Annotated in this window: 45 protein-coding genes (2 of these 45 cut by a window edge); 31 read left to right on the top strand and 14 right to left on the bottom strand. The window is 72.9% G+C overall.

The annotated features are described in order from the left end of the window. Together tsaD and ABZ948_RS02095 are read left to right on the top strand one after the other, a co-directional pair. Positions 1-430, top strand: partial view of a tRNA (adenosine(37)-N6)-threonylcarbamoyltransferase complex transferase subunit TsaD gene (tsaD, locus tag ABZ948_RS02100; protein ID WP_359756384.1) — the 3' portion only. The gene continues 668 nt to the left of window position 1, outside the view; 430 of the gene's 1098 nt are visible here — the last part of the coding sequence; the start codon falls outside the window, past its left edge; the stop codon is at positions 428-430. Beyond that, on the top strand, positions 427-684 hold the full coding sequence (locus ABZ948_RS02095; RefSeq protein ID WP_359756382.1) for a hypothetical protein: 258 nt from the start codon (positions 427-429) through the stop codon (positions 682-684). Before tsaD ends, ABZ948_RS02095 begins: the two co-directional genes overlap by 4 nt. A gap of 9 nt (positions 685-693) precedes the next feature. On the opposite strand, the gene ABZ948_RS02090 is transcribed toward ABZ948_RS02095, so the two are convergent. Beyond that, entirely contained in the window at positions 694-3006 is a 2313-nt protein-coding gene (locus tag ABZ948_RS02090) for a beta-xylosidase/alpha-l-arabinosidase (RefSeq protein ID WP_359756381.1), read from the bottom strand. A gap of 184 nt (positions 3007-3190) precedes the next feature. Between ABZ948_RS02090 and ABZ948_RS02085 the strand changes: the two genes are divergently transcribed. The 4 genes from ABZ948_RS02085 to ABZ948_RS02070 all read left to right on the top strand — a co-directional run bounded on the left by ABZ948_RS02085 (position 3191) and on the right by ABZ948_RS02070 (position 7385). Beyond that, positions 3191-4249 (top strand): LacI family DNA-binding transcriptional regulator, encoded by a 1059-nt coding sequence (locus tag ABZ948_RS02085; RefSeq protein ID WP_359756380.1) that lies wholly within the window; start codon positions 3191-3193, stop codon positions 4247-4249. A 232-nt stretch (positions 4250-4481) separates the two neighbouring features. After that, positions 4482-5543, top strand: coding sequence for an LCP family protein (locus ABZ948_RS02080; protein ID WP_359756378.1), 1062 nt, complete (start codon positions 4482-4484; stop codon positions 5541-5543). Positions 5544-5670: 127 nt separating this feature from the next. Continuing rightward, positions 5671-6027: a YciI family protein gene (locus tag ABZ948_RS02075; RefSeq protein ID WP_359756377.1), complete on the top strand. Its 357-nt coding sequence runs from the start codon at positions 5671-5673 to the stop codon at positions 6025-6027. Between the two features lie 47 nt (positions 6028-6074). After that, entirely contained in the window at positions 6075-7385 is a 1311-nt protein-coding gene (locus ABZ948_RS02070; protein ID WP_435857446.1) for an RNA polymerase sigma factor, read from the top strand. A 4-nt stretch (positions 7386-7389) separates the two neighbouring features. Here ABZ948_RS02070 and ABZ948_RS02065 read toward each other — a convergent pair whose 3' ends face one another. Further along, positions 7390-8550, bottom strand: a complete 1161-nt coding sequence (locus ABZ948_RS02065; protein ID WP_359756376.1) for a THUMP-like domain-containing protein — start codon at positions 8548-8550, stop codon at positions 7390-7392. A 118-nt stretch (positions 8551-8668) separates the two neighbouring features. On the opposite strand from ABZ948_RS02065, the gene ABZ948_RS02060 reads away from it, so the two are divergent. The 4 genes from ABZ948_RS02060 to groL all read left to right on the top strand — a co-directional run bounded on the left by ABZ948_RS02060 (position 8669) and on the right by groL (position 12575). After that, positions 8669-9592, top strand: coding sequence for a polysaccharide deacetylase family protein (locus ABZ948_RS02060; RefSeq protein ID WP_359756374.1), 924 nt, complete (start codon positions 8669-8671; stop codon positions 9590-9592). Further along, entirely contained in the window at positions 9589-10302 is a 714-nt protein-coding gene (locus tag ABZ948_RS02055) for a polysaccharide deacetylase family protein (protein ID WP_359756372.1), read from the top strand. The genes ABZ948_RS02060 and ABZ948_RS02055 overlap by 4 nt, the downstream gene beginning before the upstream one ends. 224 nt (positions 10303-10526) lie before the next feature. Further along, complete coding sequence (groES, locus tag ABZ948_RS02050; protein WP_031119986.1) at positions 10527-10835, top strand: co-chaperone GroES; 309 nt, start codon at positions 10527-10529, stop codon at positions 10833-10835. 114 nt (positions 10836-10949) lie between these two features. Beyond that, positions 10950-12575 carry a chaperonin GroEL gene (gene groL / locus ABZ948_RS02045; protein WP_359756371.1) on the top strand — a complete coding sequence of 542 codons (1626 nt, stop codon included), beginning with the start codon at positions 10950-10952 and terminating at the stop codon, positions 12573-12575. Positions 12576-12669: 94 nt separating this feature from the next. Here the strand turns inward: groL and ABZ948_RS02040 are convergent, their stop codons facing one another. Beyond that, positions 12670-13377 carry an ester cyclase gene (locus ABZ948_RS02040; protein ID WP_359756369.1) on the bottom strand — a complete coding sequence of 236 codons (708 nt, stop codon included), beginning with the start codon at positions 13375-13377 and terminating at the stop codon, positions 12670-12672. A gap of 92 nt (positions 13378-13469) precedes the next feature. Between ABZ948_RS02040 and ABZ948_RS02035 the strand changes: the two genes are divergently transcribed. Further along, a complete protein-coding gene (locus ABZ948_RS02035) occupies positions 13470-17018 on the top strand; it encodes a hypothetical protein (protein WP_359756368.1) in 3549 nt (1182 codons plus the stop codon). Here the strand turns inward: ABZ948_RS02035 and ABZ948_RS02030 are convergent. After that, positions 16987-17760 (bottom strand): SDR family NAD(P)-dependent oxidoreductase, encoded by a 774-nt coding sequence (locus ABZ948_RS02030; RefSeq protein WP_359756366.1) that lies wholly within the window; start codon positions 17758-17760, stop codon positions 16987-16989. The two genes, ABZ948_RS02035 and ABZ948_RS02030, sit on opposite strands and share 32 nt — an antisense overlap. A 94-nt stretch (positions 17761-17854) precedes the next feature. Then, a complete protein-coding gene (locus ABZ948_RS02025; RefSeq protein ID WP_359756364.1) occupies positions 17855-18523 on the bottom strand; it encodes an MOSC domain-containing protein in 669 nt (222 codons plus the stop codon). 80 nt (positions 18524-18603) lie between these two features. On the opposite strand from ABZ948_RS02025, the gene ABZ948_RS02020 reads away from it, so the two are divergent. Beyond that, the gene (locus tag ABZ948_RS02020) at positions 18604-19500 is read left to right on the top strand and encodes a LysR family transcriptional regulator (RefSeq protein ID WP_359756363.1); all 897 of its coding nucleotides are present in this window, start codon (positions 18604-18606) and stop codon (positions 19498-19500) included. 78 nt (positions 19501-19578) lie between these two features. Here the strand turns inward: ABZ948_RS02020 and ABZ948_RS02015 are convergent, their stop codons facing one another. Further along, entirely contained in the window at positions 19579-19908 is a 330-nt protein-coding gene (locus tag ABZ948_RS02015; RefSeq protein ID WP_031119978.1) for a WhiB family transcriptional regulator, read from the bottom strand. Between the two features lie 380 nt (positions 19909-20288). Here ABZ948_RS02015 and ABZ948_RS02010 point away from each other — a divergent pair, with 380 nt between their 5' ends. The 4 genes from ABZ948_RS02010 (at position 20289) to ABZ948_RS01995 (ending at position 24954) form a co-directional block, all read left to right on the top strand. After that, complete coding sequence (locus ABZ948_RS02010) at positions 20289-20900, top strand: response regulator transcription factor (protein WP_003948568.1); 612 nt, start codon at positions 20289-20291, stop codon at positions 20898-20900. A 583-nt stretch (positions 20901-21483) separates the two neighbouring features. Further along, positions 21484-22071, top strand: coding sequence for a sigma-70 family RNA polymerase sigma factor (locus ABZ948_RS02005; protein ID WP_010036508.1), 588 nt, complete (start codon positions 21484-21486; stop codon positions 22069-22071). A 139-nt stretch (positions 22072-22210) separates the two neighbouring features. Continuing rightward, positions 22211-23713: an IMP dehydrogenase gene (gene guaB, locus ABZ948_RS02000; RefSeq protein WP_359756360.1), complete on the top strand. Its 1503-nt coding sequence runs from the start codon at positions 22211-22213 to the stop codon at positions 23711-23713. 116 nt (positions 23714-23829) lie between these two features. After that, entirely contained in the window at positions 23830-24954 is a 1125-nt protein-coding gene (locus ABZ948_RS01995; RefSeq protein ID WP_037766974.1) for a GuaB3 family IMP dehydrogenase-related protein, read from the top strand. A 648-nt stretch (positions 24955-25602) separates the two neighbouring features. Here the strand turns inward: ABZ948_RS01995 and ABZ948_RS01990 are convergent. Next, a complete protein-coding gene (locus tag ABZ948_RS01990) occupies positions 25603-26811 on the bottom strand; it encodes a nucleotide sugar dehydrogenase (RefSeq protein WP_359756358.1) in 1209 nt (402 codons plus the stop codon). A gap of 273 nt (positions 26812-27084) precedes the next feature. On the opposite strand from ABZ948_RS01990, the gene ABZ948_RS01985 reads away from it, so the two are divergent. Then, on the top strand, positions 27085-28791 hold the full coding sequence (locus ABZ948_RS01985) for a glycerol-3-phosphate dehydrogenase/oxidase (protein WP_359756356.1): 1707 nt from the start codon (positions 27085-27087) through the stop codon (positions 28789-28791). A gap of 123 nt (positions 28792-28914) precedes the next feature. On the opposite strand, the gene ABZ948_RS01980 is transcribed toward ABZ948_RS01985, so the two are convergent. Then, positions 28915-29958 carry a serine hydrolase domain-containing protein gene (locus ABZ948_RS01980; protein ID WP_359756354.1) on the bottom strand — a complete coding sequence of 348 codons (1044 nt, stop codon included), beginning with the start codon at positions 29956-29958 and terminating at the stop codon, positions 28915-28917. A 170-nt stretch (positions 29959-30128) separates the two neighbouring features. On the opposite strand from ABZ948_RS01980, the gene ABZ948_RS01975 reads away from it, so the two are divergent. The 8 genes from ABZ948_RS01975 to ABZ948_RS01940 all read left to right on the top strand — a co-directional run bounded on the left by ABZ948_RS01975 (position 30129) and on the right by ABZ948_RS01940 (position 45334). Next, a complete protein-coding gene (locus tag ABZ948_RS01975; RefSeq protein ID WP_359756353.1) occupies positions 30129-32228 on the top strand; it encodes a serine/threonine-protein kinase in 2100 nt (699 codons plus the stop codon). A 153-nt stretch (positions 32229-32381) separates the two neighbouring features. Beyond that, entirely contained in the window at positions 32382-35000 is a 2619-nt protein-coding gene (locus ABZ948_RS01970) for a serine/threonine kinase C-terminal domain-containing protein (protein WP_359756351.1), read from the top strand. 167 nt (positions 35001-35167) lie between these two features. Further along, positions 35168-36904, top strand: coding sequence for a serine/threonine-protein kinase (locus ABZ948_RS01965; protein ID WP_359756349.1), 1737 nt, complete (start codon positions 35168-35170; stop codon positions 36902-36904). A gap of 113 nt (positions 36905-37017) precedes the next feature. After that, entirely contained in the window at positions 37018-38172 is a 1155-nt protein-coding gene (locus ABZ948_RS01960; protein ID WP_359756347.1) for a serine/threonine-protein kinase, read from the top strand. A 79-nt stretch (positions 38173-38251) separates the two neighbouring features. Next, a complete protein-coding gene (locus tag ABZ948_RS01955) occupies positions 38252-39928 on the top strand; it encodes a serine/threonine-protein kinase (RefSeq protein ID WP_359756346.1) in 1677 nt (558 codons plus the stop codon). A 60-nt stretch (positions 39929-39988) separates the two neighbouring features. Continuing rightward, positions 39989-41734: a protein kinase domain-containing protein gene (locus ABZ948_RS01950; RefSeq protein ID WP_359756344.1), complete on the top strand. Its 1746-nt coding sequence runs from the start codon at positions 39989-39991 to the stop codon at positions 41732-41734. Positions 41735-41871: 137 nt separating this feature from the next. Further along, complete coding sequence (locus ABZ948_RS01945) at positions 41872-43509, top strand: succinic semialdehyde dehydrogenase (RefSeq protein ID WP_359756343.1); 1638 nt, start codon at positions 41872-41874, stop codon at positions 43507-43509. 37 nt (positions 43510-43546) lie between these two features. Beyond that, on the top strand, positions 43547-45334 hold the full coding sequence (locus ABZ948_RS01940) for a GMC family oxidoreductase N-terminal domain-containing protein (protein WP_359756341.1): 1788 nt from the start codon (positions 43547-43549) through the stop codon (positions 45332-45334). A 91-nt stretch (positions 45335-45425) separates the two neighbouring features. Here ABZ948_RS01940 and ABZ948_RS01935 read toward each other — a convergent pair whose 3' ends face one another. Then, positions 45426-46406: an LAETG motif-containing sortase-dependent surface protein gene (locus ABZ948_RS01935; RefSeq protein ID WP_359756340.1), complete on the bottom strand. Its 981-nt coding sequence runs from the start codon at positions 46404-46406 to the stop codon at positions 45426-45428. A gap of 214 nt (positions 46407-46620) precedes the next feature. Between ABZ948_RS01935 and ABZ948_RS01930 the strand changes: the two genes are divergently transcribed. Continuing rightward, on the top strand, positions 46621-47763 hold the full coding sequence (locus ABZ948_RS01930) for a hypothetical protein (RefSeq protein WP_359756339.1): 1143 nt from the start codon (positions 46621-46623) through the stop codon (positions 47761-47763). A gap of 612 nt (positions 47764-48375) precedes the next feature. Here ABZ948_RS01930 and ABZ948_RS01925 read toward each other — a convergent pair. Beyond that, positions 48376-48657, bottom strand: coding sequence for a chorismate mutase (locus ABZ948_RS01925; RefSeq protein ID WP_359756337.1), 282 nt, complete (start codon positions 48655-48657; stop codon positions 48376-48378). 342 nt (positions 48658-48999) lie between these two features. Between ABZ948_RS01925 and guaA the strand changes: the two genes are divergently transcribed. Continuing rightward, positions 49000-50580: a glutamine-hydrolyzing GMP synthase gene (gene guaA / locus ABZ948_RS01920; protein ID WP_359756335.1), complete on the top strand. Its 1581-nt coding sequence runs from the start codon at positions 49000-49002 to the stop codon at positions 50578-50580. 23 nt (positions 50581-50603) lie between these two features. Here guaA and ABZ948_RS01915 read toward each other — a convergent pair whose 3' ends face one another. After that, positions 50604-51077, bottom strand: coding sequence for a pyridoxamine 5'-phosphate oxidase family protein (locus ABZ948_RS01915; RefSeq protein WP_359756333.1), 474 nt, complete (start codon positions 51075-51077; stop codon positions 50604-50606). Between the two features lie 190 nt (positions 51078-51267). Between ABZ948_RS01915 and ABZ948_RS01910 the strand changes: the two genes are divergently transcribed. After that, the gene (locus ABZ948_RS01910; RefSeq protein WP_359756332.1) at positions 51268-52062 is read left to right on the top strand and encodes a class II aldolase/adducin family protein; all 795 of its coding nucleotides are present in this window, start codon (positions 51268-51270) and stop codon (positions 52060-52062) included. A gap of 32 nt (positions 52063-52094) precedes the next feature. Here ABZ948_RS01910 and ABZ948_RS01905 read toward each other — a convergent pair whose 3' ends face one another. Next, positions 52095-52988 carry a DUF4429 domain-containing protein gene (locus ABZ948_RS01905; protein ID WP_359756330.1) on the bottom strand — a complete coding sequence of 298 codons (894 nt, stop codon included), beginning with the start codon at positions 52986-52988 and terminating at the stop codon, positions 52095-52097. 319 nt (positions 52989-53307) lie between these two features. On the opposite strand from ABZ948_RS01905, the gene ABZ948_RS01900 reads away from it, so the two are divergent. Further along, entirely contained in the window at positions 53308-54561 is a 1254-nt protein-coding gene (locus tag ABZ948_RS01900) for a hypothetical protein (protein ID WP_359756329.1), read from the top strand. A gap of 392 nt (positions 54562-54953) precedes the next feature. Continuing rightward, positions 54954-55484 carry a DoxX family membrane protein gene (locus ABZ948_RS01895; protein ID WP_359756328.1) on the top strand — a complete coding sequence of 177 codons (531 nt, stop codon included), beginning with the start codon at positions 54954-54956 and terminating at the stop codon, positions 55482-55484. A gap of 51 nt (positions 55485-55535) precedes the next feature. Here ABZ948_RS01895 and ABZ948_RS01890 read toward each other — a convergent pair whose 3' ends face one another. Together ABZ948_RS01890 and ABZ948_RS01885 are read right to left on the bottom strand one after the other, a co-directional pair. Further along, positions 55536-55775: a hypothetical protein gene (locus ABZ948_RS01890; protein WP_359756327.1), complete on the bottom strand. Its 240-nt coding sequence runs from the start codon at positions 55773-55775 to the stop codon at positions 55536-55538. Next, positions 55762-57255, bottom strand: a complete 1494-nt coding sequence (locus tag ABZ948_RS01885; protein ID WP_359756325.1) for a PspC domain-containing protein — start codon at positions 57253-57255, stop codon at positions 55762-55764. The genes ABZ948_RS01890 and ABZ948_RS01885 overlap by 14 nt, the downstream gene beginning before the upstream one ends. A gap of 178 nt (positions 57256-57433) precedes the next feature. On the opposite strand from ABZ948_RS01885, the gene ABZ948_RS01880 reads away from it, so the two are divergent. Then, on the top strand, positions 57434-57671 hold the beginning of the coding sequence (locus tag ABZ948_RS01880) for an ATP-binding protein (protein WP_359756322.1). Its footprint extends 1055 nt past the window's final position; 238 of the gene's 1293 nt are visible here — the first part of the coding sequence; it begins with the start codon at positions 57434-57436; its stop codon lies off the right edge, out of view.

Below are 57671 nucleotides of genomic sequence, written 5' to 3'. Positions count from 1 at the left end.
CGTGGCGCGCTGGATCGAGGCCAAGCGGGCGGCGGGGGAGGAGGTGCCGGTGCGGGACGTGTCGGCCTCCTTCCAGGAGGCGGTCGTGGACGTGCTGACCCGCAAGGCCGTCCGGGCCTGCAAGGACGAGGGCGTCGACCACCTGATGATCGGCGGCGGCGTGGCCGCCAACTCCCGGCTGCGCGCCCTGGCCCAGGAGCGCTGCGAGGCCGCCGGGATCCGGCTGCGCGTGCCGCGGCCCAAGCTGTGCACGGACAACGGCGCGATGGTCGCCGCGCTCGGCGCCGAGATGGTCGCGCGCAACCGCGCCGCGTCGGGCTGGGACCTGCCGGCGGACTCCTCGCTGCCGGTGACGGAGCCGCACGTGCCGGGCCACCGGCACGGCCACGACCATGTGCACGAGGTCAGCAAGGAGAACCTGTACTCGTGACGGTCGCGCTGATGTGGGAGGCGCGGGCGGTGCCCGGCCGGGGTGAGGACCTGCTGGCCTGGGCCCGGGCGCAGGAGCTGCCCCGTGCCCCCCTGCGCCGGGAGACCCTGCGCGCTCCCCAGGACCGGGTCCTCGTCATCACCTGGTGGGACGCCTCCTACGATGCCGAGCTGCCCGAACTGCCGGAGCCGGACGGGGAGTTGGTGGCCCGGGCTGTGCACCGGTGGCGGTTCGAGTCGGTGGGCTCCGGCTGACCCCCGCCGTCACCCCGCGTCCGTCACCTCGGTCTCGCAGCGCAGCCGCCGGTCCGTGCCGAGCACCCGGACCGGGCCCGTGAGGGTGAGGCGTGCCGTGTGGCGTACGTCCGCGCTGGACGCCCCCAGCCGCAGCTCCAGGGCGCCCGGTTCGACCACGCGCCGGCCCGAGCGGTCGGTGAAGGACGACAGGTCCGGGTGGAAGCGGAACGTCACCCGCACCGCCTCGCCCGGGGCCGCAGTCACCCGCCGGTAGCCGATCAGCCGTACGTCGGGGCGGGTCACCGACGCCACCGGGTCGTGCAGATACAGCTGCACGGCCTCCGCGCCCGGGCGCTCGCCCGTGTTGCGGACGGTCACCGAGACGTCGTACGTCCCGTCCGTGCCGATCTCCGCCGGCTCCTCGCCGCCCGTGCCGTCCTCCCAGGCGAACGTCGTGTACGAGCGGCCGTGGCCGAAGGGGTACAGCGGCGTCGGGTCGAGGTTGCTGACCTCGCCCGCGAGACCGAGGGGCGGCTGGAGGTACGTCCAGGGCTGGCCGCCGGGCTCCCGCGGCACGCTCACCGGGAGGCGGCCGGAGGGGTTCACGCGGCCCGACAGCACTCCCGCGACCGCCGGGCCGCCCTCCTCCCCGGGGAAGAAGGCCTGGACGACCGCGCCCAGCCGGCCGTGCCAGCGGCCGAGGGCGTACGGGCGGCCGGTCAGCAGCACCAGCACCACGGGGACGCCCGTCGCGACCAGCGCGTCCAGCAGTTCGCCCTGGACGCCCGGCAGGGCGAGGTCCGTCGCGTCGCAGCCCTCGCCCGAGGTGCCGCGGCCGAACAGGCCCGCCCGGTCGCCGAGGACCGCCACGCACACGTCCGCCTCGGCGGTACGGGCGATGGCCTCCTCGAAGCCCGCGGTGTCCGGGTCCGTCACGTCGCAGCCCTGTGCGAACGTCACCTTGGCGTCGGGCAGTTCGGTGCGCAGGGCGTCCAGGACGGTCGGGATCTCGATGCCCGTCGGAACCTCGGGGTGGTGGGTGAGGACGTGGGACGGGAAGGAGTAGCAGCCCAGCATGGCCAGGGCGTCGGCCGCCCTCGGGCCGACCACCGCGATCCGGGTGTCGGGGGCCAGCGGGAGCAGGCCGTCGGGGTTGTCGAGCAGGACCACCGACTCCTCGGCCAGGCGGCGGGCCAGGATCCGGTTGCCCGTGGAGTCCAGGTCGACCGAGGCGGCCGGCTCGGGGCTCCAGTCCTCGTCGAGCAGGCCCAGTTCGCACTTCTGGAGCAGCACGCGGCGGGCCGCCCGGTCCACGAGTTCCTCGGGGACCTGCCCCGTGCGGACGGCGTCCAGCAGCGGCGGGCCGTAGCACTTGACCGTGGGCAGTTCGACGTCGATGCCGGCCGCGAGCGCCGCGTGGGCCGCCTCGGCCGGGGTGCCGGCGACGCGGTGGAGGGTGTGCAGGAAGCCGATGCCGAAGTAGTCGGAGACGACCGTGCCGGTGAAGCCCCACTCCTCGCGCAGGAGCCGGGTGAGCAGCTCGGGGTCGGCGGAGGCCGGGACGCCGTCCGTCTCGGTGTACGCGGCCATCACCGAGCGGGGCCCGGCCTCGCGCAGCGCCATCTCGAACGGCGGCAGCGTGACGTCCGCGAACTCGCGGATGCCGGCCCGTACCGGGGCGAGGTTGCGGGCTCCGGCCGAGGAGGCGTACCCGGCGAAGTGCTTGAGCGTGGCGACGATCCCGGCCGACTCCAGGCCCCGCACATAGGCCGTGGCGATCGTGCCGACCAGGTACGGGTCCTCGCCGATGGTCTCCTCCACCCGGCCCCAGCGCGGATCGCGCACGACGTCCAGGACCGGCGCGAGGCCCTGGTGGACGCCGACCGCGCGCAGGTCGTTCCCGATGCGCCGGGCCATCTCCTCGACCAGCGGCGGGTCCCAGGTCGCGCCCCAGGCCAGCGGCACCGGGTAGGCCGTGGCCCGCCAGGCGGTGAAGCCGGCCAGGCACTCCTCGTGCGCGATCGCCGGGATGCCGAAGCGGCCGGCCGCGGTGATACGGCGCTGGGCGCGGGCCAGGGCCTGCGCGCCGAGCGCCGGGTCGATGGGGGCGGTACCGAAGGAGCGCGTGAGCTGTCCCAGGCCGTGGGTGATCAGCTCGTCCCAGTCGTGCTCGACGGTCATGTCGTGCTGGTGCGGAGCGACTCCGCCGCCGTCCGCCGAGGCGCCCACCCACACGCCGTACAGCTGGGCGGTCTTCTCCTCCAGGGTCATCCGGGAGAGCAGGTCGTCGACGCGGGCGGCGGCGGGCAGGGCGGGGTCACGCCAGGGCGCGGTGGTCATGAAGCTCCTGTCGGGTGGACGGACGGCCCTCTCACGAACGGTGCTGACGAGCGCGTGAACCGTGCTGACGACCGCTTCCCGCACCCGCTTCTACGAATGTTTCGATATACACGTCGAATGTTCCGGGAACTTATGGGGCCACGAGGACTTCGTCAAGGGGGCCCGCAGGGATACGATCGCCGCCATGACATCCCCGGAGCCCGTTGAAAGCCGGACGCAAACCCGGACGCAGGGGCGCACCGCGCAGACCGCGACGCTCGCCGAGATCGCCCGTGAGGCCGGCGTGTCCGCGCCGACTGTTTCGAAGGTCCTCAACGGCCGGGCCGACGTCGCCCCGGCCACCCGGGCCCGCGTCGAGGAACTGCTGCGCGCCCACGGCTACCGGCGGCGCCGCGCGGAGGCGACCCGCTCGCCGCTGATCGACCTGGTCTTCCACGAGCTGGAGAGCGCCTGGGCGCTGGAGGTCATCCGGGGTGTGGAGAACGTGGCCCGGGACGCCGGGCTGAGCGTCGTGCTGTCGGAGAGCGCCGGGCGTCTCGTCCCCGGGCGGACCTGGGCCGACCAGGTCGCCGCGCGCCGGCCGCACGGCGTGGTCCTGGTCCTCTCCGGGCTCGACGAGGCCCAGCGCGCGCTGCTGACCAGCCGCTCCATCCCGTTCGTGGTGATGGACCCGGCCGGCGACCCGGGGGCGGACGTGCCGTCGATCGGCGCGACCAACTGGCAGGGCGGTCTCGCGGCCACCCGGCACCTCGTCGAGCTGGGGCACCGCAGGATCGGCGCGATCAGCGGGCCCTCGCAGATGATGTGCAGCCGCGCCCGGATCGACGGCTACCGGGCCGCGCTGGAGACGGCCGGGCTGCCGGTGGACCCGGCGCTGATCGCGGGCGGCGACTTCCACCACGAGGCCGGCTACCGGCTGGGCCTGGAGCTGCTGCGCCGCCCGGACCGGCCCACCGCCGTCTTCGCCGGCAACGACCTCCAGGCGCTCGGGCTGTACGAGGCCGCGCGCGAGCTGGGGCTGCGCGTCCCCGAGGACCTGAGCGTGGTCGGCTTCGACGACCTGCCCGTGGCCCCGCTGGTCGGCCCGCCGCTGACGACCGTACGGCAGCCGCTGACGGAGATGGCCGAGGCGGCTGCCCGGCTGGTGCTGGACCTCGGGCGGGACGAGCACGCCCCCGCGGCGACCCGGGTGGAACTGGCGACGAGCCTGGTGGTGCGCAGCAGCACGGCGGCCCCCGCGTGAAAGGCCAGTTGTTGTATTGACGGGTGGTACGGACGCCTCCACACTGCACCGAAGCCAGTCGGTTACACCACCGAAACTTTCGGGGGCGCCGTGATGGGATCACCGAGACCGGGCTTGCTCGCCACCCTGCCGGCCGGCGTCGTGACGGCCGGCTCGCCGCTCAGAGGCCGGGAAGTCTGAGAATTTCCGAAGAAAATCGGCCGCGGGGCCCTGCTCGTAATAATTCGGACTTATGTTCCTGCCCGTGACGGGACTCGACGGGAACGGGGACGGGGGCAGGGGCAGGGAGGCGGGCCGGCGGTCGAGAGCGCTGAGGACCGCAGGCCTGGCCCTGGCGGGTGCGCTGGTGCTGGGCCTCGGGGCGGCGGGCTGGGCCTACTGGCACCTCAACGACAACATCACCGGCGTCGACATCGACAACGCGCTGGGCGACAACCGCCCGCCGAGGCCGGTGAGCACGCCGTCGCCCTCGGCCGCGGCGCTGCCCGGCGGCGCCCTCAACATCCTGGTGCTGGGCTCGGACTCGCGCAGCGGCAGGGAGAACCAGCGGCTCGGCGGCGGCGACAGTGCCGGTGCCCGCTCGGACACGGCGATGGTCGTCCACCTCGACGCCGGGCGGTCCAGCGCGACGGTGGTGAGCATCCCGCGCGACACCCTGGTCACCCGCCCGTCCTGCCCGCGCCCGTCCGGCGGGTCGACGGCGGTCGCCCACGGCTCCATGTTCAACAGCGCGTACGCGGTGGGCGGTCCGGTCTGCGCGGTGAAGACGGTCGAGTCCATGACGAACGTCCGCATGGACCACTACCTGGAGATCGACTTCTCCGGCTTCGCGAAGCTGGTCGACGCGCTCGGCGGCGTCACCGTCACCACGGAGGAGGACATCGCCGACGAGGACAGCCATCTGCGTCTGAAGGCGGGCACCCACCACCTGGACGGCACCCAGGCCCTCGCCCTGGCCCGCACCCGCCACGGCATAGGCGACGGCAGCGACCTCGGCCGCATAGGGCTCCAGCAGACACTGGTCAAGGCGCTGCTGGAGCAGATCGCCGCCCAGGACCTGCTCACCGACCCGGCGAAGCTGTACCGGGTCGCGGACGCGGTGACCGCCGGCCTCACCACCGACACCGGCCTGGACTCCCTGAGCGAGCTGACCCGGTTCGGGCAGAGCCTGCAGGGGCTGTCGGCGAGCCGGGTGACGACGGTGACGATGCCGGTGATGCGGGCGCCGTCGGACCCCAACCGGGTGGTGGCGGAGCAGCCGGAGGCCCGGAAACTGTGGGAGTCGCTGCGCTGACCTGCGCAGCCGCCCGCCGGAAAAAATATCCGGGGAAAATCCGGCGAGCGTGTCGATCCGGAGGCCGCCCGATCGACGCAGGGGTGAGAGCGGACAGAAGCCCGCTCCGAAGACCCGAGGAGTCACCATGCCGCGCTTTCTCACCCTGATCCGCGTCGACGAGAAGAACGCCCCCGCCGAGGGCCCGAGCCCCGAACTCCAGGAGCGCATGGGCAAGCTGCTGGAGGAGATCACCAAGGCCGGGGTCATGCTCGACACGGCCGGGCTCACGCCGACCTCGGACGGCACCCGGGTGACCTGGGAGGGCGGGCAGCTGTCCGTCACCGACGGGCCGTTCACCGAGACCAAGGAGGTCATCGGCGGCTATTCGATCAGCCAGTGCAAGGACAAGGCCGAGGCGATCGAGTGGACCAAGCGGTTCCTGTCCGTGCACGAGGACTACTGGACGATCACCGCTGAGGTCCGGCAGATCGCCGAGGGCTGACCGGTCGTCCTTGGCGGGGCGCCGCCACGGGTGTCTGATGGTGGGCTGTGACCCCGCAGCCCACCGCCGGACCCGGCGCCTCCCGGACCACGCGAACCACCCCGACCACCCAGAGCACCCGGACCACCCGGACCATCGAGACCGTCTTCCGGATGGAGTCGCCCAGGATCATCGCCGGCGTCACCCGGGTCGTCCGGGACGTCGGCATCGCCGAGGAACTCGCGCAGGACGCCCTCGTCGCGGCGCTGGAGCAGTGGCCCCGGGACGGGGTGCCCGACAACCCCGGCGCCTGGCTCATGGCCACCGCCCGCAACCGTGCCGTCGACCTGGTCCGCCGCCGCGAGAACTACGCCCGCAAGCTGGCGGAGATCGGCCGGACCCTGCCGGAGACGGCCCCGCCGCAGGAGCCCGCCGACCCGGACGACATCGACGACGACCTGCTGCGCCTGGTCTTCACCGCCTGCCACCCGGTGCTGTCCACGGAGGCCCGCACCGCCCTCACCCTGCGCCTGCTGGGCGGCCTGACCACGGCCGAGATCGCCCGCGCCTTCCTCGTCCCGGAGGCGACGGTGGCGCAGCGCATCGTGCGCGCCAAACGCACCCTGGCGACCCGCGACATCGCCTTCGAGGTGCCCTACGGCCCCGACCGCGAGACGCGCCTCGGCTCGGTCCTCGACGTCATCTACCTCATCTTCAACGAGGGTTATGCCGCAACGGCCGGCGACGACTGGCTCCGCCCGGGCCTGTGCGAGGACGCCCTGCGGCTGGCCCGGGTGCTCTCGGGCCTGATGCCGAAGGAGCCCGAGGTGCACGGCCTCACCGCGCTCCTGGAGCTCCAGGCGTCCCGCACGGCCGCCCGCACCGGCCCCTCGGGCGAACCGGTCCTCCTCAAGGACCAGAACCGCTCCCGCTGGAACCGCATGCTCATCGCCCGCGGCATCACCGCACTGGGCCGGGCCGAGGCCACCGCCTCCGGCGCGCCGGGCCCGTACACCCTCCAGGCCGCCATCGCCGCCTGCCACGCGCACGCCCACACCTACGAGGAGACCGACTGGTCCCGCATCGCCACCCTCTACGGCCTCCTGGCGGCCCGCTCCCCGTCCCCGGTCGTGGAACTGAACCGCGCGGTCGCCGTCTCCATGTCCGAGGGCCCGGGCCCGGCCCTGACGATCGTCGACGCCCTGACGGACGACCCCGCCCTGACGGACTACCACCTGCTCCCCAGCGTGCGCGGCGACCTCCTCGCCCGCCTCGGCCGCACGGCAGAGGCCCGCGCGGAGTTCGAACGGGCGGCGTCGCTGACGAGGAACGAGAGGGAGCGGGAACTGCTGCTGCGGCGGGCGGCGGAACAGCCCTGAACGGTCAGGCCGGGTGCCCGATCAGCATCGTCGGTGCTCCCGACAGCCGGGTCAGGAACACCGTCGCCGCGTTCGGGCCCTGGGGCTTGACCTTCCTGCGGAGTTCCTCCGGCTCGACCGCCGAGCCCCGCTTCTTCACCGTCAGGGTGCCGACCTCCCGCTCCCGCAGCAGGGCCTTCAGCTTCTTGACGTTGAAGGGGAGGTGGTCGGTGATCTCGTAGGCCGTGGCGTACGGCGTCGGGCGCAGCGCGTCGGCCGTGACGTACGCGATCGTCGCGTCGAGCAGGCCGCCGTCGACCCGGTCGGCGACCTCGGCGACCAGGTGGGCGCGGATGACGGCGCCGTCGGGCTCGTAGAGGTAGCGGCCGGGCGGGCGGACCGGGGGATCGGGCAGGGCGCGGGAGAGCAGGCTGCGGGGGCCGGGCAGCAGGGTGGCGCGTACCGCGCCCGGGTCGGTGCCGAACCACAGCACCGCCTCCTTCACGTCCCCGCCGTCGGAGATCCACTCGGCCTCGGCGTCCTCGGGGACCGCCTCGTGCGGGATGCCCGGGGCGATCTTCAGCGCGGCGTGCGGGGCTCGCCGGGCGGCCGCCACCGCCCAGGACAGCGGGGGCGAGTAGGCCTCGGGGTCGAAGATGCGGCCCCGGCCGCCGCGCCGGGCCGGGTCGACGAAGACGGCGTCGTAGCCGGCCGTGTCCACCTCCGTGACGTCCGCCTCCCGCACCTCGATCAGGTCCGCGAGCCCCAGCGCGTCGGCGTTCGCCCGGGCCGCCGCGGCCGTCAGCGGGTCCCGGTCCACGGCGAGCACCCGGATCCCGGCCCGGGCCAGCGCGATCGCGTCCCCGCCGATGCCGCAGCACAGGTCGGCGACCGAGGTCACGCCGGAGTCGGCCATGCGCCGGGCCCGGTAGGCCGCCACGCTCGCCCGGGTCGACTGCTCCACCCCGTTCGGCGTGAAGAACATCCGCCCCGCGTCCCCGGCCCCGAACTTCACCGCAGCCCGCTGCCGAAGCCGTGCCTGGCCGAGCGCCGCCGACACCAGCTCCGCGGGGTGCTCCCGGCGCAGCCGGGTCGCGACGGCCAGCTCCCGCGCCGGGTCGGTGTCGCGCACCTCGTCGAGGAGGGCGCGGCCTTCTGGGGTGAGGAGGAGGGCGAGGTCGTTCACCGGTTCATTGTCGGCCACGGCGGCGCGGGGGAGGCGTGTGGGCCAGTCGGTGGATGGTGGGCCGCCGGCCGCGGTGTCGGGTCGGGTTCGCCGGGCCCGGCTGCGAGGATCCGGCACCATGCGAGCAGTCGTACGAAATGACAAAAGCCGGGCATCCGGCCGGGTGCGGGCCGGCCTCGCCGTGCTGGCCCTCGCCGCCATCGCCTCGGGCTGCGCGCAGGGCGGCAGCGACCAGGTCACCCCGGCCGGCGGACAGCAGCCCCTCGACGCGCCCCCGGCCCGCGCGCTCGACTCGTACGCCTCCAAACTGGGCGCCGCGCACGCCGCCCGGGTCGCCGCCGCACACCGCTGGGGGCTGCGGAACACCCCGCTGACCGCTCCGCGACCCCCAGAGAGCAAGCCCGGGATCAGGACCCGCGAGGGCTTCGAGGTGGCGGGCCACCGGGAGTCGGACCTCCCGCCCGTGTTCACCAGGATCCCCACCCGGGACAAGGTCGTCTTCCTCACCATCGACGACGGCGCCGAGAAGGACCGGGCGTTCCTGCGGATGATGAGCGACCTGGACGTCCCGTACACCGCGTTCCTCAGCGGCTACCTGGTGAAGGACAACCCCCGCTACTTCAAGAGGATGCAGGCCAGAGGCGTGGTCCTGAACAACCACACCCTGCACCACCCCTACCTGCCGGGGCTGTCCTACCGTGCGCAGAAGCGCGAGATCTGCGGCATGCAGCGCTACATGGAGAAGCGGTTCGGCAAGCGCCCCCGCCTCTTCCGCCCGCCCTACGGCAGCTACAACCGGGCGACCCTGCGCGCCGCCAAGTCCTGCGGCATCGCGTACGTCCCGCTCTGGAACGAGGAGGTCTTCGCCGACCGCTGGGAGTACCGCGAGGCGGACCGGGAGCTGCGCCCGGGCGACATCGTCCTCACCCACTTCCGGGGCCCCGGCCAGTGGAAGGGCACGATGCCGGACATGGTCCGCCGCTTCCTGAACAAGGTCACGGCCGAGGGATACGCGGTGGGACGGCTGGAGGACTACCTGTGAGGCGGCGACCGGCCGCCGCCCTGTGCGCGGGCGTCATCCTGCTGGCCGGCTGCGCCGGCGCGGCGGACCGGCGCCCGGGCACCGCCGACGGCCGGGCCCAGGACTCGCGCCCCGCGGTGAGCCACCCCCTCCCGCCCGTCGTGGACCACGTCCCCACCCGCGACCCGGTCGTCTTCCTCACCTACGACGACGGCGCCGAACGCGACCCCCGCTTCGTCGGCCTCGTCCGCGAACGGCGGCTCCCGGTCAGCATGTTCCTCACGGACAGCGTCGTCGGACCCGGCTACGGCCACTTCGCCCGGCTGCGCGCGGTCGGCGCGTCCATCCAGAACCACACCCTCGACCACCCCGCCCTGCGCGGCCTGCCCTACGCCGGCCAGCGCGCCGAGATCTGCGGCCAGCAGCACAAGCTCCACTCCCGCTTCGGCATCCGCCCCCGCCTCTTCCGCCCGCCCTACGGCACCTACGACCGGGCGACCCTGCGCGCCGCCGCCGACTGCGGCATCACGGCGGTCGTGCTCTGGCGGGTGTCCCTGGGCGCCGACGGCGACCTGTCCTACCGGCGGGGCGGGCCCGGACTGCGCCCCGGCGACATCGTCTCCGTCCCGTCGGGCGACGCGTCCGCGACCCTGACGGAACGGACGCTGCGGTTGCTGCGGGAGATCGAGGGGAAGGGCCTGCGGGTGGGGCGGCTGGAGGACTACCTGTAGACGGGCCCGCGGCCCCCGCGTGGCGAACTCACCTGGCCGACGCGCCGCGGGCAATTAGCAGTCCGCTTGACCGAGTGCTAATCACGGTCATAGTCTCGGCTCTGGCACTCGACGAAGGAGAGTGCCAACACAGCGACGGGCAGGTCCGGCACCCGCGACGACGGATCCACCTGGTCGCCACCTCAGACAGTTAACCCCGTGAGATCTCCGAAGGGGGAGGTCGGATCGTGACGACCGCCAGCAAGGTTGCCATCAAGCCGCTCGAGGACCGCATCGTGGTCCAGCCGCTGGACGCCGAGCAGACCACGGCCTCGGGCCTGGTCATTCCGGACACCGCCAAGGAGAAGCCCCAGGAGGGCGTCGTCCTGGCCGTGGGCCCGGGCCGCATCGAGGACGGCAAGCGCGTCGAGCTCGACGTCAAGGTCGGTGACGTCGTGCTCTACAGCAAGTACGGCGGCACCGAGGTGAAGTACAACAACGAGGAGTACCTCGTCCTCTCGGCCCGCGACGTCCTCGCGATCGTCGAGAAGTAATTCACCCCAGCACATTGCTTTGAGCTGCGCCCCTGGCCCCCCGCGACACATAGAAGCCGGGCGCCCGGGGCGCAGTGCCTTTAACCCAGATTCCGGAAGAGGGCTCACGCTCCCATGGCGAAGATCCTGAAGTTCGACGAGGACGCCCGTCGCGCCCTCGAGCGCGGCGTCAACAAGCTTGCCGACACGGTCAAGGTGACGATCGGCCCCAAGGGCCGCAACGTCGTCATCGACAAGAAGTTCGGCGCCCCCACCATCACCAACGACGGTGTGACCATCGCCCGCGAGGTCGAGGTCGAGGACCCGTACGAGAACCTCGGTGCCCAGCTGGTCAAGGAGGTGGCGACCAAGACCAACGACATCGCGGGTGACGGTACGACCACCGCGACCGTGCTCGCCCAGGCGCTCGTGCGCGAGGGCCTGAAGAACGTCGCCGCCGGTGCCTCCCCGGCCGCCCTGAAGAAGGGCATCGACGCCGCCGTCGCCGCGGTCTCCGAGGACCTGCTCGCCTCGGCCCGCCCGATCGACGAGAAGTCCGACATCGCCGCCGTCGCCGCGCTGTCCGCCCAGGACCAGCAGGTCGGCGAGCTCATCGCCGAGGCGATGGACAAGGTCGGCAAGGACGGTGTCATCACCGTCGAGGAGTCCAACACCTTCGGTCTGGAGCTGGACTTCACCGAGGGCATGGCCTTCGACAAGGGCTACCTGTCGCCGTACTTCGTGACGGACCAGGAGCGCATGGAAGCCGTCCTGGACGACCCCTACATCCTCATCACGCAGGGCAAGATCTCCGCCATCGCGGACCTCCTGCCGCTGCTGGAGAAGGTCATCCAGGCCAACGCCTCCAAGCCGCTGCTGATCATCGCCGAGGACGTCGAGGGCGAGGCGCTCTCCACCCTCGTCGTCAACAAGATCCGCGGCACGTTCAACGCCGTCGCCGTGAAGGCCCCCGGCTTCGGCGACCGCCGCAAGGCGATGCTGCAGGACATGGCCGTCCTCACGGGCGCCACGGTCGTCTCCGAGGAGGTCGGCCTCAAGCTCGACCAGGTCGGCCTGGACGTCCTCGGCTCCGCCCGCCGCGTCACCGTCACCAAGGACGACACCACGATCGTCGACGGCGCCGGCAAGAAGGACGACGTGCAGGGCCGCGTCGCCCAGATCAAGGCCGAGATCGAGACCACGGACTCCGACTGGGACCGCGAGAAGCTCCAGGAGCGCCTCGCGAAGCTGGCCGGCGGCGTGTGCGTCATCCGTGTGGGTGCCGCCACCGAGGTCGAGCTGAAGGAGCGCAAGCACCGTCTGGAGGACGCCATCTCCGCGACCCGCGCCGCGGTCGAGGAGGGCATCGTCTCCGGTGGTGGCTCCGCGCTCGTCCACGCCGTCAAGGTCCTCGAGGGCAACCTCGACAAGACCGGCGACGAGGCCACCGGTGTCGCGGTCGTCCGCCGCGCCGCCGTCGAGCCGCTGCGCTGGATCGCCGAGAACGCCGGCCTGGAGGGCTACGTCATCGTCTCCAAGGTGGCCGAGCTCGACAAGGGCAACGGCTACAACGCCGCCACCGGCGAGTACGGCGACCTGATCAAGGCCGGCGTCATCGACCCGGTCAAGGTCACCCGCTCCGCCCTGGAGAACGCCGCCTCCATCGCCTCCCTCCTCCTCACGACCGAGACCCTGGTCGTCGAGAAGAAGGAAGAGGAGGAGCCGGCCGCCGCGGGCCACGGCCACGGCCACGCCCACTGAGGCACCGACCTCTGCCGGAAGCCCCCGTCCCGCCTCGCGCGGAACGGGGGCTTCCCGTGTGTGCGGCTGTGTGGGGCGGGGTGTGCGGCCGCTGTCACAGCTCCAGCGGGTCCAGCGCCCCGAGCTGCTGCATCAGCCCCAGCCGGTCGTACTGCCACCAGCCCTCGGCGATCTTCCCGTCCGGCGTGCAGCGGTGGACGGTCGTCCCGGTCATGGTGACGTCCTTCCCGGTCGGCGGGATCCCGAGGAAGTCGCCCCTGTGGTGGCCCCGCCAGGTCCACCGGGTGCACACCCGGTCACCCTGCGCCACCTGGTCGTCGATCGTGAACGAGAAGTCGAACCCGCCCCGCCAGACCTCCAGCTCGCGCCGCACCGCGTCCAGCCCGATGACGTCCTGCACATTGGCGGGGTCGTGGTCGTGGTAGTCCTCGATGAACACGTCGTTGAACGGGGGCGCGTCGCCCTGCCCGGGCGCCAGCTCGAAGAACCTGCGCGCGGTGGCCGCGTTGAGCTGCTCGTCCCGCACCACGTCCAGATCGGTGAAGGTGGGCTCCTCGTCGCAGAGCGCCACCATCTCCTGGAAGATCCGGTCGGTCTCCGGCAGCCCGGAGTTCCGCATCGCCTCCTCGTACGACGGGAACTCCACGATCTCCACGATGTGCGAGGCGTCGGCCCGGTCCTTCGCCACCACACTGTGCGTCGCGGTCCGCTTCCCCTTGGTCTGCTCGACCCACCGGTCCATCAGCCGGTTCATCTCGTCGAGCCGGCTGGTCCTGCATTCGATGAGCTGTACGAAGGTCATGGCCTCGCCTCCGGCCCCCCTGGGTCCGGCTGAACAGCACCATTGTCGCAACGAGACCCCTTCGTCGCCTCTTGGCTTGGCATCATGACGGCATGCTGTGGTGGGGGAAGCGGTCGGAACGGTCGGTGGCCGCGGGGCGGGACGTCGGGGTGGCCGTCACAGGCGACCACAACCGCCTCCTCTTCACCCGGCAGGTGCGCTCGGCGTACTGGGAGCAGGTCCGCAGGATCGCCCCCGCCGAACTGGTCGGCCGCGAGCGGGAACTCGCCGAGCTGAGGGCCTTCTGCACCGCCGACTCCGGCCCGGCGTACGCCTGGTGGCGCGCGGAGGCGTGGGCGGGCAAGACGGCGCTGCTGTCGTGGTTCGCGCTGAACCCGCCCCAGGGCCTCAGGATCGTGCCCTTCTTCGTCACGGCCCGCCTGGGAGCCCAGAACGACGTCGTGGCCTACGTCGACGTCGTCCTGGAACAGCTCGCCGAACTCGCCGGCGAGGACCTGCCCGCGCATCTGACCGAGGCGACCGGCGAAGCCCACCTCCTGTACCTGTACGGGGCGGCCGCCCGTGTCTGCGCCGAACGCGGCGAGCGCCTGGTCCTCCTGCTCGACGGCCTGGACGAGGACCGCGGCGTCACGACCGGCCCCGAAGCCCACAGCATCGCGAGCCTGCTGCCCGCCCGCCCGGAGTCCGGCATGCGCGTCCTGGTGGCGGGCCGGCTGAACCCGCCGCCGCCGGTCGACGTGCCGGAGGACCACCCCCTGCACGACCCCGCGATCGTCCGCGTGCTCGCCCCCTCCCCGTACGCCCAGACGATCCGCGCCGAGGCGGAACGCGAACTGAAGCGCCTGATCGAGGACGGCGGCCTGGAGTACGACCTGCTGGCGCTGGTGACGGCGGCGAACGGCGGCCTGACGGCCGAGGACCTGTCCGCGCTGACCGGGGCGGTCCCGTACCGGGTGCGGGATGTGCTGCGGACCCGGGCGGGGCGGACGTTCGACGTCCGGCTGGACGTCTACCTCCTCGCTCACGAGGAGTTGCAGCGCCGGGCGCTGGACATGCTCGGCACCGCGGAACTCGACCGCCACCGGGCGCGGTTGCACGCCTGGGCGGACACCTGGCGGGACCGGGGATGGCCGGACGGAACGCCGGGCTACCTGCTGTCGGGCTACTTCGGGCTGCTGCGCGCGGCGCGGGACCTGCGGCGTGCGGTCGACTGCGCCGTGGACGCGGTGCGCCACGACCGGATGCTCGATGTCACCGGCGGCGACGCGGCGGCGCTCGCCGAGATACGCAACGCCGAGGACATGGTGGCCGACGCGGGCGTACCCGACCTGACGGACCTGGTCCGGCTCGCGCTGAGACGGGAGGAACTGGAGCACCGCAACGACACCGTCACCCGCACCTTCCCCCGGGCCTGGGCCGTGCTCGGCCGGGTGCACCGTGCGGAGGCGCTCGCCCGCAGCATCCCGAGTCTCGACTGGAGGGCCCTGGCGCTGGCCGATGTCGCGGCGGTGGTGCTGGACGCCGGTGAGCCTGCCGAGGCCGTGCGGTTGCTGGAGGAGGCGGAGCAGTCGGCCGAGCGGTACGCGTTCGACTACGACGTCGACGAGGGGCGGGACCACGCCCTCGTGGAGGTGAGCCGCGGCTGGGCGAAGGCCGGGCTGTTCGATCGTGCCGAACGCCTCGTCACCGCGGTGGCCGGGATCGACCTGCGCATGGGCCTGGTGGTCGACCTCGCCCGGTCCCTGGTGGCCGCCGGGGCCTTCGACCGGGCCGGGGAGCTGTGCCGTCGGCAGGATCATGACCAGGTACGGGGCCTCGGTCTCGCGGCGGCGGCAGCGGCTCTGACGGAGGCGGGCCACCTCGACCGGGCGAAGGCGCTGGCTCAGCAGGCGGACCACGCGGCACGGCCCCTGGTGCTGGCAAGGATCGCCGGAGCGCTGCGACGGACCGGGCGGGAAGGCGAGGCCGAGGCTCTCCTCACGGCGGTCGAGACCGCACTGATCCCGTCCGACCTGCTCGTCGAGGTCGTCGAGACGCTCGCGGATCTCGGCGAGTTCGACCGGGCGGAGCGTGCCGCCCTGCTGCACGACGCCGCCGCCCCGCGCGGATGGGCGTTGCGACGGGTCGTACGGGCCTTGGCGGCGACGGGTGACGGGGCTCGCGCGGAAGCACTGGCCGAGCGGATCGAGCACCCGACCGTGCGCTCGGGCGTGGTGCCGGCGATCGTGGAGGGCCTGGCGGAGGCGGGGGCCCACGAGGAGGCCGAGAGGCTGGCCCTCGGCCTCGCCGACGAGGAGGCCCGGGACACGGCCGTGCGCGCCGTCGTCGACGCGCTGGTCCTGGCGGGGGAGACGGACCGCGCGGAGCGGCTGGCCGACGAGGACACGGCGACGGAGCCCGGCGCGCCCGCGCTCTGCGGCGTGATCGAAGGGCGGGCCGCGGCGGGTGAGCTGGACCGGGCTTTCGAGATGGCGAGGTCGCTCGGCTCGACCGACGGCCACGAAGCGCTCGTACGCGGCGCCCTGGTGTCCGGCCGCGCTCCCGACGAGCTGGCCGAGCTGGTCGCCCGGGCGGAGGCCGAGATCCGGCGCTCCGGGCGGGGCGGAAGTCTCCACCCGGCACACACCGCGATCATGCTCGCCGAGGCAGGGCTCGTTGACGCCGCACGGGCCGTGCTGGACCGGGTGGGCGTACCCGCCCTGGTGGACCCCGACGACCCGGGTGAGCAGGTCTGGGCGGGATGGATGGCCCAGGCGCTGGCGCACGCCGGTCGATTCGACGACGCCGAGCACCTGGTCCGTGCACTGGGCCACCGTCCCGGCGGTGCCTTCGCGCTCACGCCCCTGATCGAGCGGCTGTGCGCGGCGAAGGAGTTCGACCGGGCCCTCGCCTTCGTGGCGGGTCTGGACGAACGCATGCGCGCTCACCCGCGCGCCGAGATCGCCGTCGCACTGGCCGACGCCGGGGCGGTGGAACGGGCCGTCTCACTCGCCCGCGATCTGACGGACGCCGGTCTCCGCGCGCGTTGCCTGGCCCGGATCGCGGTGGCTCTCGCCGCCGCGGGCGACCGGCAGGCGGCCGAGGACACCTTCGCGGAAGCCGTGTCCCCCGGCGAGCGGCATTCGCTCTGGGTGGTGCCCGACCTCCTCCGCGCCTACTTCACGCTCGGCAGGACCGAGGAGGGGGAGCGACTGCTGGCCCGGCTCGGCGACGGCCCGCCGGGCTTCGACGTGGCGGTCGTCCGTGCGCTGGTGGAGACCGGGGAGTACGAGCGCGCAAGGGAACTGACCCGCCGCCCGGGCTGGGAACGGAACCAGGCAGTTCTGGTCATGCTGCTGGTGGAAGCCGGCCAGCCCGCCCGTGCCGAGGAACTGGCTCGCGCTCTCGACGTGGCCGACGCCCGGCACGCGGACGCACCGGCCTCCGTTCTCGTCCGCGCATGGGTGGCGCTCGCCCCCGTGGTCGAGCCCGACCTCGGTCGCGCGCTGGTCGCCCGGGCCCTGCGGCACGAGACCCTCCAGGAAGTACTGCCGGCCATCGCCCGCCTGGAGCCCGACGCCGTACCCCTGATCGTCGACGTCCTCGGCCGGTCGACGCGCCACGACCGGCCTACTGCGGCCCGTACTTCCGCCCCGTCTTAGAGGAGACCGCCCCCAGCACCCCCCGCGGCACCAGCTTCGCCGCCCCCATCAGGGCCTTGTACCGCGGGTCCGGGATGGACAGCGTCTTGCCGCGCGCCAGGTCGTGCAGCGCCGCCGCGACCAGCTTGTCCGCGTCGAGCCACATCCAGCCCGGGATGTTGTCCGTGCCCATGCCGGCCCGCTCGTGGAACTCCGTGCGCACGAAACCGGGGCAGAGCGCCATCAGCCGTACGCCGCTGCCGGCCAGGTCGCGGGCCGCGCCCTGGGTGAACTGCACGACCCAGGCCTTGGAGGCGCCGTAGGTGCCCCGCGGGACGAACGCGGCCACCGAGGCGACATTGACGACACCGCCGCGGCCCCGCTCCCGCATGGCCTCCGTCGCCGCCGACGTCAATCGCAGCACCGCCTCGCAGTGCACCTTCAGCATCCGCAGCTCGTCGGCCATGGGGACCTCGAGATAACGGCCCTTGTTGCCGAAGCCGGCGTTGTTGACCAGCAGGTCGACGGGGTTCCTGCGGTCGCCCAGGCGGTCGGCCACCGCCTCGATGCCCTTGTTCTCGGCGAGGTCGGCCGTCAGCACCTCCGCCTCGATGCCGTGCCGGTCGTGCAGCTCGGTCGCCTGTTCCCTCAGCCGCTTGGTGTCGCGGGCGACCAGCACCAGGTTGTGCCCGTCGGCCGCCAGTCGCCGCGCGAACGCGGCCCCGATGCCTGCCGTCGATCCCGTAATCAGAGCCGTTGTCATGGCAGAAGGTTAGTGACCTGGACTGTGCAGGTCCGCTTCCCCGCGGGGCCGTCCGTGGTGAAGGGTCGGTGGAGACCGGCGTGGTGAGCCGCCGTCAGGCCCCGTACTTCTCCTCGTACTCCCGTGCCGTCCTCAGCAGCTCCGGGTGCAGCGCCTCGCCCGCCGCCAGCAGCCGCGGCAGCAGCGTCCGCTCCGTCGTCACCGCCCGGAACTGCAGGGCCACCGTCACGTCGTGGTCGGGACGGTGCACGATCTCGACCGGGTCGCCCGCGCGGATCTCCCCGGGCTCGATCACCCGCAGGTACGCCCCCGGCGCACCCCGCTGCGTGAACCGCTTCACCCAGCCCTTCTCACCCAGATGGCCCTGGAACGTGCGGCACGGGATCCGCCCGGAGGTCACCTCCAGCACCACCTCGGGCCCGATGCGCCAGCGCTCGCCGATCCGCGCGCCGGACACGTCCAGGCCCGACGTCGTGAGGTTCTCGCCGAACGCGCCGTCGGCCAGGGTCCGGCCCAGCTCGCGTTCCCACTCGTCCAGGTCCTCGCGGGCCATCGCGTACACCGCCTGGTCGTCGCCGCCGTGGTGCTCCAGCTTGCACACCGCGTCCCCGGCCAGTCCGCTGCCGCCGATGCCCTTGGGCCCGGGCGCCGACACCCGCACGGGCCCTGCCACCGGCTGCTTGTCGATCCCGGTCACACCCTCGGGGTTGTCCGTGTACGGCACAGGCTTGGCACGGCCCAGATTCACCGACAGAAGCTTCATGCCCGCACGGTAAGGGACCCGACCTCAAAGCGTCGACGCATTATTCGGAACAGCGCCAAAGGGTCACTTATCCTCGAAGGGTGATCGAAGCTCGTCACCTCCGCGTCCTGCGCGCCGTCGCGGCCACCGGCTCCTTCTCCGCCGCGGGCCGCGAGCTGGGCTGCACCCAGCCCGCCGTCAGCCAGCAGATGAAGGCCCTCGAAACGTCCGTCGGCACCCCTCTGCTGATCCGCACCGGACGCGAGATGCGCCTGACCCAGGCCGGCGAGGCCCTGGTCCGGCACGCCGCCGGGATCCTCGCCGGGCTCACGGCCGCCGAGGAGGAGGTCGCCGCCATCGCCGGGCTGCGCGCGGGCCGGGTCCGGCTCGTCTCCTTCCCCAGCGGCAGCTCCACGCTCGTGCCCACCGCTCTCGCCGCCCTGCGCGCGGCCCACCCCGGCACCCGCGTCTCCCTGGAGGAGGCCGAGCCCCCCGCGTCGGTCGGCCTCCTGCGCGAGGGCGACTGCGACGTGGCCCTCGCCTTCCGCTACGAGGGGGCGGCGGGCGCCGGTGAGTGGGACGACCTCGTCGTACGGCCCCTGCTGACCGACCGGCTCGTCGCGCTCGTGCCGGAACGGCATCGGCTGGCGGGCGCGGAGTCCGTCGCCATCGGGGAACTGGCCGAGGAGTCGTGGATCGCGGGCTGCCCGCGCTGCCGGGGCCAGCTGGTCGAGGTGTGCGCGGCGGCCGGGTTCACCCCGCGCATCGACTTCGCCACCGACGACTACCCGGCGGTCGTCGGCCTGGTCGGGGCCGGACTCGGGGTGGCCGTGCTGCCCCAGCTGGCCGTCGAGTCGGTACGGCCCCGGGGAGCACGCACGGTGACGCTGGAGCCGGCGGTGCGACGGGAGATCGTCGCGCTCACCCTGCCCGACCTCGCGCAGGTCCCGGCGGTGTCGGCCACCCTCGACCAGCTGGCCCGGGCCGCCCGCCGCTAGCAGCGGCTCGGCCACGCCGAGAACCACACGCCAAAAACCAAGGGCACGCGTGCGCGTGCCTCTCGCAGAAACGTTCCTTCAGTTGTTCGAGGCGGCGTGCCCGCCGGATGTCGACGCCGACACCAGCCGGTTGCGTGCCCGCCCCATCAGCTCTTCGCGCTCGTCCTCGGTCAGTCCGCCCCACACGCCGTACGGCTCACGCACCGCCAGCGCGTGGGCAGCGCACTCGGCACGCACCGGGCACCTCATGCAGACCTCTTTGGCCGAGTTCTCGCGAGCACTCCGCGCCGCACCGCGCTCGCCCTCCGGATGGAAGAAGAGCGAGCTGTCCACCCCGCGACAGGCAGCCAGCAGCTGCCAGTCCCACAGGTCCGCGTTCGGTCCGGGAAGGCGGGAGAAATCTGCCATTACGTGACCCCTTGTAGCCGTTCTTGGCGGATCCGGTGTCCATGACCGTACAACTACGATCTAAGGAGATGAAAATATGACTCATTGCGAATCTAGCTCCAGACACTGCCAAAGCGGAAGAAATGGGTCTGAATGGGGCATAGGTTGTGATGAAAGTTCGAGGGTCTGTTGCGCATGTCTGCACCGTGTCCGCCCCCTCACGTAGAGTGCCGAAGATGGCAGCCGCCCCCGTAACTCTTTCGAGTGACCGTCGTTGAGAGTGCGAGGCGGTTGAAGGAACAAGCGCTCGGGCGGGCGTCCGAGACGGTCGACCGCACAGGTGACGATTTCGTACCAGCCTGGAGGCTCAAGGTGACGCGCATCAGCTGCGGAGGGCGGCCATGACTTCCGTCCTCGTCTGCGACGACTCCCCGCTTGCCCGAGAGGCGCTCCGCCGCGCGGTCGCGACCGTGCCCGGTGTCGAGCGCGTGACGACGGCGGCCAACGGCGAGGAAGTCCTCCGCCGCTGGGGGGCCGACCGCTCGGACCTGATTCTGATGGACGTACGCATGCCCGGACTGGGCGGCGTCGAGACGGTCCGGCGGCTGCTGTCCGCCGACCCCGGTGCGCGCATCATCATGCTCACCGTCGCCGAGGATCTGGACGGTGTGGCGCTCGCCGTCGCCGCCGGTGCCCGCGGCTACCTGCACAAGGACGCCTCCCGCGCGGAGCTCCGCGCGACGGTGACGCAGGCCCTGGCCGACCCGACCTGGCGGCTCGCCCCGCGCCGGCTGCGCTCGGCCGAGATGGGCGCCGCGCCCACGCTCACGGCGCGTGAGATCCAGGTCCTCGAAGGCATGAGTCACGGCCGTTCGAACGCGGAGATCGGCCGCGAGCTGTTCCTCTCCGAGGACACCGTCAAGACGCACGCCCGGCGCCTGTTCAAGAAGCTCGGCGCCTCGGACCGGGCCCACGCCGTGGCGCTCGGCTTCCGGTGGGGTCTGGTGCGCTAGGGCCTGTCGTTCGGATCGGGCCGGCTTTGACGCGCGGCATCCGGCGTGGGCCGGAGAGCGGGGGCACGCGGATGCCCCCGCGCGAGCCGTACGCGCGCGTGCGGAAGCCGGCGGCCGACGACACCGCCGGTGGGGTCCCGTCCCCGCCCGGGCGAGGTCGAGAGCTCGGGAGGGTGCGGCTGACGACCCACGCCCCCGGGATGATCCGAACGGCAGGTCCTGGGGCGCGCCCGCGACGTCGCGCCTGCCCCGCGACGCCTGCCCCGCCCTCTCGCCCAGCCCTTCGGGTGGCCGACGCGACATCGCGGACGCCTCCCAGGGGCGACCGCGCAGGTCGTGGCGGTCCCGGTGAGGGCACGGAACGCCAGGTGGGCGGGGTCGGACCGGGAGTCCGCCGGGTGCCCGCTGCTCGTTTCGCCGCGGATGCCGCATCCTTGAGGGTGTGGAGTTCCTCGGGGACGAGTCGGTCGAGCGGAAGGGGAGGGCGCAGGGGATGAGTTCCGGCGCACCTGCTCATAACGCTTCGGTGCACAACAACGGGCGCGGTGCCACGGACCCGGCGGCCGCAAGGCACCATGGACCGATGCGCGACGACGAGGCGGTCAATGCCCAAGGGGCGATCGGCGCGCTCGTCCACCGCGCCGTCGACGGGGACGAGCAGGCCACGCATGATCTGCTCGCCCATGTCCACCCCCTTGCGCTGCGCTACTGCCGCACCCGCCTGTCCCGCCTCCCGGGCGACGCCCGGCACTTCGTGGAGGACCTCGCCCAGGAGGTCTGCGTGGCGGTGCTCCTCGCACTGCCCCGCTACCGGGACACCGGGCGCCCCTTCGAGGCATTCGTCTTCGCCATCGCCGCCCACAAGGTCGCCGACCTGCAGCGCGCGGCGATGCGTCACCCCGGCTCGACGGCCGTCCCGTCCGACGAGATGCCCGAGCGGCCGGACGACTCCCTCGGCCCGGAGGAGCGCGCCCTGCTCAGCAGCGACGCGGAGTGGGCCAAGAAACTCCTGGCCAACCTGCCCGAGAACCAGCGGGAGCTGCTGCTGCTGCGGATCGCGGTGGGGCTCACGGCCGAGGAGACGGGCCAGATGTTGGGAATGTCACCCGGCGCGGTCCGGGTGGCGCAGCACAGGGCACTGAGCCGGCTGCGGGCGTTGGCCGAGCAGTAGCCCCTTCATTGAACAGGCGGTGCGCCGCTTCCGTAGGAACATACGAAGCCCGGTGCGGGCCGGAACCGTGGAATGAGACAGCCGTCCTTCCCGTTAGCATGGACATCCGCACCGATCAAGGCCATTTGGGGAAGGTGTCATGACTGCCAACGTCGACGGAGTGCCCGGTAAATTCGCGACACTCGGGCTGACCTACGACGACGTGCTGCTGCTGCCGGGCGCATCCGAGGTGCTGCCGGGCGCGGTCGACACCTCGTCCCGCATCTCCCGCAACGTCCGGGTGAACATCCCCCTGCTGTCCGCCGCCATGGACAAGGTCACCGAGTCGCGCATGGCGATCGCGATGGCCCGGCTGGGCGGCGTCGGCGTCCTGCACCGCAACCTGTCCGTGGAGGACCAGGTCAACCAGGTCGACCTGGTGAAGCGGTCCGAGTCCGGCATGGTCACCGACCCCATCACGGTGCACCCGGAGGCCACGCTCGCCGAGGCGGACGCCCTGTGCGCCAAGTTCCGCATCAGCGGTGTCCCGGTCACCGACCCGGCCGGCAAGCTGCTCGGCATCGTCACCAACCGCGACATGGCCTTCGAGACGGACCGCTCCCGTCAGGTGCGCGAGGTCATGACCCCGATGCCGCTGGTCACCGGCAAGGTCGGCATCTCCGGCGTCGAGGCCATGGAGCTGCTGCGCAAGCACAAGATCGAGAAGCTGCCGCTGGTCGACGACGCGGGCGTCCTCAAGGGCCTCATCACCGTCAAGGACTTCGTCAAGGCGGAGAAGTACCCGAACGCCGCCAAGGACGCCGAGGGCCGGCTGCTCGTCGGTGCCGCGGTGGGCGCCAGCCCCGAGGCCATGGAGCGCGCCCAGGCCCTCGCCGCGGCCGGGGTGGACTTCCTGGTCGTCGACACCTCCCACGGCCACAACAGCAACGCCCTCAGCTGGATGTCGAAGATCAAGTCGAGCGTGAACGTCGACGTGATCGGCGGCAACGTCGCCACGCGCGACGGCGCGCAGGCCCTCATCGACGCCGGTGTCGACGGCATCAAGGTGGGCGTGGGCCCCGGCTCGATCTGCACGACCCGCGTGGTCGCCGGCATCGGCGTCCCCCAGGTCACCGCCATCTACGAGGCGTCCCTCGCCGCCCGTCCGGCGGGCATCCCGCTGATCGGCGACGGCGGCCTGCAGTACTCCGGCGACATCGGCAAGGCGCTCGCCGCCGGCGCCGACACGGTCATGCTGGGCAGCCTGCTCGCGGGCTGTGAGGAGTCGCCGGGCGAGCTGCTCTTCATCAACGGCAAGCAGTTCAAGTCGTACCGCGGCATGGGCTCGCTCGGTGCCATGCAGTCCCGCGGCCAGGGCCGGTCGTATTCGAAGGACCGCTACTTCCAGGCGGAGGTCGCCTCCGACGACAAGCTCGTGCCCGAGGGCGTCGAGGGCCAGGTGCCCTACCGCGGCCCGCTGGCCAACGTGCTGCACCAGCTCGTCGGCGGTCTGCGCCAGACCATGGGCTACGTGGGCGCCGCCACCATTGAGGAGATGGAGTCCAAGGGCCGCTTCGTCCGGATCACCTCCGCGGGCCTCAAGGAGAGCCACCCGCACGACATCCAGATGACGGTCGAGGCGCCGAACTACAGCACCAAGTGACACGCACGCGGGCGTGATGCGTACCGAGGGCGGTCCCGGAGCATCCGGGGCCGCCCTCGTCGTACCCGTCGGCGATACTGGAAGACGCTGAAACGCATCAGGGAAAGGCCACAGACGTGACTGAGATCGAGATCGGGCGCGGCAAGCGCGGCCGCCGGGCGTACGCCTTCGACGACATCGCCGTCGTCCCCAGCCGCCGTACCCGGGACCCGAAGGAGGTCTCGATCGCCTGGCAGATCGACGCCTACCGCTTCGAGCTGCCGTTCCTGGCCGCCCCCATGGACTCGGTCGTCTCCCCGGCCACCGCCATCCGCATCGGCGAGCTCGGCGGCCTCGGCGTGCTGAACCTCGAGGGCCTGTGGACGCGGTACGAGGACCCGCAGCCGCTGCTCGACGAGATCACCGAGCTGCCCGCCGAGGCGGCGACCCGGCGCCTGCAGGAGATCTACGCGGCCCCCATCAAGGAGGAGCTGATCGGGCAGCGCATCAAGGAGGTGCGCGACTCCGGCGTCGTCACCGCCGCCGCGCTCTCCCCGCAGCGCACCGCCCAGTTCTCCAAGGCGGTCGTGGACGCGGGCGTGGACATCTTCGTCATCCGCGGTACGACGGTCTCCGCGGAGCACGTCTCCGGCTCGCACGAGCCGCTGAACCTGAAGCAGTTCATCTACGAACTGGACGTCCCGGTGATCGTCGGCGGCTGCGCCACGTACACCGCGGCCCTGCACCTGATGCGCACCGGCGCGGCCGGCGTGCTGGTCGGCTTCGGCGGCGGCGCCGCGCACACCACGCGCAATGTGCTCGGCATCCAGGTCCCCATGGCGACGGCGGTCGCCGACGTGGCCGCGGCGCGCCGCGACTACATGGACGAGTCGGGCGGCCGGTACGTGCACGTGATCGCGGACGGCGGGGTCGGCTGGTCCGGCGACCTGCCGAAGGCGATCGCCTGCGGCGCGGACGCGGTGATGATGGGCTCCCCGCTGGCCCGTGCGACGGACGGCCCGGGCAAGGGCCACCACTGGGGCATGGAGGCCGTGAACGAGGAGCTGCCCCGCGGCAAGAAGGTCGCCCTCGGCACGGTCGGCACGCTGGAGGAGATCCTCACGGGCCCGTCCCACACGCCCGACGGTTCGATGAACCTCTTCGGCGCGCTCCGGCGGGCGATGGCCACGACCGGCTACAGCGAGCTCAAGGAGTTCCAGCGGGTCGAGGTGACGGTGGCGGACTCCCAGCACCGGCGGTAATCGGTCCGACGCTGAGAGGGCCTGGTCACTCGGGGGAGCGGCTGGGCCCTTTTGCATGCCCAACTGCCTTGGGTGGGGCGCGTGTTGCCGAAGGGGGGCGCACGGGTGCCTTCGGGCCGTTCGGCCCCGTGGAGGGCGGTTTCGAGGCGCTAGTGTCCGTGATCGGCGCCCAGGTTCTTCTGGGTGCCCCCTTCCAAGGACACGGTTCCGGACCCCGGCCCCTCGGGGCCCGGCCCGATTCCGACGTGCCGTCTACCGGGTCAATGGGCGGCGTCGTGGAAGGGGGCGCCCATGGGACGCCACCGCAAGCCCACCCGCTGGGACCGACTCCGTCTTCGGATGGTGCAGTGCCGGAGGAGGTGGATCTTGCGGATTTTCGGATGGTGAGCGGCCGCCCCCAAGGAACCTAGGGGCGGACACTCCGTGATCCATCCTGGAGCCTGCCGCAGAGGCCACTGCGGTGGGCTCCACCTTGCTTCGGATGGTGACCGGCCGCCCCCAAGAGGACTAGGGGCGGACACTCCGTGATCCATCCAGGAGCCTGCCGCAGTAGCCCCTGCGGTGGGCTCCACCTGTTTCCGTAAGGTACCCGCGCTGTGCGCCGCATGCCACCAGCCCCCGGGGTTCACGCACCTCACGCGCCCCCCTTCACAACCGATGCGCCGCCCCCATGGGCGCCGCACCCCGCGTGTCCAGCAGCAGCTGGGCCTTCACCGACAGGCCCTGGAGGTCGTACGTGCGGTGCTGCTGGAGCAGGATGGTCAGGTCCGCGTCGGCGGCGGCCTCGTAGAGGGAGTCCGCGCGGGGGACAGGGCGGTCGAGGACGCTCCAGGCGGGGACGTGGGGGTCGTGGTAGCTGACCGAGGCACCCAGCTCCATCAGGCGCAGGGCGATCTCCTGGGCCGGGGTGCCCTCCAGGTCGGCGAGGTCGGGCTTGTAGGTGACGCCGAGGAGCAGCACGCGCGCGCCCCGGGCCGACTTGCCGTGTTCGTTCAGGAGCGTGGCCGCGCGCTGGACGACGTAGCCGGGCATGCGGCTGTTGACCTGTTGGGCCAGCTCCACCATGCGCAGACCGCGGCCGCCGTGCGCGGTCAGGTCCTGTGGGGCCGAGTGGCCGCCCACGCCGGGGCCGGGGCGGAAGGCCTGGAAGCCGAACGGCTTGGTCTCCGCGCAGCGGATGACGTCCCACAGGTCGACGCCCAGGTCGTGGCAGAGGACCGCCATCTCGTTGACGAGGGCGATGTTCACATGCCGGTAGTTGGTCTCCAGGAGCTGCACGGTCTCCGCTTCCCTGGGTCCACGCGCGCGTACCACCTTGTCGGTCAGCCTGCCGTAGAACGCGGCGGCCGACTCCGTGCAGGCCGGGGTGAGGCCGCCGATGACCTTCGGGGTGGTGGCGGGCGTGACGTCGCGGTTGCCGGGATCGACGCGGCTGGGGGAGTACGCGAGGTGGAAGTCACGGCCCGCGCGCAGGCCGGAACCCTCCTCGAGCAGCGGACGGAGGAATTCCTCCGTCGTCCCCGGGTACACAGGGGACTCAAGGATCACGGTGGTGTGCGGACGCAGGTGCCCGGCCAGGGTCCGGGCGGCGGCCTCCAGGCGGCTCAGGTCCAGGTCGCCGTCCGCACCCGGCGGGGTCGGCGCGCAGATGACCGCCGTGCGCACCCGGCCCAGCTCGGCCGGGACGGTGGTCGGCCGGAAGCCCCCCGAGAGCATCCGGCGCAGTTCGGCGGGGCTGAGCGAGCCGGCCTCGGGGCCGGTCCGGTACCCCAGGGTGGGGATGCCGGCGGCGACGGCGGCCTGGGCCAGGGGCAGGCCGTACGGGCCGAGTCCGATGACGGCGAGATCTGCGGGCATGGCGTGGCCGTCCTTCCCGATAGCCGAAGTGGGACAGGTGCGCAAGCCCTGTGGACAGGACGGGCGAGCGCAATGTCAGACTAGGAGTAAATATGACCGATATGCGGGATTGGCTGGCCGAGTTTCGGTGAGTGTTCCGTGACCGTTGTCCACAGGCTGAGGGCCCGTGGTGGCTGAAGTCGGGCAACCCGGTCAGAATTTGGGCATGGGGGGAGACGGACGGGGCTGTGCCCGAAGGGTGCGGCCGGCACGACCGATGAGCGGGAGGCAGCGGTGAGGACAGCGACACTCGGGCCGGCGCAGCGCGCCGAGTCACTCGCATCGATGGCCGAGCGCGAGCTGGACGTGCTGGTCGTGGGTGCAGGCGTGGTCGGTGCGGGCACCGCGCTCGACGCCGTGACCAGGGGCCTGTCCACAGGCCTGGTCGAGGCGCGGGACTGGGCGTCCGGCACCTCCAGCCGGTCCAGCAAGCTCATCCACGGCGGCCTGCGCTATCTGGAGATGCTCGACTTCGCGCTCGTCCGCGAGGCCCTGAAGGAGCGCGGCCTGCTGCTGGAGCGGCTCGCCCCGCACCTGGTGAAGCCGGTGCCGTTCCTGTACCCGTTGCAGCACAAGGGCTGGGAGCGGCTGTACGCCGGGTCGGGCGTGGCGATGTACGACGCCATGTCCATGGCGCGCGGGCACGGCCGGGGCCTGCCGATGCACCGCCACCTGACGCGCAATCACGCCCTGCGGGTCGCGCCCTGCTTGAAGAAGGACGCGCTGGTCGGGGCGTTGCAGTACTACGACGCCCAGATGGACGACGCCCGGTACGTGGCGACGCTGGTGCGCACGGCGGTGGCGTACGGCGCGAGGGCCGCCAACCGCGCGCGGGTCACGGGCTTCCTGCGCGAGGGCGAGCGGGTCGTCGGCGCCAGGGTGCAGGACGTCGAAGGCGGCGGCGAGTACGAGATCCGCGCCAAGCAGGTCGTCAACGCCACCGGCGTGTGGACGGACGACACGCAGGCCATGGTCGGGGAGCGCGGCCAGTTCCACGTCCGGGCGTCCAAGGGCATCCACCTGGTCGTGCCGCGCGACCGGATCCACTCCACGACCGGGCTGATCCTGCGCACGGAGAAGTCCGTGCTGTTCGTCATCCCCTGGGGCCGGCACTGGATCGTCGGCACCACGGACACCGACTGGGACCTGGACAAGGCCCATCCGGCCGCCTCCAGCGCGGACATCGACTATCTGCTGGAGCATGTGAACTCGGTCCTCGCGGTGCCGCTCACCAGGGACGACGTCCAGGGCGTGTACGCGGGCCTGCGGCCTCTGCTCGCGGGCGAGTCGGACGCCACCAGCAAGCTGTCGCGCGAGCACACCGTCGCCCATCCGGTACCCGGGCTGGTCGTCGTGGCGGGCGGCAAGTACACGACGTACCGGGTCATGGCCAAGGACGCGGTGGACGCGGCGGTGCACGGGCTCGACATGCGCGTCGCCGAGTGCGTCACCGAGGACGTGCCGCTGCTCGGCGCCGAGGGCTACCGGGCGCTGTGGAACGCGCGGGCCCGGATCGCCGCCCGGACCGGACTGCACGTGGTGCGCGTGGAGCACCTGCTCAACCGGTACGGGGCGATGGCCGAGGAACTCCTCGACCTCATCGCCGAGGACCCGACGCTGGGCGAGCCGCTGCCGGCGGCCGACGACTATCTGCGCGCCGAGATCGTCTACGCGGCCTCGCACGAGGGGGCGCGGCATCTGGACGACGTGCTGACCCGGCGGACGCGCATCTCGATCGAGACCTTCGACCGCGGCACGCGCAGCGCGCGTGACGCCGCCGAGCTGATGGCGCCGGTGCTCGGCTGGGACAAGGACCAGATCGAGCGCGAGGTCCAGCACTACGAGAAGCGGGTGGAGGCCGAGCGGGAGTCGCAGCGGCAGCCGGACGACCTGACGGCGGACGCGGCGCGGCTGGGGGCGCCGGACATCGTGCCCTTGTAGGCGGCTGCGGGGCCCGCCCTGTCGGCTCGTTCCCTGCACGATCGTCAGCGGCTCCGACGCGGCCTCGCTGCGTCACTCGAACGGGTGTAGGGAAGCGGGATCTTCGTTCGGGACCCGGTCGTTCTACGAGGTGCGGGGGCAGAACTCGGCCGCGAGCAACGCGGGTTCGAGGCCGGGATCCGCGATCGCGTCCGTGTTCACGCGGAAGGTGAGGACACGCCGGCCGTCGGCACTGGCGACGGTGCGCACATAGCTGCCGGATATGTGCCCGTTGTGCCCCCACACGGTGGTTCCGCACGGAAGCTTCTCGGGGAACAGCCCCATGCCGTACGCGCCGTGTGCGGCACGGGTGTCGAGCATCTCGCGCAGCCAGCGCGGGGGCAGCAGCCGTCCACCGAGCAGGGCCCCGTAGAAGGTGTCCAGATCGGCGAGCGTGGTCACCAACTCGCCCGCGGCTCCGGCCACCCGCGGGTCGAGAGAGGTGACGTCGGTTCCGTCGGCGGCATAGGCGTGGCCGTGCGGAGTGGGCAGCGTGGAGCGGGAGCCGGGGAAGGAGGTGCCTGTCAGGCCCAGTGGAGCGATGATGCGGCGTTCGGCCTCGGCGGCGTACGGGTGGCCGGTGACCTGCTGGATGACCAGGCCGAGCAGGACGTAGTTGGTGTTCGAGTAGGAGAAGCGGCCGCGTGCGGCCGGAGGGTGGGTGAGTGCGATGCGCAGGGCCTGACGGGCGGTCACGGGCGTGGTGCCGTCGGTGGCCGCGGTGAAGTCGTAGAGGCCGCTGGTGTGGGTGAGCAGGGAACGCAGGGTCAGCGCGCGGCCGTCGTTGCCCGCTCCCCGGACCAGACCCGGCAGGTGCTGCTCCACGGTGTCGGACAGCGACAGCCGGTGCTCGGCGGCCAGTTGCAGCACGACCGTGGCGATGAACGTCTTGGTGATGCTGCCCGCGCGGAAGTGGTCCGACCGGGCGATTCCCGGCCCGGCGTGGGCATAGCGGGTGGTGGCTCCCTCCCGGGCGAGCAGGGCCGCGGCGGGGGCTCTGCCCTCGGTCACCAGCAGCGGCAGCACGGAGTCCGTGGGCGGTGCCGAGAGGGCCGAGGAGTCGGCCGGGGGCAGGCCGAGGAGGGCCAAGGCCGCAGGCAGGGCCAGCAGGGTCCGAAACGGCGGCATGCGGCTCCTCCCTGATCGGGGCCCATCATGCAAGGCGGCGCGCGGTGGGCCGCACCCGGGTTCCGGTCGGGCGGGCCGGTGGGTGTCCGCCAGGGGCCCCCTGGGCGCTGGGCACTTGTCGGGTGAGAGACAATGGAGGCTCTGTCAGGGCGGGTTGTATGAGGGGACGCATGTCGGAGGCGGAGCGGGCGGGCACATCTCGTCAGGACACTCGTCAGGACAACAGGGAGCGTCTCCTCGCGGGGCGTTACCGGCTGGGCAAGGTGCTCGGCCGCGGCGGCATGGGCACGGTCTGGCGGGCCGAGGACGAGACGCTGGGGCGGACGGTCGCCGTCAAGGAGCTGCGGTTCCCGTCGAACATCGACGAGGAGGAGAAGCGGCGGCTGATCACGCGGACGCTGCGCGAGGCCAAGGCGATCGCGCGGATCCGCAACAACAGCGCGGTGACCGTCTTCGACGTGGTCCAGGAGGACGACCGGCCCTGGATCGTGATGGAACTCGTCGAGGGCAAGTCCCTCGCCGAGGTCATCCGGGAGGACGGCCTCCTCGAGCCCAAGCGCGCCGCGGAGGTCGGGCTCGCCGTCCTGGACGTGCTGCGGTCCGCGCACCGCGAGGGCATCCTGCACCGCGACGTGAAGCCGTCGAACGTGCTGATCGCCGAGGACGGCCGGGTCGTGCTCACCGACTTCGGCATCGCCCAGGTCGAGGGTGACCCGTCCATCACCTCCACCGGCATGCTCGTCGGCGCGCCCTCCTACATCTCCCCGGAGCGGGCGCGCGGGCACAAGCCCGGCCCGGCGGCCGACCTGTGGTCCCTCGGCGGGTTGCTCTACGCGGCGGTGGAGGGCACGCCGCCGTACGACAAGGGGTCGGCCATAGCGACCCTCACGGCCGTGATGACCGAGCCGCTGGAGGAGCCGAAGAACGCGGGCCCGCTGAAGGACGTCATCCACGGGCTGCTCACCAAGGACCCGGCCAAGCGGCTCGACGACGCGGGTGCCCGGGCGTTGCTGAACGCGGTCATCCACGCGCCGGAGCCGTCCGAGGCGGAGCCGCTGGACGCGACGAAGGTCGTGCCGCTGCCGGCGCAGCCGGGCGGCCCGTCGGGCAGGAAGGGCTCGGCGGGTTCCGCGGGCAAGCGGGGCGAGGAGGCCGGGGAGCGGTTGCGCGGGGCGCTGCGTTCCGTGCGCAAGGCCGCGGCGGGAACGGCCGCCGCATCCGCCGGCTCCGAGGCCGCCGCGGGCTCCTCCGGCCCTGTCTCTTCGGGCTCGGGCTCGGGCTCGTCGGGCTCGGGCTCGTCGGGCTCATCGGGCTCATCGGGCTCGAAGGCCGGGGCGGCGCGGAGCGGGGCCGCGGGCGCGTCCGGGGCGCGGTCGGGTGCGGCGGCGGCCTCGAATGCCGCGGCCGGGGCCGGCGAGCGGGGCGTGCCGGGAGCGAAGACGCCGTCCGACGGCCGGAGTTCGGGGTGGCCCGTGATGACGCCGCCGGACCTGCCGCCCCGGCCCGCGCCCAGGGCGCCGCTCACCGACGTGGTGCCGCGGCGGACGCTGATGATCATCGCGGTGGTCGTGGTGCTCGCTGTGATCGGCACCGTCCTGGCCATAGCGCTCAGCGGGGACGACAACGGCTCGAAGGGCGCGGCAGGCGGGAGCGGCGGCAAGACCGTCGCCACCGCGTCCGGCAGCGCCGACACCAAGGGCGACGAGAAGGACGGCACGCGGACGGACGGTGCGGCGACCCAGCCCGCGCCCTCGGGGTCCGCCTCGAACAGCACGCCGAGCGGCTCGTCCGGTGCCGGCGCCGGTTCCGGTTCGGGCGGCTCCGGTGGCGGGGACACCTCGGAGGTGTCGACCCATCAGGGGAACCAGGGGTACTCGATCGGGCTGCCGAAGGGGTGGAAGTACAGCTCCACGGGTGCGGCCGGGGACCGGTTCACCGGGCCCGACGGGCAGAAGCTGCTCATCGCCTGGACGTCCACGCCCAAGGGCGACCCGGTGGCGGACTGGAAGAACCAGGAGCGCTACATGCAGCGCGCCCAGTACAAGAAGATCCGAATAGAGCAGGTGGACTACCGCGGCTGGAACACGGCCGACTGGGAGTTCACCTACGTCGAGAGCGGCACCCGGTACCGGACCATCGACCGCGGGTTCGTCGTCGACGACCGGCAGGGGTACGCCCTGATGTACACGGCGAAGGCGGCCGACTGGGACGGCGAGCTGCGCAAGGGGACGTGGCGGACGCTGACCAAGACCTTCGAACCCAAGTCCTGAGCATGAGCCGCCCCGGGTTTGGGGAGTGAGATCTGGCATCCCCACGATGCGGGTTGCCTGCGGCACGTATCGTAAATGTTTGCGGACCGTACGCAGCCGGAACGGACCGTGGGGCGAACGGATGTGACCGACCAGGCTGCCGGGGGAGGCAACGTGGACGACTATGCGGGCCGGGTGCTCGCCGACCGCTACCGCCTGCCGCTGCCGCCGTCCGACGAGTACGAACTCACCGAGACCCGCGCCTTCGACACCTACAGCGGACAGGAAGTCCTGGTCAGGCAGGTGCCGTTGCCCGAGGTGGTCGAGGCGGAGGTCCTCGATGCGGAAGGCCTGCCCGACGGCTTCACGGCACGGGACGGGGGTGCGCGGCGCCCCGGCGCGCGTCCGGGCACCCGGCGGCCCGCGGATCCGGTGGTGCGCCGCGCGGTCGAGGCCGCGCAGGCAGCGGCGGCCATCCCCGACCATCCCCGGCTCGACCAGGTCTTCGACGTGTTCGCCGAGGGCGGTTCGCTGTGGATCGTCAGTGAGCTGGTGGCCGCGCGGCCGCTGGCGGCGCTGCTCGCCGAGAAGCCGCTGACGCCGTACCGGGCGGCCGAGGTGGCCTCCGACGTGCTGATGGCGCTGCGGGTGCTGCACGCCCACGGCTGGGTGCACCGGAACATCACCGCGCGGACGGTGCTCGTCTGCGACGACGGGCGGGTGATGCTGACGGGGCTGGCCGTGGGAGCGGCGGAAGAGGCGCTGTGCGGGTACGACCCGGTGCCGCCTCCCCCCTTCGATGAGTCGGAGCAGGGGCCGGGTCCGGCCGGTGGCCCGGGAGGGTCCGGTGGTTCCGCCGGGCTGGTCGACGGCGTGGGCGGTCCGGCCGGCGGACGCTGCCCGGGCGGGGTCGGTGGCCCGGGCGGGGGCGGTGGCCCCGGTGTCGGCGGCCCCGGGATCGGCGGCCATGGTGGTCCGGTCGGTGCCGGCGGCTCCGGAGGGATCGGTGGCTCGGGGGATCCCGAGGCCGCGCGGCGGGCCGCCATAGAGGCGCGGGAGGCCAGGGGGCTGCCGGCGGCCGGAGCCGCCACCGGCGGAGGACCGGCCGTGCCGGCGCGCCGGAGCGTGGACGACAGCTCGGACCCGCGGGCCGCGCGCGCCGGGGCGATCGCCGCCTACCGGGCGGGTGCCCGGGCCGCCGCCCGCGTCCAGGAGGCGCAGCAGAACGGCCGGGCGGCGCTGCCCGGTGCCCGCCCCGCCCCGGACAACGGGCCCGCGCCGCACGGCAACGGCTCGGCGCAGTCGCCGTACATCCCCGGGCAGGGCACGGCACCCGAGTCGGCCCCGCCGGGGCGGATAGCCGACCCCTACGGCGTGGGCGGCAGCCCCCGTACGACCGCCTGGCACGGCGCCACACCCCGCGGCGGAACGGGCGGCGCGCCCCCGGCGCGGGACCAGGAGCAAGCGGCCCTCCCCCCGGCCTCGGACGACTCCGCGACCACCCGGTGGGACGACCTGGTCGCCCACACCCCCGCCCCCCGGCGCGGTCCGGCCACCGCCCTGGCCGCCGAGCGGGCCCGGCAGGCGCGGATGGCGGTCGTCGGGCCCGTGACCGAGCGCTGGGCGCCGGAGCAGGCCGGACCCGTCCACGAGAACTGGCAGCTGGCCGCGCCGATCGGCCCGGCGACCGACCTGTGGGCGCTCGGCGCGCTGCTCTTCAGGGCCGTGCAAGGGCACGCGCCCTACCCGGAGGAGTCGACGGCCGAGCTGGTGCAGATGGTGTGCGCGGAACCGCCCGCGTACGCCGAGGAGTGCGGGCCGCTCCGGCCGGTCGTGGAGTCGCTGCTGCGTCAGGACCCGACCGAGCGGCTCGACTTCGAGGAGCTGCGCGGCTGGCTGCGGTCGCTGGTGCGCTCGGCGCCAGAGCCGGAGGCCGGGGTGCACGTCGTCCCGGCCCCGCCCGCCGACGCCAGCCGGCTGCCCGTCGTACGCCGCCGGGGCGAGCTGGTGCGCCGGCGGCGGGCCGGACTGCCCGCGCACCACGGGCGGCACAAGCGAGCCAAGGAGTCCCGGTCGCCGCACCGCCTCGGCCGCACCCTGCTCCTGCTGGTGCTGCTCGCGATGGCCGCCGCGATCGCCTACGCCATGCTCTTCATGCCCAAGTCGGACGGCGGCGGCGCGGAGGGCGCGGACCGCACCGGTGCCGCCGGCGAGGTCAGTCGCGCGCCCGAGCCGGACGCCAGCAGCGAGCCGCGGCCCGACCAGACCTCGCCCGCGCCCGAGAAGAGCCCGTCCACGTCGGCGGGTTCCAGCGAGACCCAGACCACCGGCCCCGACGTCGCCGACGGCTTCACGCTGCGCAAGGACCCGGCGGGTTTCCAGGTCGCCGTCGCCAAGGGCTGGGACCGCGCCCCGCGCAACGGCAGCGGCCAGGTCGTCTACACGAAGGGCGACTTCGAGCTCATCGTCGTACCGGGCCGGGACAGCGCGTCGGAGTACGGCAGCGACCCCATGGCCTACCAGCGGGAGCGGGAGCGCGAGTTGCAGCCGTACCGCGACTCCAGCTGGGCCACCTCCACGGGCCTGAAGACGATCGAGGTGGGCGGCCGGACCATGGCCGAGGGGCAGTTCACCTGGACCGGTGAGGACGGGGGCGAGCTGTACGTGCGCAACCTCGCCATGCTGGTCGACGGCCGGTACCACGTGGTCCAGGTGCGCGGCCCGGAGGCCGAGCGGGACGAGGTGACGCGGCTGTACGAGCAGGCGGCGGCGACGTACCGGGCGACCAAATGAACGTCTGAGGCAGTCGGCGCGCGTCGGCGTTCACCTCACCGTTCACTCCTGTCCCGTACGGCGACAACCGTCACAGTGCGGTCACCGTGGTACCCCGCTTGTTCCCTGGGGAAGGGCAGGTCCTTACGCTGACCCTGTCAAGACCATTGCGGGGCAACGTGAATCAGATGCAGGGCCTGCTCGTCGCGGGCCGCTACCGGCTGGCCGACTCCATCGGCAGTGGCGGCATGGGCCGGGTATGGCGTGCACATGATGAGGTGCTGCACCGGTCCGTGGCCATCAAGGAGTTGACGGCCGCCCTCTACGTCTCCGAGAGCGAGCAGGCGATCCTGCTGGCGCGGACCCGGGCGGAGGCCAGGGCGGCCGCGCGGATCAGCCACACCGCGGTCGTCACCGTGCACGACGTGCTGGAGCACGACGGCCGCCCGTGGATCGTGATGGAGCTGGTCGAGGGCCGCTCACTGGCCGACGCGGTCAAGGAGGAGGGGCGCGTCGAGCCGCGCGAGGCGGCGCGCATCGGTCTCTGGGTGCTGCGGGCCCTGCGTGCCGCGCACACCGCCGGCGTCCTGCACCGCGACGTCAAGCCGGGCAACGTCCTGCTCGGCCGCGACGGACGGGTCCTGCTCACCGACTTCGGCATCGCCCAGATCGAGGGCGACACGACCATCACCCGCACCGGAGAGGTCGTCGGCTCGGTCGACTACCTGGCCCCCGAACGCGTGCGCGGCCACGACCCGGGCCCGTCCTCCGACCTCTGGGCGCTCGGCGCCACGCTCTACACGGCGGTGGAGGGCCGGTCCCCGTTCCGCCGCACCACCCCGCTGACCACCATGCAGGCGGTGGTCGAGGAGGAGGCCGCCGAGCTCCAGCACGCCGGTCCGCTCGCGCCCGTCATCACCGCCCTGCTCCGCAAGGATCCCGCCACCCGGCCCGACCCGTCCGAGGCCGAGCGGATGCTCGCCGAGGCGGCGGAGGGACGACGGCCGAGCACGGCGCAGGCGTACGTCCCGACCCAGTACGGAAAGACGACACAGTACGGAGGGACGACGCAGTACGCAGGGACGTCGTCGTACCAGGAGGCCCACAGCGGCACCGGCCCGGCCGGCTCCCACTCGGCGTCCCACACCCGCACGCCGCTCCCGCCGCTGGCCGGCACCCCGGCCGCGGGGACACCGACGGCCGGGACGCCCACGGCCGGCACTCCGGCGGGCCACCCCACCCTGGCCGCCCCGACGGCGACCGGGCCGCAGCCCGCCGGTTCGGGACGCCGCCGCCGGCTGCGCACGCTCGCCCTCGTCGTGGCGCTCGCGGCGATCATCGGCGGGGGCACGGCCGTGGTGCTGCAGCAGTGGAACGAGGGCCGGCGGACAACGGGCGCCGAGTCCGGCTCGACCGTCGCCCCGCAGAGCACGGCACACCCCGGCGGATCGGTGCCCGACGGCTGGACCCGCCGCGACGACCCCGCCGGTTTCAGCCTCTACCTGCCCAAGGGCTGGAAGCGCCAGCCCTTCGGCCCGCAGGGCGAGCTCAAGCAGATCGACTACACGCCCGACGGCGGCCGGCACTTCGTCCGGATCGCCGTCGACACCTCCCCGGACTTCGGCGACCCGTACGCCCACCAGCTCGACCTGGAACAGCAGCTCAAGGATCTGGTCCACTACAAGCGCCTCACGCTGAAGCGCAGCATCTACCGGGACCGGGAGAGCGCCGTGTGGGAGTACACCTGGACCGCGCAGGCGAAGGACACGAAGTTCCCCGGGCCGCGCCGCGCCATCGAGGAGACGTACATCGCCCGCGACGGCACCGAGTACGCGCTCTACATGTCCGCGCCGGCCTCGGACTGGGCGAAGGCCCGCAAGCAGTTCACCTCGCTGCTGCAGGGCTGGCAGGAGAAGACCTCCTGACGCGGCCGGGTTCCTGACCCGGGGCCGTCTGTTTCGGCCACCCGCAGGTCGCCGCCCCGGAGTGGTCCCGTCCGGTGGGGCATGATGGCCGTATGGGGACCGAGGGGCACAACATGCGTGTCATCGCGGGCCGTTACCGGCTCGAGGAGAGACTCGGGCGCGGTGGCATGGGCGTGGTCTGGCGGGCGACCGACCAACTGCTCGGCCGGGGCGTGGCCGTCAAGGAACTCCCCTACGACGAGACGCTCTCGGCGGCCGAGGCGCGCCGGCAGCGGGACCGTACGCTGCGCGAGGCCCGGGCGGTCGCCCAGCTGAGCCATCCGCACATCATCGTCGTCCACGACGTCGTCGAGTACGAGGAACGCCCCTACATCGTCATGGAGTTGATCGAGGGCGGTTCGCTCGCCGACCGGCTCGCCGGCAGCGGTCCGGTCGACGCCGCCGAGGCCGCGCGCATCGGCATCGCCCTGCTCGGCGCGCTGCGGGCCGCCCACGCGTCCGGGGTGCTGCACCGCGACCTCAAACCGGACAACGTGCTGCTGGAGACCGGCACCGACCGGGTCGTCCTCACCGACTTCGGCATCGCCCAGGTGCAGGGCGTCCCCACGCTCACCGAGAACGGCTCCTTCGTCGGGTCGCCCGAGTACACCGCGCCCGAGCGGATGTCCGGGGCCCGGACCGGGCCCGAGTCCGACCTGTGGTCGCTGGGCGCGCTGCTCTGCGCGGCGCTGAGCGGGGAATCGCCGTTCCACCGCGACTCGCTGGGCGGCATCCTGCACGCGGTCGTGGTCGGCGACATCCAGCCGCCCGCGCAGGCCGGGCCGCTCATGCCCGTCGTACGCGGACTGCTCGAACGCGATCCGGACCGGCGGCTGGACGCGGACCGGGCGGAGCGGATGCTGCGGGCCTTCCGTGACACGGGCCGTACGCCGCAGGCGCCGCCGCCCGGGTACGCGCCGGCGGAGCGGGAAGCGCCGCGCGGACGGCCCTTCGCACCGCCGCAGGACAGCGCGGACCGGCAACCGCCCGGGCCGGCGGCGGACGTGTCCGTCCCGGGGGGCCCGCGGGAGGAGCCGTTCCTCCGGCAGCCCACGCGGCGGGTGCTCGTCGCCGCGCTGCTCGTCGCCGCGATGGCCGGGGCGGGGGTCTCCGCGGCGGCGCTGCTCAGGGGCGAGGGCGACGGGGACGGCGGCCCCGTGCCGACGAGTTCGGCACCCGGGACGCCCACGACCCGGTCCGCCACCCCCAGCACCCCCGGGCGCGGCTGAGCGGCCGCAGAGTCACGGGTCTGTGACCGCTCGCGTCCCTTGTGGAAACGGAAGCGCTTGGCGCGATAGGCATGAGCCCATGAGCAGCGATGGGGGAGCCCGACCCGGGGCCGACGAGCCGACGAGTTTTGTTCTGCAACCGCCGAAGGCGCCGGAACCGGTACCCGGCAATCCGTACGCGACGCCCACCCAGGTCGTGCCGCCCCAGCCGGCGGCAGCGGTGGCGACCGCCATGGATCCCGGGGCCGGGCGCCTCATCGCCGGACGTTACCGGCTGATCGCCAAGCTCGGGCACGGCGGCATGGGCACGGTGTGGCGCGCCAAGGACGAGACGGTGGACCGGGAGGTCGCCGTCAAGGAGCCCCGCGTCCCCGAGCACCTTCCCGAGCGCGAACGCGCCAACGCCTTCGAGCGGATGCGCCGCGAGGCACGTGCCGCGGCCCGGCTCGACCATCCGGCCGTGGTCGGCGTGCACGACGTCGCGGTCGTCGACGACCGGCCCTGGATCGTGATGGAGCTGGTGCGCGGCCGCTCGCTGGGAGACGCGCTCCAGGAGGGCACCCTGCCCGCGCGGGAGGCGGCCCGGATCGGCCTGGAGGTGCTCGGCGCGCTGGAGGCCGCGCACGCCGCGGGGATCCTGCACCGTGACGTGAAACCGGACAACGTGCTCCTCGGCCGGTACGGCCGGGTCGTCCTCACGGACTTCGGCATCGCCCAGATCGAGGGCGAGACCAGTCTGACCGACACCGGCGGCTTCGTCGGCTCGCCCGAGTACATCGCGCCCGAGCGCGTGCTGGGCCAGCGCCCGGGCCCGGCGGGCGACCTGTGGTCCCTGGGCGTGGTGCTGTACGCGGCGACGGAGGGCGTCTCGCCGTTCCGCCGCAGCAACACCCCCGCCACGCTCCAGTCCGTCCTCAACGCCACGCCCGCACCGCCCACGTCCGCCCGGGGCCCGCTCGCCGAGGCCATCAACGGCCTGCTGCACAAGGACCCGGCCGCCAGACCGGACGCCGCGCGGGTGCGGGCCCTGCTGGAAGCGGCCGCCAACCCGCCCGCCGAGCTGCCCACCCAGGCCGCCCAGGCCGCCCAGGCCGCCCCGGCCGACCGGGCGCCCGGCGCGGGCGGTGGCGGACGGGGCGTCCGGCTCGGCCGCACGGCGTGGGCGGGGCTCGGCGCGGCGGTCGTCGCCGTGGCGGTGACGGTGTACCTGGTGGTCGCGGACCCGTTCGCCGGGCCGCTGCCCGAGGGCTGGAAGGTCCGCCAGGAGAAGGGCCTCGCCGCGTCGCTGGCGGTCCCCGACGGCTACCAGCGGACCGTGCCCGACGGGAAGACCGACCAGGGGCACTGGGTCACGTACACCGACTGGAGCGGCGGCATCTGGATCGGCCTGACCCTGGAGAGGAAGGCGGAGGACACCGGCAGCGCCATCGCGGGCTCCGCGGCTGCCGAGATGTACGACGACGACAGCAAGTTCAAGGACAGCGGCAACTACAGCCTGGACATGCCGGAGAACCCGGACACGGACCCCAAGGTGACCACCTACCGGGGGAAGAAGGCCGCCGAGAACACCGTCACCTACGACACCGACGACAGCGAGAACCCCAGACCCCGCGAGCTGCGGATGTTCTACTACCGGACCTCCGGCGGCGACATGTACAAACTCACCGTCAGCTACCCGGGGAAGGGCGACTTCACGGACCGCGGGCGCGAGGTGGCGCGAACGGCGATCGCGAACCTGGACATCGACGGGGCCTGAACCGGCGCCCGGCACCGGCTCGCGTCGACAATCCCCCGCTTCGCAGGGTACTGATGGGGCATGAGCAACGAGGGGGGCGGGCTGGGCGCCCAGGGCCGGCTGGTCGGCGGGCGGTACCGGCTGACCGAGCGCATCGGCTCCGGCGGGATGGGCACCGTCTGGCGGGCCCGTGACGAGCTCGTCCAGCGCGAAGTCGCCGTCAAGCAGCCCCGGTTGCCCGGTGACCCGGAGGACGAGGGCCACCGGCGGGCCGCCCACCGGCTCCACCGCGAGGCCCGCGCCGCCGCCCGCGTCGACCATCCCTCGGCCGTCACCATCCACGACGTGGTCGTCGAGGCCGAGCGGCCGGACGACCGCCCGCGGCCCACGGGCCCCGACGAACTCGACGCGGCCGAGGCGCTCGACGGACTCCCCTGGATCGTCATGGAACTGGTCCGGGGCGAGTCCCTGCACGACACGCTCCGGCGCGGCCCGGTCGACGCGCCCGAAGCCGCCCGCATCGGCCTCGCGGTCCTCGGCGCCCTGCGCGCCGCGCACTCCGTCGGCATCGTGCACCGGGACGTCAAACCGGCCAACGTGCTGCTGGAGAGCGGTACCGACCGGGTCGTCCTCACCGACTGCGGCATCGCCCATGTGCAGGGCGAGGACTCCCCGACGGCCGGTGGGGAGTCCGTCGGCTCGCTGGAGTTCGTCGCCCCCGAGCGGATGTCCGGCCGGATCGCCGGGCCCGCCTCCGACCTGTGGTCCCTGGGCGTCCTGCTGTACGCCGCGGTGGAGGGCGCGTCCCCGTTCCGCCGGACCACGCCGGAGGCCACGCGCGCCGCGATCCTCGCCGCCGAGCCGCCCGAACCGGAGCAGGCCGGACCGCTCGGGCCGCTGATCGTACGGCTGCTGGCGCGGGACCCCGGACAGCGGCCGGACGCCGAGGAGGTCGCGAAGGCGCTGGAGGCCGTGGCCGGACGACGGCCGGATACGGAGCCGGTGCCCGGGGTGGCGCAGGAGGAGGACATCCCGGAGGCGCTGGAGGCCGTGGCCGGACGACGGCCCGAGACGGAGCCGGTGCCCGGGCGGGCGCAGGAGCCCGAGGACATACCGGAGGCGGGAGAGGACATCCCGGAGGCGGGAGAGGGCATACCGCAGGCGCGGGAGGAGACGGGGACGCCACGACTCGCCGGCGGAACGACAGCGCCGACGAAGCACCACCACCCCCGCCCCGGCCCCCTCGCCCTGCTGGGTGCGCTGCTCGTCGGCGGCATGGGGACGGTGGCCCAACTCGCCGACACCGGCAGCGCCGGGACCGCCGAACACCCCACTGACACCACGCCGGCCCCCACCGCCCCCGGCCCCGGCGGCACCTGGACCGCGCACCGCGAGCCGGACCTGTCGGCGGTGCTCCACCTCCCCGCCGGCTACCGCCGGCTCGCCGAAGCCGGCAGCGCGACCGACCAGCCCCGCATGGCCCTCTACGGCGACGCGCGGGGCGGCACCATCGAGGTCCGCCTCCTCCTGTGGGACAAGGCCCCGGGCTCCCCGCTGGACGAGACCCGCAAGGCGCCCGCCACTTGGGGCGAGCGGGCCCGCACGCAGTACACCCGCACCACCGTCCAGGCCTACGACGCCGCCGTCGCCGACACCACCTACCACCGGGACGAGACCCCCCGCCGGGTCATGCAGGTCATGATCCGCACCGACGGCGACCGCATGTACGAACTGCGCGTCGACATGCCCAAGGGCGCCCCGGAGGAGAAGGAGGGCACCTCGCTGTTCCAGGGCGCCCGGGACCGCCTCCGAATCGTGGAAGGCTGAATCACACCGGCCCGTCACCGCCCCACGCCCTGATCAGCGCGTTTGTTGCCAGCAGCCACTGGCGTCGTGTGTGCAGTCGGTGAAGCCGTATTACCGACGGGTACCCAAAGGCTCCGCCGCGACATACCCTGCGCCTCATGACGGACGCGCAGGCCGCCGAGAAGACGGCAGAGACCGGCACGGCACAGACCGGCACCAACCCCCTCGCCCCCGCCCCGGAGGGCGCCCGCACCGCCGCCGACGTGGTGACCCCCGAGCTGGTCGCCCAGCTCACCAAGGGCGTGGCCGGCTCCGGTCGTACCGCCAACCACACGCCGTTCACCGGTGAGAAGCTGGCCGACCTCCCCGAGTCGACGCCCGAGGACGTGGCGAGGGCCTTCGAACTGGCCCGCGCCGCCCAGGCGGTGTGGGCGCAGACCCCGGTGCGGCAGCGCGCCGCCGTCCTGCTCCGCTTCCACGACCTGGTGCTGGAGCGCCAGGCCGAGGTGCTCGACCTGATCCAGCTGGAGACCGGCAAGGCCCGTCTGCACGCCCACGAGGAGGTCCAGGCCGTCGCGGTCGCCGCCCGGCACTACGGGCGCAGGGCCTCCGCCTACCTCCGGCCGAAGCGGCACGCCGGGGCCATGCCCACCCTCACGAAGGTCATCGAACTGCGCCACCCGCGTGGCGTGGTCGGGCAGATAGCCCCGTGGAACTACCCCCTGGAGCTGTCGGTCGGCGACGCGCTCCCCGCGTTCGCCGCGGGCAACGCGGTCGTCATGAAGCCCGACACGGAGACCTGCCTCACCGCCCTGTGGGCCCGCGACCTGCTGATCGAGGCCGGTCTGCCCGCCGACGTCTTCCAGGTCGTGCTCGGCGAGGGACCGGTCGTCGGCCCCGAGGTCGTCCGGCACGCCGACTACGTCTCCTTCACCGGCTCCACGCGCACCGGCCGCGAGGTCGCCCGGGGCGCCGCCGCCCGGCTGGTCGGCGTCTCCCTCGAACTCGGCGGCAAGAACGCCATGCTGGTGCTGGAGGACGCCGACATCGAGAAGGCCGCGGCCGGAGCCGTGCGCGCCTGCTTCTCCTCCGCCGGCCAGCTCTGCATCTCCATCGAGCGGCTGTACGTCCACGAGTCGATCGCGGACGCCTTCCTGCAGCGCTTCGCCGCCCGCACCAAGGCGATGCGCCTCGGCAGGTCCCTGGCGTACGGCGCCGACATGGGGTCCCTGGTCGGCGAACGCCAACTGGAGACCGTGACCCGGCACGTGGAGGAGGCCGTCGCCAAGGGCGCGACGGTCGTCGCGGGCGGTGTGGCGCGCCCGGACATCGGCCCGTACTTCTTCGAGCCCACGATCCTCGACGGCGTCGGCACGGACATGTCCGTCTGCACGGAGGAGACCTTCGGCCCGGTCGTCTCCGTCTACCGCTTCAAGAGCGAGGACGAGGTCGTCGAACGCGCCAACGCCACGGCGTACGGCCTGAACTCCTCGGTCTGGACGAAGAACGCCCGGCGCGGCCACGAGGTCGCCGCCCGCCTGCGCACCGGCACGGTCAACATCAACGAGGGCTACGCCCCCGCGTACGGCAGCGTCCAGTCGCCCATGGGCGGCATGAAGGACTCCGGCCTCGGCCGCCGCCACGGCTCCGAGGGCATCCTCAAGTACACCGAGGCCCAGACGGTCGCCCACCAGCGCGTGCTCCCCATGGCCCCCTCCCTGGGCATGGACGACGAGAAGTACGCCCAGTTCATGAGCCGCAGCCTCCGCCTGATGAAGGCGTTCAGGTTCCGCTAAACCACCCGCACGGCACCACTCGAAGGGGAGACGGCACGTGCCTCAGGACGCTTACGACTACGACGTCATCGTCGTGGGTTCCGGCTTCGGCGGCTCCGTGACCGCCCTGCGCCTCACGGAGAAGGGCTACCAGGTAGGCGTCCTCGAAGCCGGCCGCCGCTTCACCCGCGAGACCCTCCCCAGGAACTCCTGGGACCTGAAGAACTACCTCTGGGCCCCGAAGCTCGGCATGTACGGCATCCAGCGCATCCACCTGCTGGGCAACGTCATGGTCCTGGCGGGCGCGGGCGTGGGCGGCGGCTCCCTCAACTACGCCAACACCCTCTACGTCCCGCCGAAACCGTTCTTCGAGGACCCGCAGTGGCGTGACATCACGGACTGGCAGGAGGAGCTGAAGCCGTACTACGACCAGGCCCGGCGCATGCTCGGCGTACGGCTCAACCCGACCATGACCCCGTCCGACGTCCATCTGAAGGCCGCCGCGGAGCGGATGGGCTGCGGCGACTCCTTCCACCTCGCCCCCGTCGGCGTCTTCTTCGGCGACGGCGAGGACGCCGACGGCACGGCGAAGGCCAAGCCGGGCCAGGAGGTGCCCGACCCGTACTTCGGCGGGGCGGGACCGGCCCGCAGGGCCTGCGCCGAGTGCGGCGAGTGCATGACCGGCTGCCGCCACGGCGCGAAGAACACCCTCAACGAGAACTACCTGTACCTCGCCGAGAAGGCCGGCGCGGTCGTCCACCCCCTGACGACGGTCGTCTCGGTCACGGACGACTCGCGCGGCGGGTACGCGGTCGCCACCCTCCCCACCGACGACCGCCGCAAGGGCAAGGGCCGCACCTACACGGCCCGCCGGGTCGTCCTGGCCGCCGGCACCTACGGCACCCAGACCCTGCTGCACCGCATGAAGGCGGGCGGCCAGTTGCCGTACATCTCGGACAGGCTGGGCGAGCTGACCCGCACCAACTCCGAGGCGCTGGTCGGCGCCCAGACCGACGACCGGCGCTACCGCAAGGCCCACGGCGCGCCGAAGGTCGACTTCACCCGGGGCGTGGCCATCACGTCCTCGATCCACCCGGACGCCAGCACCCACATCGAGCCGGTCCGCTACGGCAAGGGCTCCAACTCGATGGGCGGCCTGTCCATCCTCCAGGTCCCCTACGCCGGGACGAACTCGGGCACCTCACGGGTCCTGGGCTTCCTCGCCCACGCGGCGAAACACCCCTGGCTGGTGCTGCGCTCCCTGTCCAACCGCCGCTGGTCGGAGCGGACCATCATCGGCCTGGTGATGCAGTCGCTGGACAACTCCCTGACGACGTACCTGAAGCCGTCGGGCGCCGGCCGCGGCCTGCTCACCGCCCGCCAGGGCCACGGCGCTCCCAACCCCAAGCAGATCAAGGCCGCCACGCAGAGCGCGTCGGCGCTGGCCGCCGAGATCAACGGCTTCGCCGGCTCCAACGTCGGCGAGCTGATGGGCACCCCGCTCACGGCCCACTTCCTCGGCGGCTGCCCGATCGGCTCCTCCCGCGAGACCGGCGTGATCGACCCGTACCACCGCCTCTACGGCCACCCCGGCATCTCGGTCGTCGACGGCGCCGCGGTCTCCGCCAACCTGGGCGTCAACCCGTCCCTGACCATCACCGCGCAGGCCGAACGGGCGATGTCGTACTGGCCCAACAAGGGCGAGCCCGACCCGCGGCCGAAGCAGGGCACGGCCTACGAGCGTCTGCAGCCGGTCGAGCCGAAGTCCCCGGCGGTGCCGGCGGAGGCGTTCGGCGCGCTGCGGCTGCCGTTCCTGGGACTGCCGTCGGTGCCGCCGAAGAGCTGACCGGCAGCGGACAGCAGAAGAGGGACCTGCACCCCCCTCCGAGCGCAGGTCCCTCTTCTGCTTGGTGCAACGGCCTGCCGGCCGCTACGGCTTACGCCTGGACGCCGGCCTTGCGACGGCGCACGACGAAGATCGCACCGGCACCGGCGACGACCGCGGCACCGCCGACGAGGCTGATCATCGGCAGGGCGGAGCTGGAGCCGGTCTCGGCGAGGCTGCCGGTGACCTCCGGCGTGCTGCCGCTCGGCTTCTCGTCGGTGACGGGCGCCTTGCCGCCTTCCTGCGGCTTGGTGCCGTCGGTGTCCGTACCGGCGGAGACGATCTGGAACTTGTACGACACGTCACCGAAGCCGGTGCACTCGGCGTCGTTGTCGCCGTAGATCGTCGCGCCGAGCGAGAAGCCGGCGCCGACCGGGGCGGACTTGCTGACGTTGAGGCGCAGCGGGATGTTGACCTCGTAGTCGGGCTTCAGCTCGTCGGTGTAGCCGACGTAGCCGACTGCGTAGCCACCCTCGTTGAGGTCGACCCAGATCTCGTCCTGGGGGTCCCAGGCCTGGAGCTTGACCTGCTTGCTGGAGAACAGCTCCTCGCCGTTCTTGTCGGGGGAGGCCCCGGCGAAGAAGTCGAGGTCGTTCAGCGTGGAGTCGGAGTTGTTGAGCACGTTCAGCGAGAACTTGTGCCAGCCGCTGCCCGCCGCGATCTTGCCGGGCAGACCGGAGATGCTGACGTCGACCTTGGTGTCCTCACAGATCGAGGGCTCGGGGTCCGGGGACTCCGACTCCTCGGGCTCCGACGCGGAGGGCGACGGGGAGGACTCGGTCGCGGAGGCGCTCGGCGACGGCGACGTCTCGGGAGCGGACTCGCTCGCGGACGCGCTCGGTGACGGCGACGTCTCCGGAGCGGACTCGCTCACCGACGGCGAGGGAGACGTCTCGGGAGCGGACTCGCTCACCGACGCGCTCGGCGTGGGCGTCGTTTCGTCGGTCGCGTACGCGGCCGGTGCCGCGAGCAGTGCCACCGGGGCTATGACCGCCGTGGCGGCCGCTGCTGCCATGGCGCGGCGAAGCTTCATGAAGACCTCGGAAAGTCCGGCGTACCGCGGGATGCGGTACGAACGTTGGGGGAGGCCTCCGCGTGTGGGGCGCGGGTGTGGCCCTTGGTTCGCGAGGTTTGATCCGTGAAACCTGTGAATGGTTGCGCTGGCATTCACAGAATTCTTATGTGGGCTGAGTCACACTCAAGACCTTCTTGTGAAGGCGCTCGCCACCGGCTTAGATCTGGACCTCGTGTCTGAAAAGCCGTCCGACGATCAGCCGTCGGCCTCGCAGCTCCCCGACGACGTCTGGGAGCAGTTCACCCGCGACACCGAGCGCGACATCCGTTCCTCCGCCCGCAAGGAGCCGTCCGCGCGGGCGCGCATGGTCACCGAGCGGCTGCGCGAGCAGCAGGCCAGGGGCGAGGTGCCTCCAGGGTGGCGTACCGGCCCGGCCTGGCAGGAGATGAACGGCCGTGCGGCCCGGCGGCGCAAGCTGGGGACGGCCCTCGGCGTGACCGTCGCCGTCGCCGTGGCGGTGGTGGCCCTGAAGCCGTCGCTGCTGCCCGGCGACCCCTTCGGCACCGGGGAGTCCCAGGCTGCCGAGGCCTCGCCACTGCCCGCCGAGACCACGGCGCCCACCGCCCCGCCCGCGGCGCCGGACCCCGACACCCCCACCCTGGACGAGCCGTTCGCGGGTTCCCCGGCCCTGCGCTGGGCCGACGGCGAGGCCGGCATCGTCCTGCCGGCGGCGAAGGCCGTCGGCCCGGTCTCCCGGGACCGCGTGGAACAGGCGCTGAAGCTGACGAAGAAGCTGCTGGTCGGCGCCAACCTCGACCCGAAGACGGTACGGGGCGGACGCCCCGAGTCCGCCCTCGCCGTGCTCGACCCCAAGCAGCCGGAGCTCCTCGACGAACTCGGCACCGCCCTGCGCTCCCCGAGCCGCGAGCACGACCCGGTGACGCTGTTCAGCCGCTTCGACCCCGACGAGGTACGGCCCGTCGGCGACGTGATCAAGACGCGCGGCCGCATGACGTTCGAGAAGGGAAAGCACGGGGGCGTGGCGGTGCGCGCCGACTACACCTTCGTCTACCCCGTCGTGCGGGCGGACGGCCCGACCGAGGTCACCCGCACCATCGTGCGCCGGGTCGTCGAGGTCGAACTCGCCGATCCGGCGCGGTACCAGGTCACCCGGGGCCGGCTGCTGCTCCTGGAGTACGACCAGGAGATCGGCAACTCCTCCTGCTTCGTCTACGACGGTTATCTGCACCCGGAGTTCTCCTCGACCGCCCCGACGGGCGCGGCCCCGAGCGGCCCGGCGACGGACCCGTACGACCGGAGCAAGGACATCGACGACGGCGACCGCGGCGACTGCGGGACGGTGACCCGGACCTGAGCAAGCGAAGGGCCCGGTGAGCAGGGCGAAGGGCTCGTTGAGCAGAGCGAAGGGCCCCGCGGGGTGGAGCCGCGGGGCCCTTCTTCTCGTCAGCACCGACGTCAGGGCAGCGCCGGTGCCTGGAAGCGGCGCCGGGGGGTTGCGCCGCTGGTCTCGACCTCTGGCAGTCGGGCAATGCGGGTGCCCGCCGAGGGACTTGGGCTGTGTACGCATCGTGCTGGATGAACGCGGCGCCCGCAACCGTTTGACCCAGCCTTGTGCATTTTTGCAAGGTCCGCCGGTCGGCCCCGGGCGTCCCCGGAGCCGACCGTTCTCTTGGGTGACCGGGCTGCTGTCCCCTGCCGTCCGGTCACATCCCTGGAGCGAGGTCCCACGACGCACGGCACGATCCGCACGTCTCATCGCTCCAGTGAGCCACGCGTGGTTCTCTCGGGCCCGCGCCTGGCTGGCACGGACACCGGGACCAACGAGGCGGCGCGGGGGACGGTCACGCGCCGTACGGGTGAGGGCGGTGCGGACGTGTGTCCCGCGAACGCTCCCGCGAACGCGGATGCCCCGGGCCGCCTCGCGGCGTCATCACGGCGGCACGAACACGGTCGCGGCGTCGCGTGGTCAGATCTTGCCGCGGCACAGCTCCAGCAGCGTCATCGCGAGCGCCGTGCCCGGCTTGCCCAGCGCCTCCCTGTAGTGGCCGAGCACCTCCATCTCGCGGGAGAGGTTCACGCGCCGGCCGCCGGAGGCGATCCGGGCCTCCTGGATGACGGCGGAGACGGCCACCCGTTCCTGGATCAGGCCGATGATCCGGTCGTCGAGCGCGTCGATCCGCTCGCGCGCGCCGGTGATCACGTCGGCGGCCTCGGGGGTACGGGCGCCGGTCACGTCGATGGCGGTCATTGAGGGGCTCCTCGTCGTCAAGGGGTGCCCCGAGGCGACAGGGCCCGGACGACGACAGGCGCCCCGGGCCTTGTCGGCCCGGGGCGCCTGGGAAGTCGCTTGTCAGTTGCTCAAGCAGCACGACCATGGCAGCCGGCGGGCCGGGTGCCATAGGTAAAGCGGAAGGTCGGGTGCGTGAGCATGGGGCTCAGTATGCCCCGGGCCGGTGCGGTGTCCAAACGGGTTCGCATGGTGAGATGCCGGGGCCGGAGCCCGGGCGATCCGTGGGCGGGACGCTCCCCACGAGCACCTCGGTAGAATCGGGTGGCACAAGACCCCCGCCCCACCGCCGGAAGGCACCCCGTGTCATCAGCGACTCCCGCTGCCAACGCCGCCGACACCGTCCTGGTCGTCGACTTCGGCGCGCAGTACGCCCAGCTCATCGCCCGTCGCGTCCGCGAGGCGCGGGTCTACAGCGAGATCGTGCCGAGCACCATGCCGGTCCAGGAGATGCTCGCCAGGAACCCCGCGGCGATCATCCTCTCCGGCGGCCCCTCGTCGGTCTACGAAGAGGGCGCCCCGCGCCTGGACCGCGCGCTCTTCGAGGCCGGCGTCCCCGTCTTCGGCATGTGCTACGGCTTCCAGCTGATGGCGCAGACCCTCGGCGGCACCGTCGACAACACCGGCGCCCGCGAGTACGGCCGCACCGACCTGCACGTCTCCAGGTCCGCCTCCACCCTCTTCGAGGGCACCCCGGCCGAGCAGGCCGTCTGGATGTCCCACGGCGACGCCTGCTCCGCCGCCCCCGAGGGCTTCTCCGTCACGGCCTCCACGGACGTCGTCCCGGTCGCCGCCTTCGAGAACGACGAGAAGAAGCTCTACGGCGTCCAGTACCACCCCGAGGTGATGCACTCCACGCACGGGCAGCAGGTGCTGGAGCACTTCCTCTACCGGGGCGCGGGCCTGACCCCGTCCTGGACCACGGGCAACGTGATCGAGGAGCAGGTCGCCGCCATCCGCGAGCAGGTCGGCGACAAGCGCGCCATCTGCGGCCTGTCCGGCGGTGTGGACTCCGCGGTCGCCGCGGCCCTCGTGCAGAAGGCCATCGGCTCCCAGCTGACCTGCGTGTACGTCGACCACGGCCTGATGCGCAAGGGCGAGACCGAGCAGGTCGAGAAGGACTTCGTGGCCGCGACCGGCGTGCAGCTGAAGGTCGTGGACGCCGAGGAGCGGTTCCTCAAGGCGCTGGCCGGGGTCTCCGACCCCGAGGAGAAGCGGAAGATCATCGGCCGCGAGTTCATCCGCGTCTTCGAGCAGGCCCAGGCCGAGATCATCGCCGACGAGGGCCCGGCGGTGGAGTTCCTCGTCCAGGGCACGCTCTACCCGGACGTCGTCGAGTCCGGCGGCGGCACCGGCACCGCCAACATCAAGTCCCACCACAACGTGGGCGGCCTGCCCGAGGACCTCGAGTTCAAGCTCATCGAGCCGCTGCGCAAGCTGTTCAAGGACGAGGTCCGCATGGTCGGCCAGGAGCTCGGCCTGCCGGAGGAGATCGTCCAGCGCCAGCCGTTCCCCGGCCCCGGCCTCGGCATCCGCATCGTCGGCGAGGTCACCAAGGAGCGCCTGGACCTGCTGCGCGAGGCCGACGCCATCGCCCGCGAGGAGCTCACGGCGGCCGGTCTCGACCGGGACATCTGGCAGTGCCCGGTGGTCCTCCTCGCGGACGTCCGCAGCGTCGGCGTCCAGGGCGACGGCCGCACCTACGGCCACCCGATCGTCCTGCGCCCCGTCTCCTCCGAGGACGCCATGACGGCCGACTGGTCGCGCCTGCCGTACGACGTCCTCGCCCGGATCTCCACCCGCATCACCAACGAGGTGCGCGACGTCAACCGCGTCGTCCTCGACGTGACGTCGAAGCCGCCGGGCACCATCGAGTGGGAGTGACCGGTTGACCCTCCGGGTCGCCGCTAGGTGCGCTTGATCGTGCGCAGGGGCGCGCCGGGCGTCCAGACCTGGACGACGAGGTAGGTGTCGTCCTCGATGGAGGTCCTCACGACCTCCGTCAGCTCGGTGCGGAAGAGGTGGAACGGCTCCGGCGGTTCCACCTCTTCGACGTATCCGGCCTTCGTCTCCACGTCGTCGACCTCGATCGCCCGGCCGCTGATCCGGACGTCGCCGCCGCCCATGCCGGTGCCCTCCCCGGGGTTCGTCTGGAGCGCGAAGCGCGGGTCGCGGCGCAGGTCGAGCGCCTTCAGGGAGTTCGGCATCATGCCGAGCCACAGCTCGCCGCCGAGGAACCGCACCTCCAGACCGCTCGTACGGGGCGAGCCGTCCTTGCGGAGCGTGGCGATGACGTGGTGCGTGTAGGCGCCGAAGCGCTTCTCGACGGTGCCGGCCAGGTCCGGTTCGGCGGTGGCGAAGGCCGCCCAGTTCGCTGTCATACGGAGAGTCTGGCTCCGAAACCGGACATCTTCTGTCGGCTATTCGTGGGGTCGGGGAGCCCGGGGGCACAAGGGAGTGTGCAGGGTGCTCGCAGGGGCGCTCGTTTCATCTTTACGAAACGGTTCTGTCCTTCGCGGGCCGAGCGGCGGTAGCTTCCGCCCCGTACGAAGAACCAGCGCTGGAGGACCTATGCACGGGCCCACCCCGCCCCTGCCGCTGCCCACCGACCGACTGCGGTTCGCGATGCCGCCGATGCACGAGTCGGTCGAGGACGAGCGCCGGCACCGCAAGGAGCGGCTCGCCGGCGCCCTGAGGATCTTCGGGCGGCTCGGCTTCGAGGACGGCGTGTCCGGGCACATCACCGCCCGCGATCCGGAGTACAGCGACTGCTTCTGGGTCAACCCGTTCGGCATGCCGTTCCGGCACGTCACCGTGAGCGACCTGGTGCTCGCCAACCAGGACGGCCAGGTCGTCGAGGGCGGCCACCACGTCAACCAGGCCGCGTTCACCGTCCACGCCCAGGTGCACGCCGCCCGCCCCGACGTGGTCGCCGTCGCCCACTGCCACTCCGTGCACGGCCGGGCGCTCGCGGCCCTCGGCGACCTGCTGGAGCCGATCACCCAGGAGAGCTGCGCCTTCTACGAGGACCACGCCCTCTACGACAGCTACACCGGTGTCGCCGTCGACGCCGAGGAAGGGCGGCGCATCGCGGCCGTGCTCGGCTCCCGCAAGGCGCTCGTGCTGCGCAACCACGGGCTGCTGACCGTCGGCGACTCGGTGGACGCGGCGGCCTGGTGGTTCGTGTCCATGGAGCGGTCCTGCCAGGTGCAGCTGACGGCGCAGGCGGCCGGGCGGCCGGTCCGCATCGACCACCGGATGGCGGTGGCGACGCGGGAGCAACTGGGCGGCGACCTGGTGGCGTGGATCAACTACCAGCCGATGTGGCAGGACGTCTGCCGGAGCGAGCCGGATCTGCTGGGCTAGGGTCTGTCGTCTGTCGTCTGTTGCTTGTCGCTTCAGAAGCCGCGCAGTACCACTGCCTTCGTTCGTGCGAACTCCTCGTCCGTGAGCACTCCGTCCCTGTGCAACCGCCCCAACTCACGCAGGCGACGGAGCAGTACGTCGTGGTGGTCGGCGGTGGCGGGCAGCGCGGGAGCCGGGCGGGAGGTGTGACCGTGCCCGTCGCTCTCCTCCGGAGTCCGGGACGACGGGTGCGGCAGCCGGGCCGTGACCGCCGTGGCGACGAGCGCCGTGAGCAGATCGCGGCGCGTGCTGCCCCACAGGTCCAGGGCGTACGGGTCCTTCTCCGGCGGCAGCTTCGAGAAGACCGTCTCGCGGGTCACGAAGCGCAGGAAGCCGTCCTCATGACCGGAGTTCGGCAGCCACTCGACCCGCACCAGGTCGCCCAGGTTGATGATCCGCGGGCCGGTGGCGCGCTTGACCCGTTCGGAGGTGTCGCTCCAGTCGATCCGCACCTGTGAGCTGTCGAAGGAGACCGTCCCGTCCGAGGAGCGCACCGAGACCGGAACCGGCGGGCCGGGCAGCAGGTACGCCTTCGCCGGTTCCTTCGGTATCCGGTCCAGGAGCAGCGCGCGGCGGATCTCCTCGGCGACGTACTCGGCGACCCCCGCCCGGTCGACCTCCACCGACAGCCGGTACGGATCGGCCGCGTCCGGCAGCCGCCCGCCCGTGGCCTGGAGCAGGGGGTCGGCTCCCTCGCGCAGCCGCAACCGGAGCCGGCCACGCCTGCGTTCGGGTTCCAGGACGACCCCCGCGACCGCCTCCAGCGGCACCGCGACCTCTCCGTACGTCTGCCGGAACAGCGGCACGGAGCGGTGCAGACCGGGCGTGATCCTGATCGTGCTGCCGTCGAAGGCCCAGGTCCCGTCACGCTGGATGAGCTCGGCCATAGGGGAATTCTCGCAGCCAGGTCAACCCGGCACGCCGAACTTCACTCGTGTTGACCAGAGCGGGCGGACGCGGACTGGGTGGTATAGGGCACAATTCGTCCTCGTCGCACGGGAGTTGCACAGCGGTGTTTCCGGGGTCCGGAAGACCGGCGGTGGTTGGGTCGCGGGAAGGCGGGCGTCGGGCGTGGCGGTGCGCGAGACGGGGCAGGGCGGCGGGGACGCGGGTGCGCGTGCCGGTGCGTATACGGGCGGGTACACGGGTGGCTACGCCGCTGGTCACGTGCCTGGCCAGGGGGGTGGTTACGCGTCCGGCCACGGTGTGGAACCGGGTGCATCCCACGGGGGCGGATGCGCCTGCGGGGACTGTCCGCACGGGGCGCGCGAGGGGCATCGGCGCGCCGTCGCCGCGTTCCTGCGCCGGCGTGACGAGTTCGCGGCCGGGCAGGGGCTGCCGGCCGCCGTGGCCCACTCCGCCTCGGCGTCCCGCCAGTGGGTCTCGGAGGAACTCGCCCAGTCCGCGGAACTCGTCGCCGAACGCGGCCGGGCCGAGGGCCAGGCCTGGCTGACCGGCCTGTGGCGCCGCACGGCGGGTGTGGTGTGGGCCGTCGTCGTGCTGCTGCTGCTCGGGCAGGCCCTCACCGCGGTCGGCGCGGGCTGGACGTCGGCGCGCACGGCCGGGCTGGCCGCGGCGCTGGTGGTGGCCGGTGCGCTCACCGCGGCCTCGTGGTTCCACCGGGCGAAGGGCGGTGCGCTGGCGCCCGTGATCGGTGAGGACAACCGTCTGTCCACCTCCCGTACGGTCGCCGCGGCGTGGGTGCTCTTCGTGGCGTACTCGGTGCTCGTGCTGGCCGGGCGGCTCGCCGCCGCCTCCCGGCACCGGGAGCGGGACGCGCTGATCTCCGGGCTGGAACTCGCCCGCGGCGCCGGGGTCGTGACCGTGCTCGCCGTGGTGTGCGGGATCGCCGTCCTCGTGCGGCGGGTGGTCGGGCTGCGGGTCCTGGGGCAGCGGCTGCAGAAGGTGCGCGCCGACCGGCCGCGCGCCGCCGACCTGCTGACCGACGACTCCGGGCGGGGCACCTTCGCCGACATCCAGTACGTCGTGATCAGCGGGGTCGCCCTGGTCTTCGCGGCGGTACGGCTGGCCAGGCGGCCGGATCAGTTGCCGGATCTGCCGTGGGGGCTGGCGGTGGTGGTGCTGGTGTCGGCGGCGACGTACCTGGCGGGCAAGTACGCGGAGGGCGGGCGGCCGGTCATCCTCTCCGTCGTGCGGGCGCGGGAGGCGGGGGACCTGGACGCGCCGATCCGTACGGGGGACGACATCGAGATCCGGGGTGCCGGTTTCGTACCGCCGGGCGCGCAGGCGGCCGACCGGCTGGCCCGGATGGTCGTGCGGGTGGGGCCGGTGCACGTCCATGTGCCGCTGGTGCCGGTGCCGGGCGGTTTCCGCAATCCGACGGACACGCTGCTGACCGTGCCGGTGCCGGCGGATGTGGAGCCGGGGCGGGTGGAGGTGCAGGTGGTCACCGCGGCGGGGGTGGAGACGAATCGGTATGTGGTGGATGTGACGGAGTGACGGGTGCCTCCGGCGGTGGGGCGGGGTGGCTTGTCGCCTCCGGCGGTGGGGCGGGGTGCCTGTGGTGGGCTGTGGCTGCTTCGGTGGGGGTGCGCGTCTTCGCCTGCGCCGGGTTGTGGGTCGGGGCCGCGCCGGGGGGTGTCCGTCCTCGGAATGGCGCGATGAGGTCGGACGCCGACTGACTGTTCGTTGACGCGCCAACCGCTGCGGGCGGACACCCCCCGACACGCCCCTTGCGCCGTTCCGTGGGTGCGGGGCGGTGTCTCGCTCAGCTGCGAACACCCAGTGCGTTTCGGAAAAGCCGGACGCACAGGATTGAGCCGGGTCGGTTTGTCGTACGTATGGTCTGTTGAGGGGGTCTCGGCACCGGCGGCGAGAGGCGGCTAGCAGCGATGACTCACAGTATGAGAACGGACACGCACACCCCCCACTTCGACGGCGGAGGAGGCTGGCGGGACACGGCCGTCCGCTACGCCCTCCTTCCCCTGCGCGTTTTCCTCGGCGTCACCTTCATCTACGCCGGCCTGGACAAGATCACTGACAGTGCCTTCATGAAGGAAGCCGGTTCCGGATCGATCGGCGACATGATGCGCGCCGTCCGCGACTCCTCCGCCATTCCCGCCCTGGTCGACCTCTCCCTGAAGAACCCGGTCGGCTTCGGCTACGCCATCGCCTTCGGAGAACTGGCCGTCGGCATCGGCACCCTCCTCGGCCTGCTCGCCCGGCTGGCCGCACTCGGCGGCGCGCTGATCTCCCTCAGCCTGTGGCTGACCGTGAGCTGGGCCTCCGACCCGTACTACTACGGCAACGACCTCGCCTACCTCATGGCCTGGACCCCCCTCATCCTGGCGGGGGCCCCACTGCTGTCCCTGGACGCCGCCTTGCGGGCCCGGCGGCGGCAGCGAAGGGCCGGGTACCGGTAGCGCGACGGGCTGCGGCTGGTCGAGCCTCGCCATGATGTCGCCGGGCCTGGGCTACGACGCCAGGTCCGGGCCGGGTCCGTCCGTGGTGCGGCCCGCCGCGCGGCGTCGGCGGACGCGGCCCGCCACGAGCGCCACCGCGCCCGCCAGGCACAGTCCGCCCGTGACGAGGGGTATCGCCACGAACCACGGGGTCTCCCAGGCGCCGCCCGCGTCACCGGCGTAGAGGACGCCCGCCAGGGTGAGGACGGCGCCGGCGACCAGCTTCCCGGGCTGGAATTCATGACGCAGCACGGGTCACCTCCGCCTGTCCCATCCCGACCTGGAGATCCAGGTCGATGGTGCCGGACTTCTTGACCCCTTCGGCGGGGGAGAGGGTTATCTGCTTGTGCTGACCCGGCTTCACGTCCACGTCCTTCTTGTCGTCGCCCGGCAGTTGGAGGTCGCCCACGCCCACGTCGACGCTGAGCCGCACCGTCACGTCCTCCGGCACGAGCACCTTGACCTGGCCCACGCCCACGTCGGCGCGCGTCGTCACCGTCTGTCTCTCGGGGACGTCCAGCCGGGTCAGGTCCAGGGTGCCCACTCCGGCGCCCAGCTCGTACCGCTCCCGCACGTCCGCCACCGCGGTGGGCTGCCAGGTCGTGCGCGTCCAGTGCGTGCCGATGTCCTTGGGCAGGGCCGCCGCGCCGGCGAGCAGACCGGCCATGATGATCGCCAGGAAGACGGAGCCCGCCCCTGTCCGCCCCAGGAAGGCGCTGACCGCTATGCCCAGGCCCAGGACGGCGAGCGCGCAGGACAGGCCCGTCTGGAGGCTGGTGCCGAGCGGGTGCCCGCCCCAGGTGTGGTTCGTGCCCAGGGCGCCCGCGAGCAGGGCCAGCAGGAAGACCCAGCCGCCGATCCAGCGGGGGCCGCGCGGCTTGGGCGGCCTGGTGTGCGGGGCGGGTATGTCCTCGCGGGAGCCGGGCTGCGTGCCGAGGCTGATGTTGATGGCCGCCGCCACGTCGAGGTCGCGGGAGTCACGGGGCCCCCAGAGGTAGCCCGTGCCGCCGATGTGGGTGCCGTCCTTGACGATGGGGTCGCGCCACCAGGAGGGGAAGGCGGCGGGCACCGGCGGGGCCTGGGGCTCCGGCGGGGCGTCGGCGGCCGCCTGGGCGGCGAGCGGGTCGGGGCTGGGGACGCCGCGCCGGCGCGACCAGTAGCCGGCGCCCGCGAGGAGGAGGGAGAGGACGACGGCGAAGGTCAGCACCCCGCCGTTGTTCAGCATGGTCAGGAACACGCCGCAGCCGACCAGCGCGAACAGCACGGCCGTCAGGGCCTGGCCGTCGACGCGGCCGGTGAGGAGCTTGCGCACCTCGTTCTCCTCGTCGTCGTACGGGACGAAGAGCCAGGCGAAGCCGTAGAAGATGAGGCCGAGGCCGCCGGTGGCGGAGAGCACGGCGAGGGTGATGCGGAAGATCACCGGGTCCATGTCGCACTGCCGCCCGAGCCCGGCGCAGACTCCGGCCAGGGTCTTGTGGCGGCGGTCGCGGCGGAACCGGTGGGGAGGACCGGCCGGGGCGGCTTCGGCGGCCGGGGCGGCGGCATGGCCTGCCGCGTCGGGTGCTCCTCTCTGTTCTCCCGCGTCCGCGTGCCCGTGCGCGCCCGGGGGCGCGGGGGAGCCGGCGGGTGCGGCGCCTGCGGCGGGCGCGGCATCCTGCGGCCCGGCGCCCGGTGCGGGGCGCGGGCCGGAGCCGGGTCCCGGACCCGTCGCGGCGTGCTCGTGATCGGTCATGGGTCCATGGTGACGGGCGCGGCGCCGCGGCGGCAGTCGGAACGACCCTGGCCGGACCCTGATATCGGCCCTGAGTGACGGCTCGGGAAGCGTTCGACGGACCGGTCCGCGGAGATCAGGGGAGTCTCCGGGGTCGACCCTGATGCTCCGGCCTCCCGCACATGTGACCATCAATGGCATGTCGGAAGCCGCAGCAGCGCCACTCGCCGAACCGCGGCCGCCGCGCAAGCTCTACCGCAGCAGCGACGGACGCTGGCTGGGCGGGGTGGCGCGGGGCCTCGCCGGTCACCTCGGGCTGCCCGTGATCTGGGTGCGGCTCGTCTTCGTCGGCCTGTTCATGGCCGACGGCCTCGGTGCGCTGCTGTACGCCGCGTTCTGGTTCTTCGTCCCGCTCGGCGTCGGCGGTGTCGAGGCGC

Source organism: Streptomyces olindensis, assembly GCF_040645895.1.
GTDB lineage: Bacteria > Actinomycetota > Actinomycetes > Streptomycetales > Streptomycetaceae > Streptomyces > Streptomyces olindensis.
The sequence above is the reverse complement of the archived record's forward strand: the minus strand, read 5'-3'. Positions and strand labels throughout refer to the sequence as shown.

Coding starts and splice junctions, on each gene's coding strand:
- ABZ948_RS02090 (WP_359756381.1), bottom strand. CDS start 3,006: ATGACCACCGCGCCCTGGCGTGACCCCGCCCTGCCCGCCGCCGCCCGC.
- ABZ948_RS02085 (WP_359756380.1), top strand. CDS start 3,191: ATGACATCCCCGGAGCCCGTTGAAAGCCGGACGCAAACCCGGACGCAG.
- ABZ948_RS02080 (WP_359756378.1), top strand. CDS start 4,482: ATGTTCCTGCCCGTGACGGGACTCGACGGGAACGGGGACGGGGGCAGG.
- ABZ948_RS02075 (WP_359756377.1), top strand. CDS start 5,671: ATGCCGCGCTTTCTCACCCTGATCCGCGTCGACGAGAAGAACGCCCCC.
- ABZ948_RS02060 (WP_359756374.1), top strand. CDS start 8,669: ATGCGAGCAGTCGTACGAAATGACAAAAGCCGGGCATCCGGCCGGGTG.
- groL (WP_359756371.1), top strand. CDS start 10,950: ATGGCGAAGATCCTGAAGTTCGACGAGGACGCCCGTCGCGCCCTCGAG.
- ABZ948_RS02040 (WP_359756369.1), bottom strand. CDS start 13,377: ATGACCTTCGTACAGCTCATCGAATGCAGGACCAGCCGGCTCGACGAG.
- ABZ948_RS02035 (WP_359756368.1), top strand. CDS start 13,470: ATGCTGTGGTGGGGGAAGCGGTCGGAACGGTCGGTGGCCGCGGGGCGG.
- ABZ948_RS02030 (WP_359756366.1), bottom strand. CDS start 17,760: ATGACAACGGCTCTGATTACGGGATCGACGGCAGGCATCGGGGCCGCG.
- ABZ948_RS02025 (WP_359756364.1), bottom strand. CDS start 18,523: ATGAAGCTTCTGTCGGTGAATCTGGGCCGTGCCAAGCCTGTGCCGTAC.
- ABZ948_RS02015 (WP_031119978.1), bottom strand. CDS start 19,908: ATGGCAGATTTCTCCCGCCTTCCCGGACCGAACGCGGACCTGTGGGAC.
- ABZ948_RS02010 (WP_003948568.1), top strand. CDS start 20,289: ATGACTTCCGTCCTCGTCTGCGACGACTCCCCGCTTGCCCGAGAGGCG.
- ABZ948_RS02005 (WP_010036508.1), top strand. CDS start 21,484: ATGCGCGACGACGAGGCGGTCAATGCCCAAGGGGCGATCGGCGCGCTC.
- guaB (WP_359756360.1), top strand. CDS start 22,211: ATGACTGCCAACGTCGACGGAGTGCCCGGTAAATTCGCGACACTCGGG.
- ABZ948_RS01990 (WP_359756358.1), bottom strand. CDS start 26,811: ATGCCCGCAGATCTCGCCGTCATCGGACTCGGCCCGTACGGCCTGCCC.
- ABZ948_RS01980 (WP_359756354.1), bottom strand. CDS start 29,958: ATGCCGCCGTTTCGGACCCTGCTGGCCCTGCCTGCGGCCTTGGCCCTC.
- ABZ948_RS01975 (WP_359756353.1), top strand. CDS start 30,129: ATGTCGGAGGCGGAGCGGGCGGGCACATCTCGTCAGGACACTCGTCAG.
- ABZ948_RS01965 (WP_359756349.1), top strand. CDS start 35,168: ATGCAGGGCCTGCTCGTCGCGGGCCGCTACCGGCTGGCCGACTCCATC.
- ABZ948_RS01960 (WP_359756347.1), top strand. CDS start 37,018: ATGCGTGTCATCGCGGGCCGTTACCGGCTCGAGGAGAGACTCGGGCGC.
- ABZ948_RS01955 (WP_359756346.1), top strand. CDS start 38,252: ATGAGCAGCGATGGGGGAGCCCGACCCGGGGCCGACGAGCCGACGAGT.
- ABZ948_RS01950 (WP_359756344.1), top strand. CDS start 39,989: ATGAGCAACGAGGGGGGCGGGCTGGGCGCCCAGGGCCGGCTGGTCGGC.
- ABZ948_RS01945 (WP_359756343.1), top strand. CDS start 41,872: ATGACGGACGCGCAGGCCGCCGAGAAGACGGCAGAGACCGGCACGGCA.
- ABZ948_RS01935 (WP_359756340.1), bottom strand. CDS start 46,406: ATGAAGCTTCGCCGCGCCATGGCAGCAGCGGCCGCCACGGCGGTCATA.
- ABZ948_RS01925 (WP_359756337.1), bottom strand. CDS start 48,657: ATGACCGCCATCGACGTGACCGGCGCCCGTACCCCCGAGGCCGCCGAC.
- ABZ948_RS01915 (WP_359756333.1), bottom strand. CDS start 51,077: ATGACAGCGAACTGGGCGGCCTTCGCCACCGCCGAACCGGACCTGGCC.
- ABZ948_RS01910 (WP_359756332.1), top strand. CDS start 51,268: ATGCACGGGCCCACCCCGCCCCTGCCGCTGCCCACCGACCGACTGCGG.
- ABZ948_RS01905 (WP_359756330.1), bottom strand. CDS start 52,988: ATGGCCGAGCTCATCCAGCGTGACGGGACCTGGGCCTTCGACGGCAGC.
- ABZ948_RS01895 (WP_359756328.1), top strand. CDS start 54,954: ATGACTCACAGTATGAGAACGGACACGCACACCCCCCACTTCGACGGC.
- ABZ948_RS01885 (WP_359756325.1), bottom strand. CDS start 57,255: ATGACCGATCACGAGCACGCCGCGACGGGTCCGGGACCCGGCTCCGGC.